Annotated in this window: 56 protein-coding genes (1 of these 56 only partly in view); 29 read left to right on the top strand and 27 right to left on the bottom strand. The window is 47.4% G+C overall.

All coding sequences use genetic code 11. The features are described from left to right. Positions 1–2,022 carry the 3' portion of a hypothetical protein gene (locus tag OU814_RS21100; RefSeq protein ID WP_268241992.1) on the top strand. The gene continues 576 nt to the left of window position 1, outside the view, so 2,022 of the gene's 2,598 nt are visible here — the last part of the coding sequence; its start codon lies beyond the left edge, outside the window; the stop codon is at positions 2,020–2,022. 9 nt (positions 2,023–2,031) lie between these two features. Then, the gene (locus tag OU814_RS21095; protein WP_268241991.1) at positions 2,032–3,444 is read left to right on the top strand and encodes a thioredoxin-like domain-containing protein; all 1,413 of its coding nucleotides are present in this window, start codon (positions 2,032–2,034) and stop codon (positions 3,442–3,444) included. Between the two features lie 61 nt (positions 3,445–3,505). Here OU814_RS21095 and OU814_RS21090 read toward each other — a convergent pair whose 3' ends face one another. The 4 genes from OU814_RS21090 to OU814_RS21075 form a co-directional block, all read right to left on the bottom strand. Next, complete coding sequence (locus OU814_RS21090; protein ID WP_017287224.1) at positions 3,506–4,456, bottom strand: GDP-L-fucose synthase family protein; 951 nt, start codon at positions 4,454–4,456, stop codon at positions 3,506–3,508. Between the two features lie 16 nt (positions 4,457–4,472). Next, positions 4,473–5,549 (bottom strand): GDP-mannose 4,6-dehydratase, encoded by a 1,077-nt coding sequence (gene gmd, locus OU814_RS21085; protein WP_017287223.1) that lies wholly within the window; start codon positions 5,547–5,549, stop codon positions 4,473–4,475. Between the two features lie 414 nt (positions 5,550–5,963). Further along, the gene (locus tag OU814_RS21080; protein WP_017287221.1) at positions 5,964–6,686 is read right to left on the bottom strand and encodes a sugar transferase; all 723 of its coding nucleotides are present in this window, start codon (positions 6,684–6,686) and stop codon (positions 5,964–5,966) included. Between the two features lie 99 nt (positions 6,687–6,785). Beyond that, on the bottom strand, positions 6,786–7,925 hold the full coding sequence (locus OU814_RS21075; RefSeq protein ID WP_268241990.1) for a glycosyltransferase: 1,140 nt from the start codon (positions 7,923–7,925) through the stop codon (positions 6,786–6,788). Positions 7,926–8,073: 148 nt separating this feature from the next. Between OU814_RS21075 and OU814_RS21070 the strand changes: the two genes are divergently transcribed. From OU814_RS21070 to OU814_RS21050, 5 genes are all read left to right on the top strand, one after another. Continuing rightward, complete coding sequence (locus tag OU814_RS21070; RefSeq protein WP_326498323.1) at positions 8,074–9,576, top strand: site-2 protease family protein; 1,503 nt, start codon at positions 8,074–8,076, stop codon at positions 9,574–9,576. A 21-nt stretch (positions 9,577–9,597) separates the two neighbouring features. Next, positions 9,598–10,311, top strand: a complete 714-nt coding sequence (locus OU814_RS21065) for a hypothetical protein (RefSeq protein WP_268241989.1) — start codon at positions 9,598–9,600, stop codon at positions 10,309–10,311. A 56-nt stretch (positions 10,312–10,367) separates the two neighbouring features. Next, complete coding sequence (locus tag OU814_RS21060; protein WP_017287217.1) at positions 10,368–11,147, top strand: hypothetical protein; 780 nt, start codon at positions 10,368–10,370, stop codon at positions 11,145–11,147. Positions 11,148–11,266: 119 nt separating this feature from the next. After that, positions 11,267–12,907 (top strand): SpoIIE family protein phosphatase, encoded by a 1,641-nt coding sequence (locus tag OU814_RS21055; RefSeq protein WP_017287216.1) that lies wholly within the window; start codon positions 11,267–11,269, stop codon positions 12,905–12,907. A 3-nt stretch (positions 12,908–12,910) separates the two neighbouring features. Then, the gene (locus OU814_RS21050) at positions 12,911–13,348 is read left to right on the top strand and encodes an ATP-binding protein (protein WP_017287215.1); all 438 of its coding nucleotides are present in this window, start codon (positions 12,911–12,913) and stop codon (positions 13,346–13,348) included. 117 nt (positions 13,349–13,465) lie between these two features. On the opposite strand, the gene OU814_RS21045 is transcribed toward OU814_RS21050, so the two are convergent. The 4 genes from OU814_RS21045 to plsX form a co-directional block, all read right to left on the bottom strand. Next, positions 13,466–14,134 carry a lysophospholipid acyltransferase family protein gene (locus tag OU814_RS21045; protein WP_268241988.1) on the bottom strand — a complete coding sequence of 223 codons (669 nt, stop codon included), beginning with the start codon at positions 14,132–14,134 and terminating at the stop codon, positions 13,466–13,468. Next, positions 14,131–15,009: an ACP S-malonyltransferase gene (gene fabD, locus OU814_RS21040; RefSeq protein WP_017287213.1), complete on the bottom strand. Its 879-nt coding sequence runs from the start codon at positions 15,007–15,009 to the stop codon at positions 14,131–14,133. Before fabD ends, OU814_RS21045 begins: the two co-directional genes overlap by 4 nt. Before the next feature lie 75 nt (positions 15,010–15,084). Further along, positions 15,085–16,083, bottom strand: coding sequence for a beta-ketoacyl-ACP synthase III (locus tag OU814_RS21035; RefSeq protein WP_017287212.1), 999 nt, complete (start codon positions 16,081–16,083; stop codon positions 15,085–15,087). 33 nt (positions 16,084–16,116) lie between these two features. Continuing rightward, positions 16,117–17,148 (bottom strand): phosphate acyltransferase PlsX, encoded by a 1,032-nt coding sequence (gene plsX, locus OU814_RS21030; RefSeq protein WP_017287211.1) that lies wholly within the window; start codon positions 17,146–17,148, stop codon positions 16,117–16,119. A 197-nt stretch (positions 17,149–17,345) separates the two neighbouring features. Here plsX and OU814_RS21025 point away from each other — a divergent pair, with 197 nt between their 5' ends. Together OU814_RS21025 and OU814_RS21020 are read left to right on the top strand one after the other, a co-directional pair. Then, positions 17,346–18,743: a DUF2079 domain-containing protein gene (locus OU814_RS21025; RefSeq protein WP_268241987.1), complete on the top strand. Its 1,398-nt coding sequence runs from the start codon at positions 17,346–17,348 to the stop codon at positions 18,741–18,743. A 408-nt stretch (positions 18,744–19,151) separates the two neighbouring features. Beyond that, positions 19,152–19,694 (top strand): FHA domain-containing protein, encoded by a 543-nt coding sequence (locus tag OU814_RS21020; protein WP_017287209.1) that lies wholly within the window; start codon positions 19,152–19,154, stop codon positions 19,692–19,694. A gap of 160 nt (positions 19,695–19,854) precedes the next feature. Here OU814_RS21020 and OU814_RS21015 read toward each other — a convergent pair whose 3' ends face one another. From OU814_RS21015 to OU814_RS21000, 4 genes are all read right to left on the bottom strand, one after another. Further along, positions 19,855–22,332, bottom strand: a complete 2,478-nt coding sequence (locus OU814_RS21015; RefSeq protein WP_268241986.1) for a phosphoketolase family protein — start codon at positions 22,330–22,332, stop codon at positions 19,855–19,857. Positions 22,333–22,565: 233 nt separating this feature from the next. After that, the gene (locus tag OU814_RS21010; protein ID WP_190779982.1) at positions 22,566–23,354 is read right to left on the bottom strand and encodes a pentapeptide repeat-containing protein; all 789 of its coding nucleotides are present in this window, start codon (positions 23,352–23,354) and stop codon (positions 22,566–22,568) included. 149 nt (positions 23,355–23,503) lie between these two features. Beyond that, entirely contained in the window at positions 23,504–23,692 is a 189-nt protein-coding gene (locus OU814_RS21005) for a hypothetical protein (RefSeq protein WP_017287206.1), read from the bottom strand. Between the two features lie 226 nt (positions 23,693–23,918). Then, positions 23,919–26,510, bottom strand: coding sequence for an adenylate/guanylate cyclase domain-containing protein (locus tag OU814_RS21000; RefSeq protein ID WP_268241985.1), 2,592 nt, complete (start codon positions 26,508–26,510; stop codon positions 23,919–23,921). A gap of 220 nt (positions 26,511–26,730) precedes the next feature. Between OU814_RS21000 and OU814_RS20995 the strand changes: the two genes are divergently transcribed. Further along, positions 26,731–27,363, top strand: coding sequence for a DUF1294 domain-containing protein (locus OU814_RS20995; protein ID WP_017287204.1), 633 nt, complete (start codon positions 26,731–26,733; stop codon positions 27,361–27,363). Positions 27,364–27,402: 39 nt separating this feature from the next. On the opposite strand, the gene OU814_RS20990 is transcribed toward OU814_RS20995, so the two are convergent. From OU814_RS20990 to OU814_RS20980, 3 genes are all read right to left on the bottom strand, one after another. Further along, positions 27,403–28,281, bottom strand: coding sequence for a carbon dioxide-concentrating mechanism protein (locus tag OU814_RS20990; RefSeq protein ID WP_017287203.1), 879 nt, complete (start codon positions 28,279–28,281; stop codon positions 27,403–27,405). A gap of 47 nt (positions 28,282–28,328) precedes the next feature. Continuing rightward, positions 28,329–28,790, bottom strand: coding sequence for a TspO/MBR family protein (locus tag OU814_RS20985; protein ID WP_268241984.1), 462 nt, complete (start codon positions 28,788–28,790; stop codon positions 28,329–28,331). Between the two features lie 175 nt (positions 28,791–28,965). Further along, positions 28,966–29,808 carry a fasciclin domain-containing protein gene (locus tag OU814_RS20980; protein WP_017287201.1) on the bottom strand — a complete coding sequence of 281 codons (843 nt, stop codon included), beginning with the start codon at positions 29,806–29,808 and terminating at the stop codon, positions 28,966–28,968. A 169-nt stretch (positions 29,809–29,977) separates the two neighbouring features. Between OU814_RS20980 and OU814_RS20975 the strand changes: the two genes are divergently transcribed. From OU814_RS20975 to OU814_RS20940, 8 genes are all read left to right on the top strand, one after another. Further along, on the top strand, positions 29,978–30,358 hold the full coding sequence (locus OU814_RS20975; RefSeq protein WP_017287200.1) for a hypothetical protein: 381 nt from the start codon (positions 29,978–29,980) through the stop codon (positions 30,356–30,358). Positions 30,359–30,364: 6 nt separating this feature from the next. Further along, positions 30,365–31,078, top strand: coding sequence for a DUF429 domain-containing protein (locus tag OU814_RS20970; RefSeq protein ID WP_268241983.1), 714 nt, complete (start codon positions 30,365–30,367; stop codon positions 31,076–31,078). Positions 31,079–31,081: 3 nt separating this feature from the next. Then, positions 31,082–31,495 carry a DUF2752 domain-containing protein gene (locus OU814_RS20965; RefSeq protein ID WP_017287198.1) on the top strand — a complete coding sequence of 138 codons (414 nt, stop codon included), beginning with the start codon at positions 31,082–31,084 and terminating at the stop codon, positions 31,493–31,495. Between the two features lie 137 nt (positions 31,496–31,632). Then, on the top strand, positions 31,633–31,884 hold the full coding sequence (locus OU814_RS20960) for a hypothetical protein (protein WP_190647697.1): 252 nt from the start codon (positions 31,633–31,635) through the stop codon (positions 31,882–31,884). 95 nt (positions 31,885–31,979) lie between these two features. Beyond that, complete coding sequence (locus OU814_RS20955; protein WP_268241982.1) at positions 31,980–33,044, top strand: aromatic ring-hydroxylating dioxygenase subunit alpha; 1,065 nt, start codon at positions 31,980–31,982, stop codon at positions 33,042–33,044. A 178-nt stretch (positions 33,045–33,222) separates the two neighbouring features. Next, a complete protein-coding gene (locus tag OU814_RS20950) occupies positions 33,223–33,747 on the top strand; it encodes a hypothetical protein (RefSeq protein WP_036044502.1) in 525 nt (174 codons plus the stop codon). Between the two features lie 39 nt (positions 33,748–33,786). Next, complete coding sequence (locus tag OU814_RS20945; RefSeq protein ID WP_017287193.1) at positions 33,787–34,674, top strand: hypothetical protein; 888 nt, start codon at positions 33,787–33,789, stop codon at positions 34,672–34,674. 217 nt (positions 34,675–34,891) lie between these two features. Further along, complete coding sequence (locus OU814_RS20940) at positions 34,892–36,178, top strand: aminotransferase class I/II-fold pyridoxal phosphate-dependent enzyme (protein ID WP_017287192.1); 1,287 nt, start codon at positions 34,892–34,894, stop codon at positions 36,176–36,178. Positions 36,179–36,280: 102 nt separating this feature from the next. On the opposite strand, the gene OU814_RS20935 is transcribed toward OU814_RS20940, so the two are convergent. Beyond that, positions 36,281–37,195, bottom strand: a complete 915-nt coding sequence (locus OU814_RS20935) for a HEAT repeat domain-containing protein (RefSeq protein ID WP_268241981.1) — start codon at positions 37,193–37,195, stop codon at positions 36,281–36,283. A 68-nt stretch (positions 37,196–37,263) separates the two neighbouring features. On the opposite strand from OU814_RS20935, the gene OU814_RS20930 reads away from it, so the two are divergent. After that, positions 37,264–37,695, top strand: a complete 432-nt coding sequence (locus OU814_RS20930; RefSeq protein WP_017287190.1) for an SRPBCC family protein — start codon at positions 37,264–37,266, stop codon at positions 37,693–37,695. Here the strand turns inward: OU814_RS20930 and OU814_RS20925 are convergent. The 4 genes from OU814_RS20925 to OU814_RS20910 form a co-directional block, all read right to left on the bottom strand. Continuing rightward, the gene (locus OU814_RS20925) at positions 37,692–38,276 is read right to left on the bottom strand and encodes a hypothetical protein (protein WP_017287189.1); all 585 of its coding nucleotides are present in this window, start codon (positions 38,274–38,276) and stop codon (positions 37,692–37,694) included. The genes OU814_RS20930 and OU814_RS20925 overlap by 4 nt on opposite strands. Positions 38,277–38,378: 102 nt before the next feature. Beyond that, a complete protein-coding gene (locus OU814_RS20920) occupies positions 38,379–39,317 on the bottom strand; it encodes a branched-chain amino acid ABC transporter permease (RefSeq protein WP_017287188.1) in 939 nt (312 codons plus the stop codon). A 202-nt stretch (positions 39,318–39,519) separates the two neighbouring features. Then, positions 39,520–40,143, bottom strand: a complete 624-nt coding sequence (purN, locus tag OU814_RS20915; protein ID WP_225885708.1) for a phosphoribosylglycinamide formyltransferase — start codon at positions 40,141–40,143, stop codon at positions 39,520–39,522. 68 nt (positions 40,144–40,211) lie between these two features. Next, positions 40,212–41,066 (bottom strand): type IV pilin-like G/H family protein, encoded by an 855-nt coding sequence (locus OU814_RS20910; protein ID WP_268241980.1) that lies wholly within the window; start codon positions 41,064–41,066, stop codon positions 40,212–40,214. Between the two features lie 344 nt (positions 41,067–41,410). Here OU814_RS20910 and OU814_RS20905 point away from each other — a divergent pair, with 344 nt between their 5' ends. Both OU814_RS20905 and OU814_RS20900 read left to right on the top strand, forming a co-directional pair. Then, complete coding sequence (locus tag OU814_RS20905) at positions 41,411–42,454, top strand: glycosyltransferase 61 family protein (protein ID WP_268241979.1); 1,044 nt, start codon at positions 41,411–41,413, stop codon at positions 42,452–42,454. A 111-nt stretch (positions 42,455–42,565) separates the two neighbouring features. After that, positions 42,566–43,492 (top strand): carbohydrate ABC transporter permease, encoded by a 927-nt coding sequence (locus OU814_RS20900; protein ID WP_268241978.1) that lies wholly within the window; start codon positions 42,566–42,568, stop codon positions 43,490–43,492. A 122-nt stretch (positions 43,493–43,614) separates the two neighbouring features. Here the strand turns inward: OU814_RS20900 and OU814_RS20895 are convergent, their stop codons facing one another. After that, positions 43,615–43,788 (bottom strand): hypothetical protein, encoded by a 174-nt coding sequence (locus tag OU814_RS20895; RefSeq protein ID WP_017287183.1) that lies wholly within the window; start codon positions 43,786–43,788, stop codon positions 43,615–43,617. Between the two features lie 238 nt (positions 43,789–44,026). Between OU814_RS20895 and OU814_RS20890 the strand changes: the two genes are divergently transcribed. Next, the gene (locus OU814_RS20890; protein WP_036044499.1) at positions 44,027–44,275 is read left to right on the top strand and encodes a hypothetical protein; all 249 of its coding nucleotides are present in this window, start codon (positions 44,027–44,029) and stop codon (positions 44,273–44,275) included. Positions 44,276–44,298: 23 nt separating this feature from the next. On the opposite strand, the gene OU814_RS20885 is transcribed toward OU814_RS20890, so the two are convergent. Further along, positions 44,299–45,663, bottom strand: coding sequence for a DUF2157 domain-containing protein (locus tag OU814_RS20885; RefSeq protein ID WP_268241977.1), 1,365 nt, complete (start codon positions 45,661–45,663; stop codon positions 44,299–44,301). 237 nt (positions 45,664–45,900) lie between these two features. Here OU814_RS20885 and OU814_RS20880 point away from each other — a divergent pair, with 237 nt between their 5' ends. From OU814_RS20880 to OU814_RS20870, 3 genes are all read left to right on the top strand, one after another. Next, a complete protein-coding gene (locus OU814_RS20880; RefSeq protein ID WP_268241976.1) occupies positions 45,901–48,069 on the top strand; it encodes a pentapeptide repeat-containing protein in 2,169 nt (722 codons plus the stop codon). A 312-nt stretch (positions 48,070–48,381) separates the two neighbouring features. Continuing rightward, positions 48,382–49,869, top strand: a complete 1,488-nt coding sequence (locus tag OU814_RS20875; RefSeq protein WP_017287178.1) for an LCP family protein — start codon at positions 48,382–48,384, stop codon at positions 49,867–49,869. 148 nt (positions 49,870–50,017) lie between these two features. Beyond that, complete coding sequence (locus OU814_RS20870; protein ID WP_017287176.1) at positions 50,018–51,712, top strand: DUF3352 domain-containing protein; 1,695 nt, start codon at positions 50,018–50,020, stop codon at positions 51,710–51,712. On the opposite strand, the gene OU814_RS20865 is transcribed toward OU814_RS20870, so the two are convergent. Then, positions 51,709–52,017, bottom strand: a complete 309-nt coding sequence (locus OU814_RS20865) for a TMEM14 family protein (RefSeq protein ID WP_268241975.1) — start codon at positions 52,015–52,017, stop codon at positions 51,709–51,711. The two genes, OU814_RS20870 and OU814_RS20865, sit on opposite strands and share 4 nt — an antisense overlap. Before the next feature lie 26 nt (positions 52,018–52,043). Here OU814_RS20865 and OU814_RS20860 point away from each other — a divergent pair, with 26 nt between their 5' ends. From OU814_RS20860 to OU814_RS20850, 3 genes are all read left to right on the top strand, one after another. After that, entirely contained in the window at positions 52,044–52,964 is a 921-nt protein-coding gene (locus OU814_RS20860; protein WP_268241974.1) for an isopenicillin N synthase family dioxygenase, read from the top strand. A 191-nt stretch (positions 52,965–53,155) separates the two neighbouring features. Further along, the gene (locus OU814_RS20855) at positions 53,156–53,503 is read left to right on the top strand and encodes a hypothetical protein (RefSeq protein WP_017287172.1); all 348 of its coding nucleotides are present in this window, start codon (positions 53,156–53,158) and stop codon (positions 53,501–53,503) included. 4 nt (positions 53,504–53,507) lie between these two features. Next, the gene (locus OU814_RS20850; protein WP_268241973.1) at positions 53,508–54,068 is read left to right on the top strand and encodes a DUF1802 family protein; all 561 of its coding nucleotides are present in this window, start codon (positions 53,508–53,510) and stop codon (positions 54,066–54,068) included. A gap of 67 nt (positions 54,069–54,135) precedes the next feature. Here the strand turns inward: OU814_RS20850 and psb27 are convergent, their stop codons facing one another. The 3 genes from psb27 to OU814_RS20835 form a co-directional block, all read right to left on the bottom strand. Continuing rightward, positions 54,136–54,531 (bottom strand): photosystem II protein Psb27, encoded by a 396-nt coding sequence (psb27, locus tag OU814_RS20845; RefSeq protein ID WP_017287170.1) that lies wholly within the window; start codon positions 54,529–54,531, stop codon positions 54,136–54,138. Positions 54,532–54,601: 70 nt separating this feature from the next. After that, entirely contained in the window at positions 54,602–55,459 is an 858-nt protein-coding gene (locus OU814_RS20840) for a Tab2/Atab2 family RNA-binding protein (protein WP_017287169.1), read from the bottom strand. 54 nt (positions 55,460–55,513) lie between these two features. Further along, entirely contained in the window at positions 55,514–55,894 is a 381-nt protein-coding gene (locus OU814_RS20835) for a hypothetical protein (protein WP_017287168.1), read from the bottom strand. A gap of 195 nt (positions 55,895–56,089) precedes the next feature. Between OU814_RS20835 and OU814_RS20830 the strand changes: the two genes are divergently transcribed. After that, complete coding sequence (locus OU814_RS20830) at positions 56,090–56,713, top strand: hypothetical protein (RefSeq protein ID WP_268241972.1); 624 nt, start codon at positions 56,090–56,092, stop codon at positions 56,711–56,713. Between the two features lie 110 nt (positions 56,714–56,823). Here OU814_RS20830 and apcB read toward each other — a convergent pair whose 3' ends face one another. After that, complete coding sequence (gene apcB, locus OU814_RS20825) at positions 56,824–57,333, bottom strand: allophycocyanin subunit beta (RefSeq protein WP_017287166.1); 510 nt, start codon at positions 57,331–57,333, stop codon at positions 56,824–56,826. Positions 57,334–57,671: the final 338 nt, after the last annotated feature.

Below are 57,671 nucleotides of genomic sequence, written 5' to 3'. Positions count from 1 at the left end.
TTAGATTTCTATTTAACGAATGCTCCGTTGCATCTGGTCGCTCAGGAAGACGATAAAGATGATGTGTCGGATTGGAAAGTCAAAGTAACGGTCAATGGCGATAGTTTTACCGTCGATCGCTGGCAACCGATCTATCTCCAAGGCTTTAAACCAGGCAAAAACTGGGTACAACTGGAGTACGTTGACGACAAAGGCAATCCTGTTGCCAATGTGTATAACAATACGGCTCGCGTCTTCACCTATGAGCCGAACGGGAAAGATCCGCTGTCAAGGTTGGTTCGTGGCGAAATTCCGTTTGCAGAGGCGGTGTCGATCGTTGATCCAACCTTTAAACCCGCAGCCAAAGCGCCTGAAGTTGCTCCAACTCCAGAACCTGCATCCATAATTCCGCCTGTTGTTGTCCCTGCTCCTGAACCAGAATTCTCCAAGCCTGTTGAAGAACCGAAGGCAATTGAAGAACCCAAGCCTGTTGAGGAAGCTCCAAAGCCGAAAGAAGCTGAAAAACCCGCAGGTGGATTCTTTAATCGATTCAAACGGTCTGAATCTGCGAAACCGGAACCAGCCGTTGAAACTCCTGCTGTTGTAGAACCCGAAGTTTCCGAACCGGAAGTGATCGAGCCAGAAGTTTCTCAACCCGAAGAGCCAGTCATAGTAGCCCCTGAAGCTCCCAAAGTACCAGAGAAACCTAAAGGTGGATTCTTTAATCGATTCAAGCGCCCCGAAGCTCCAGTCGTTCCGCCTGAACCGAGTCCTGCACCCGAAGTCATCACAGAACCAGAAGTGAAGGCAGAAGAGCCGGAAGTTTTAACGCCAATTGAAGTTCCGCCTGTGAAGGCTACCCCTGCACCAGGTGGATTCTTTAATCGCACTCAGCCGCCGATCATTCCAGTCGTTCCAGCTCCAACGGAAGTACCAACAATCGAGCCGTCACCCGCCGAAACAATCCCAGAACCTGTCGAAGTTGCGCCTGCTCCAGCAGTTCAAGAGAAACCAAAATCGAGTTTCTTCGATCGCTTTAAGCGTCCAGAACCCAAACCCGCTCCAGTCGAAGTAGCGCCCGTTGAAGAACTGAAACCTGTTGAAGAACCACCAACAGTTGAAGCAGAACCTGAAGTAATTGAAGTTTCGCCTGCTCCGGCAGTCCAAGAAAAACCGAAATCAAACTTCTTCGATCGCTTTAAGCGCCCAGAAATCAAACCTAATCCGGTCGAAGTAGCGCCCGTTGAAGAAACGGCTCCAATCGTTGAAGAAACGCCAACGGTTGAAGCAGAACCCGAAGCAATTGAGGTCGCTCCGGCTCCAGAGGTTAAAGAGAAGCCAAAATCAAGTTTCTTCGATCGCTTTAAGCGCCCAGAATCCAAACCTGCTCCAGTCGAAGTAGCACCCGTTGAGGAACCGAAACCTGTTGAGGAACCATCAACCGTTGAAGCAGAACCTGAAGCAATTGAGGTCGCTCCGGCTCCAGAGGTTAAAGAGAAGCCAAAATCGAGTTTCTTCGATCGCTTCAAGCGTCCAGAACCCAAACCTGCTCCAGTCGAAGTAACGCCGATTGAAGAATCAAAACCCGTTGAGGTTATCCCTACGCCAGAAGTGAAAGAAACGCCAGTTGAAACACCGAAACCCGTTGAAACTGAGCCAGAAGTAAAAGCGACACCGAAAGTTAATCCGTTTGATCGCTTCAAACGCCCTGAGCCGAAACCCATCATTGTTGCTCCAAGTCCAACTCCCGTTCCTGATGCCGTTTCTGCTCCAGCAGCCGAACCTCCAGCAATTCTAGAAACAAAGCCTGCTGAAGAAGTCAAACCCGAACCCAAGTTGAATCCTTTGGAAAAATTGCGTCAGGCAGTTCCCAAACCTGTTGAACCGCCAGTCGTGGAGAAAGTAGAACCGCCCGCAACCGAGGCAGAACCTGCTGCACCTTCGGACTTTGAGCCTCAGACTGAGCTTGAGCGGCGGCTTGGTATGCCTCTGAAGCCTCGTGTTGCTGCACCTGCGCTATCGTCAGAAGGAAACGCAGAATAAAACACGCTCATGGTTCGCGCACCGGAGTTTCCGAAAAATCTCACTTGGTTGAATGTTCAGCGTCCTCTGTCTCTCAAAGAGTTTAGGGGACGCATTCTTTTGCTAGATTTCTGGACGTATGGCTGTATTAATTGCATTCACAGCCTGCCGGATTTGAAATATTTGGAAGATAAGTATCACGATCGCTTAACTATCCTCAGCATTCACTCCGCAAAATTCGAGAATGAAAGTTCGATCGAGAATATTCGCCAAGCCATTTTGCGCTATGAAATTACGCATCCGGTCTTAGTCGATCGCGATTTTCAAGTTTGGGAGTCCTATGCCGTTCGCGCTTATCCAACCTTCGTTTTGATTGATGCAAATGGGCGAATTGTCAGAACGATCGCTGGAGAAGGCAGAAGAGAATTACTCGATCAACTGATTGGTGAATTAGTCAACGGAATCGAGCCAAAAGACATCCAGTTTGAGTTAGAAGAAATGCCAATTTCGCCATTAGCTTTCCCGGGAAAAGTTTTGGCAAGCGATCGCTTATTCATTGCCGATTCAGGACATCATCGAATTGTCGTTACAACCTTTGAAGGTGAAGTCTTAGACATTATTGGCACAGGTTTTTCAGGCTTAAAAGACGGTTCATTTGATGAGGCACAATTCTCAAATCCACAGGGAATGACGATTCACCAAAACGTTCTCTATGTTGCTGACACTGGCAATCATGCAATTCGCTGTATTGATTTAGAGAAGAGAATTGTCTCGACGATCGCTGGAACTGGCAATCAAAGCAACACAATCTATCCGCATGGTGGCAAAGCTTTAGAAGTCGATCTGAATTCACCTTGGGATTTGGTGTGGAACGGCGATCGCTTATTTATCGCGATGGCAGGCGCACATCAGATTTGGGAAATGAAAGGAAATGTCATTCAAACTTTTGCCGGAACTGGAGCCGAAGCCAGTTTTGATGGAGCCATTCAAGAAGCGGCTTTTGCTCAACCGAGTGGGATTACGACAAATGGAAAAGAATTATGGATTGCCGACAGTGAAACAAGTTCGATTCGATCAATTGATTTAGAAACTTCTCAAGTGAAAACAGTTTGCGGTGGTGGAGATTTGTATAACTTCGGTGATGTTGATAGCATCGGGGAAACGGCTCGATTACAACATTGTTTAGATGTCGAATTTGCAGAACAATTGTGGATTGCAGATACTTACAATCACAAAATCAAGCGCGTAAACTCCGATGGATTTTGTCAAACCGTTTTCACAGAATCGTTTTCTGAACCATCTGGAATTAGCGCAACTGCAACGCACTTATTTATTGCAGATACGAATCATCATGCGATTCGGAAAATTGATTTGAAAACTTTGGAAATTTCATCGATCGACTTTCCAAGTCTCTGTGCTCCAACCGTCTGCCTTCCGCACTAAATTTCAGCACTAAAAAAGGGGGACTCCAAAGAGCGCCCCCATGAACAAGGTGAATAGAAACTTACTGAGGATTTTGGCGATACCAATCGATCGTCTTTTTCAGTCCTTCCTCAAAGCTCACCTGAGCTGAGAATCCAAACTTCTCCTTCGCCCGCTGCGTATCCAAACAGCGACGAGGCTGACCATTCGGCTTATCCGTTTCCCAAACAATCTCGCCCTTAAATTCCATCAAATCGCAGAGCAACGTAATCAAATCCCGAATCGAGATCTCATAACCCGTGCCTAAATTCACAGGCTCGCACTCACTGTAATGCTGAAGCGCAGTGGTAATCCCGCGCGCTGCATCATCCACATAGAGAAACTCACGCGTCGGGCTGCCATCTCCCCAAACGGGTAACGTCGCCGCACCTGCTTGTTGAGCTTCATAGACCTTCCGAATCAACGCGGGAATGACATGCGAACTACTCGGATCAAAATTGTCCTCCGGCCCATACAGATTTACAGGCAGTAGATAAATGCCATCAAATCCATACTGTTGACGATACGACTGAAGTTGCACTAAAAGCGCTTTCTTCGCGACACCATACGGCGCATTCGTCTCTTCTGGATAACCGTTCCAGATATCATCTTCTTTGAACGGAACAGGTGTGAATTTGGGATACGCACAAATCGTTCCTGCACAGACAAACTTCTGTACCCCTGCTTCGTAAGCAGCATGAATCAATTGCGTTCCCATCATCAAGTTGTCGTAAAACAACTCAGCAGGTTTTTCGCGATTTAGCCCGATGCCCCCAACATGTGCCGCCAAATGCACCACGACATCTTGTTGATCAACCGCTCGTTGGCAATTTTCCATCTTGCGAAGATCGAGATCGTGCGATCGCGGCACGGTAATTTTTTGTGGGTCAGCCCCCGATTCGCACAACTGACGAACCACTTGGCGACCCAAGAATCCTGCTCCACCTGTAACCAGAATGCGCTTATTGTGAAGATCAAACGTTGTTGAGGTCATGACTTAATTTCCTTGCTTAGAAAGAGACTCCAGCGAGGTTCTGGCGAACAGTTGCATAATCTGCTACCTTCGCGTGCCCATTACCAGGGGTACTGATTCCTAAAGCTTGCAGATCAGCATCCACCATCAGATGCACCAACTCTTCAAACGTTACAGAAGGTTCCCAACCCAACTGTTTCTTCGCCTTCGCTGGATCGCCAATCAAGAGATCGACTTCCGCCGGACGCAAGTAGCGTTCGTCAAATTCAACATAGTCCTTCCAATCTAAGTTGACGCGACCGAAAGCAATATCTAGAAACTCATGCACTGAATGCGTTTCACCCGTTGCTACAACGTAATCGTCTGGCTGCTCTTGCTGCAACATTAACCACATTGCCCGCACATAATCTTTCGCATAGCCCCAGTCGCGTTTTGCGTCGAGGTTACCCATGAACAGCTTCTTCTGACGACCTGCAACGATTTGTGCTACGGCACGAGTAATTTTGCGGGTCACAAATGTTTCACCCCGGCGTGGAGACTCGTGATTGAACAGAATGCCATTACAAGCAAACATGTCATACGACTCACGATAGTTCACGGTCTGCCAGTGCGCGAATACTTTTGCACACGCATAAGGACTGCGAGGATAGAACGGTGTTTCTTCGGTTTGCGGAACTTGCTGAACTTTTCCGTACATTTCTGAAGAACCCGCTTGGTAGTAGCGGACTTGTTCCCCGATGCGTTGCTGATAGTCCCGAACCGCTTCGAGAATTCTTAACGCGCCCATACCGACTGCATCAGCCGTATATTCTGGAGCATCAAAACTGACGCGAACATGAGACTGCGCCCCTAAGTTATACACTTCCGAAGGCTTCACTTCTTCAAGAATGCGCCGGAACGTCGTACCATCGGTCAAATCCCCATAGTGCAGGAAGAGGCGTGCGCCTTCAACATGAGGATCTTCGTAAATGTGATCGATACGATCGGTATTAAACGTCGAAGTTCTTCGGATAATTCCGTGGACTTCATACCCTTGTTCGAGTAAAAGTTCACTTAGATAGGAACCATCTTGACCCGTGATACCCGTTACCAGTGCGCGTTTACGTTGCGTCATTCTTTACTTTCCTCACCTGCAATTACAGAAACTGCTGGACATCAATTAAACCTGGGTTGTTGCGCTCGATCGCCATTTTCGGCGCACGAAACAAGCTGTACCTAGTTAACCCTAAGTGCAGCGCAAATAACACCAAAATAACACCCAACCTTACAGCAAAAGGTTCAACTTGTCTGTGAAAGAACCATGGACTTAGAATAAGATTCGCTAAATTTTAGAAGTTTCAGCCGCTTCAGTCACAATTTATCCCAGTCACAATTCGTTGATGGAGTCATCGATATGGCATCAGAACTCAATCGCTTCCAACTCGAAAATGGAAAGGATGCGAACTCGCCAAACTGCTAACCATTACGGAGATGATTCACGTAATCCGGATTACTCGACTCAATTTCGCAAGTTTGAACGCCAAACGGCTTAATACGCTCCGTTATTTTTCGGAAAGACAACGACTCCGATCGTTTTGACAATGATCCAGAGGTCGAGCAGAAAATTGTGACAGCTCGCATAATAGACATCAATGCGAACCCGCTGCGGGTAGGGAATATCATTACGACCCGACACTTGCCACAAGCCGGTAATTCCTGGGCGAATCGTTAAGACTTTATCGATATGAGCGCCGTATTTGGGGAGTTCTTCGACGACAAGCGGGCGTGGACCGACGACACTCATGTCTCCGACCAAGACATTCCAAAACTGGGGAAACTCGTCCAGGCTAGTAATTCGTAAGAACTTGCCGATCCAGGTAATGCGTGGATCAGATTTCAGTTTGAACGTCGTTTCAAATTCTTCGCGCATTTGTGGGGAGGTGCTGATTAGATCCATCAGCACTTCATCCGCGTTTCTCACCATTGTTCTAAATTTGATGCAGCCGAAGCGCTTGAAATCTTTTCCAACTCGCTCTTGGACATAAAAGATCGGCCCTGAAGAACTCAGAGCAATCAACAATGCCAAGATGAAATAGACCGGAGAGAAAAGAATCAGAACGGACAGCGAAAATACGATATCAAACAGACGTTTGGCAAAATCGGTTTCAAGCGCATTCCGAGTATTGAAAATTGACGGTTTACCAATCGGCTTACCACGCTTGAAGATTGACCGAATCCGCTTGCCGGGAACAAATTGGCTATCGGCAGTCATCTTACTCCTTACTTTTTCCACACCACACACACACAGTCCTGATCATAAAGCCATAGACTCGTTTCGCGTTAAATTTGCTCCCCAATTCGGCGAGTATTTTCAACGAGATTGAAATTCTCGATAAGCTCGATCGATGAAATCAAGATATCGTTGTTTGAAAATATCCGGGTGAAAGTTCATGGCAAATGATCTCGAAGCTTCGGGCTGAAAGATTGCCTGATGCTGTTCAAACGCTTGAACGGCTTCGACGATCGCGGCTTCTGTCTGATTTGGAAACAGAATTCCTGTACCTTGAGATTGGTATTCTCGTAAGTCTCTCACAGTTTCAGCCGTTCCACCCGCACCATAGGCAATAACAGGCGTACCACAGGCTTGCGCTTCGACCGGGGCAATTCCAAAATCTTCGTAGGCAGCATAGACAAACGCTTTTGCTTGTTTCATATATTGCTCTACAACGTCATCGGGCTGCCATCCTAAAATTTTGATATTCGGTTTTGCAATCTTCTGAATTGTTGACAATTCTGCGCCGCTACCGATCACAACTAAGGGAAGATCGAGTTGATTAAATGCCTGAACAATTAGGGGTATTTTTTTATAGCCAACCAGCCTTGAAACAGTCAGGTAATAATCTTGTTTTTGCGGTTCATAAGAGAAGCGATCAACTTCAACTGGCGGATAGATCACTTCAGCAGATCGTCGATAACATCGCCAAATTCTGCGCGCGGTATGGTGAGAATTGGCAATGAAATAGTCCACTCGATTCGATGAGATGACATCCCATTGTCGTAATTGATGCAAAAGATATCGCGTGAAAATTCCCGCAATTCCATGCCCAGCCCGACTATTGCGGAGATATTCAAACGTCATATCCCAAACGTACCGCATGGGAGCGTGACAGTAGCAAATGTGCAGTTGATGGGGAGAGGTGATTACGCCCTTGGCGACAGCATGATACGACGAGAGAATAACGTCGTATTCGTGGAGATCGAGTTGTTCGATCGCGATCGGTAAAAACGGCAAATATTTTTGCACCCCGTTTTTGGCGAAGGGAAAATGCTGCAAAAAGGTAGTTCCGATTTTGCGCCGATAGAGATAGCTGTTGGGATTGACCGATTCAAAATCGATCAAGGCATAGAGATCGGCATCAATATGTTTGAGAATTTCTTGAACGACGAGTTCTGATCCGCCTGTTGCTTTAGGGGTCAGCCACTCATGGACTAGGGCGTACTTTAAATTCACGATCGCGTATTTCTCATCTCTGGCACAGATTCTATCGTTATTTATGAGTGCAGACTGTCTGAGATTGCGTTGTAGAGTAGATCAAGGTGATGGGCTTGGCGAATGGAATTCGCTAGGGTACGAGAAGTCGTACATCGTCGATCTTGTAGTGTTCCACGCAATTGTGCGATCGAGTTTGGGGGTTGAGATGATTACTGCACTTGCCGTATTAGTGGCTTTAGGAATTTTAGCCGTAGGATTTAATCGTGCTCGTCCTTACGGCAAACTTGGCATTCTGGCTTGGTTTCAGTCTGTAGTACTGATGTCTCCGTGGATTATTTTTTTCGGCTTATTTTCGGCAGGAATTTATCTCAATTTGGCGGGAATGCTCCTGCTGTTTGTGATTTCGACGGGAATTTATATCTGGATTGGGCGAAAGCTGAGAGCCGAAGGACAGGAATTCTTGGCACAAAGAGCAGCAGCGAAAGTCGCGATCGAGTCTGCTTTTCCTAAATCGGATGACGCGACTGAAGCGCCAGTCATGATTCCACCTGAGAGCCTATCGATTCCGAATGAAGATCTCCAAGCCATTAAAAGTATTTTTGGCATTGATACTTACTTTTTAACTGAAACGATTTCATATCAAGATGGCGCAATTTTCAAAGGGAATTTGCGCGGCGATCCAGACTCTACCCATGCAAAACTAACCGAGAATTTGAAAGCCCAAGTCGGTGATCGCTATCGGTTATTCCTCATCGAAAATCAGGAAGAAAAGCCTGTCGTCGTCGTGTTACCGAGCAAAAACGACCCGAAGCCGTTGACGTTAACACAAACTTTATTGTCGATCGTGCTGTTTCTTGCCACGATCGCTGCAAGTTTAGAAACAGGGGGCATTTTACTCGGATTTGATTTTTACGGTTCTCCAGAGCGATACGCAGAAGTACTGCCGTTTAGCATAGGGATTCTAGCGGTTTTGTTAGCGCATGAATTTGGGCATTGGATTGTCGCAAAACGTTACCAAATCAAATTAAATTTGCCGTTTTTTATTCCCACCTGGCAGATTGGCTCGTTTGGAGCGATCACCAAATTCGCGTCGTTGTTGCCTAATCGATCGACGTTATTTGATATTTCAGTTGCAGGGCCGCTCGCTGGTGGAGCCGTTGCATTCGGGATGTTAATTGCTGGATTGCTGATGTCGCATGAAGGCAGTGGGTTTAAAGTTCCGACACAATTCTTTGAAGGATCGATCTTGGTTGGAACCTTGGCGCGTGTAATTATGGGAGCGGAGATTCAGCGATCGATTGTTGAAGTCAGCCCCTTGGTGGTACTGGGCTGGATTGGCTTAGTCGTGACGGCCATTAATGTCATGCCCGCAGGACAGCTCGACGGTGGTCGGATTGTACAAGCCATCTATGGACGCAAGATTGCGGCTCGCGCTACAGTCGCGACGATCATTATTTTGGGATTAGCTTCGTTTGTCAATCCGCTAGCGTTATATTGGGCGATCGTGATTGTTGTTTTACAACGCACACCAGAACGTCCCAGTCTCAACGAACTGACTGAACCCGATGATGCCCGTGCCGGGATTGCCTTAGTTGTGCTGTTTCTCATGCTGATGATTCTTCTCCCACTGACCCCAAGTCTCGCCGGTCGCCTAGGCATTGGCGGCTAGTTGTTTCACCTGCCCCAGATTATGTTGGATGCCCCTGAAATTTTCTTGCTCATCGACCTCAATACACTCTTCGCCTGTAAACCCTATGAGTGGCTGGAATTTAGCCCGATGGGTCGCTGTTTTGTACCAGAGGCAGTTCATCAAGAGTTAGAAGCTTGGGCAGGTCATCGGAGCGACACAGCCGAATCAAAAATTGCGCGGGAATATTGCCGATTGATGTTAGAAGGCGATTGGTACCTGGCACGATCGCCCATTCACGCCGACACACAGCGCCCATTCACGAGACGCGCCAGACTCGCCATCGATGTGCGCAACTCAGCCGAGTCATTAGCGCAATCGAGTCCCAGGCAATTAGTCGTAGTGGTATCGAACGATCGAGCTTTGCTTCAACAACTTCACGCCCTGCGTCTGGATAATCTCACTGGCGTTCCAGTGAGTACTTTCCTGACTTGGAGCCGCACGAAACGCCAGCCGCCTGTTGTAATTCAGCATGTGCGATCGATGCAGTCGCATTCCCTCCAAGTACTGAGTGCTGGAAATCACAGACACTTACGCCCATTCTTGACCTCAAATTATCCGAAGTTCTCTTCTCAGCCTGTGTATCACTCTACATGGCGCGATCGCGTATTGCCACTGCTGCCTCTGATTTTAATTCTGAGTGGCTTAACGTTGGGATGGTGTTTTGCCCAGCCTTTCATCCAGCAACTTCCCTCTACCTCAGAGCAAAATCAGTAAGTAACTTGTGATCGCATCCGCGCGTCCTCTCTCCATGAAGCCCTCTGCGAGTGTTTATGCGTTCCCCTGTTCAGATCATTTCTGCGATCGTCTTGATGAGTGCCTTATCTCTTGGTAGTGGCATTCCGCTTTTGCAAGCCTCTGCCGCCCCAATACGTCATCCGACAGTCCTGCTGACCACTGCTTATCCAAAAACATTGAGTTGGCGAGTGCGAAAAGATCTAGCACGCCGAGTTGGAATTCCCACGACTGAGTTGAGGGTCATGCAAGCAGAACGCAAAACTTGGGGAGATGGCTGTCTCGAATTGCCAAAAACAGATGAATTTTGCACCCAACAACTCATTGAAGGCTGGAAAGTTGTGGTTGCTCATCAGAATCAAACGTGGGTTTATCACACAGATTTGCAAGGTCGATTGCTCAGACTCGCTGAATCTCAACCGTCCGAACTTCTACCCAAGAATGTTGTGTTTCGATCGCGCATGAGCGGCGGATTTGCAGGTCAAACGTATGACACCATTTTGTTGAGCGATGGCACAATGCAGCAAGCCATTGATATGGGGGGAGATCCACGACGAACTCAAAGCGCTTCTTCATCAGCATCACTGCGCGCTTGGAAGATCACACCCCAAAAAGTTGAAGAATTTCGCGAACTGTTGAAGCGTGAACAATTTCAGAATTTCAATCGCAAGACTTACTCTCCTCCTCAAGGTGCCGCCGATTTCTTCATCGTAACTTTAGCCAGTCCCGTAGGAACCGTTCAGTATGCGGACATTGAGCAAGAAAACTTACCGCGATCGCTCCAAACCATCATTCAAGCCTGGAACGCCCTCAAATAACCCCACTCCCCCATTCCCTACTCCCCACTTTCCGCAAATTCCCCTATCTCCCCCCTGTTAGTTCCCCGAATTCCCCGGGTACGTTTCATAAAGACTTTATACGGCATTCGAGGAAACGCATGAGGCGAGAAAAACTCAAGCTGTTGATCGTGGATGATGAGCCGGATAATCTCGATCTGCTTTACCGTACCTTCCGGCGAGACTTCGACGTGATTCGGGCGGAAAGCGCGATCGAAGCGCTCAAAGTCCTTGATGAACAAGGCGAAGTCGCAATTATTATTTCAGATCAGCGAATGCCAGAAATGCTGGGAACTGAGTTTCTCAGTCGAACCGTCGATCGCTTTCCGGACACGATTCGGATTGTGCTAACGGGCTATACCGATGTCGAAGATCTCGTCGATGCCATTAACTCTGGCAAAGTATTCAAATACATCACCAAGCCTTGGAAGTCTCAACAGCTTCAAGTCGTTGTCGAGCAGGCGGCTGAGACCTATCAAGTGCTGAAACAGCGCACAGCGGATTTACGACGGGCACTCAGACGCGAATCGTCGTTGAATGCCATTACAACCGCGATTCGCGAATCGCTGGATTATCAAAACATGCTGCACACGATCGTGGAAACGATCGGGCTGACCTTTGAGGCAAGTTGCTGCATGTTACATCCAGTCGAAGGTGAACGGTTGAAATCCAATTCAGCCATGTATTGTGCAGTGAATGTGCCCTTCAAGAGTTGTGAAGACGATCGCACTTCAGACCTGGTACAAATCGTACTGCACGATAGCACAGCCAGAATGAAGAGCCAAAATCCACCGCATTTTGTGCTGCCGTTGCGCTACCAAAAAGACCTCCTCGCGATTCTGTCTCTGCATCGAGAATCCGATCAGCCATTCTGGTCAACAGAAGACTTAGAACTGATCGAAGTCGTCACAGAACAAGCAGCCTTGGCGATTTCTCAAGCAAGACTCTATCGTCGAACTCAGGAGCAAGCGGAACAAATTCGAGCCGAGTTAGAAGTCGCACGCCAGATTCAGACCAATCTCCTGCGGCAGACGCTTCCGCGATTAGACAATCTTAAAGTACAAGCTTGTTGTCATCCCGCTCGTGAAGTTGGAGGAGACTTTTTTGAAGTCTATCAGCATCCCCAAGGCGATTTATGGCTAGCCGTGGGCGATGTCTCAGGCAAGGGAGTTCCGGCAGCTCTGTTTATGGCAAGTGCGATTTCCGTGTTGCGGCGGGAATTGTCACAAGAAGTTTCTCCAGAACCAGATGAAGTGATGCGAAATTTAAACAGCATTCTCTCGCAAGACTTAATGGGCACAAACTGTTTTATTACAATGGTTTTGGCGCGATACACCCGATCGAGCGGACAATTAGTTTATGCGAATGCAGGTCATATCTACCCCTTAGTTTGGTCAAAGCATACGATCGCGCAAGCCATTGAGCCAACTTATTTGAAAGTCCGAGGCATTCCCCTAGGGATATTACCGAAATGGAACGCGATTGCCGGAAAACGATTGCTTCAAGATGGAGAAATCTTATTATTAACCAGCGATGGAATTACTGAGGCAACCGTGCGACCAGAAGGAGAAGTCAATTTAGCGAGCGATCCCGCAAGGGCGATGTTACGACAAACCGGGTTATGGAAGTTACTACAGCAAGCGGGAGAAAGTTTGGATCTCAAACAGCTGCTTGCCCAAATTCAGGCGCACAATGCGATTCAAGAAGATGATCAAACGATTCTGTCTCTGGAGGTTCTCTAACCCATGAAGACTGAACTTCACGTTCCGAGCGATTTGCGATTTCTCACGGTAGTTGAATCCTGGCTATTAGAGAGTCTCAAAATTGAAATTGGCGACCAAATTGATTGGACACGACAATCGAGTCGGCTACGGTTGGCTTTGGTTGAGGCTTACTCAAATGTGGTGCGGCATGCCCACCGCAATCAACCGGATCTTCCGGTCGTGGTGCGATTGGAATTGAGAGATCGAGATTTAGCGATCGAGATCTGGGATCACGGACAGGGGTTTGACATTTCGAGCTATTTGGCTCCATCTCCTGAAATGATGCAGGAGCATGGATATGGCTGGCTGATTCTAAATCGACTGATGGATCGGGTGGAATATCAGCTTCAGGTCAATGGGCGGAATTGTTTGAAACTTCAAGCCAATCTGCTAGAAATGTCAGCACAATCATCCAGATAATCTCAATTTTGAGCTTCAAGATAAGATTCAACTCGACTCCACTCGCACCGATCGAGCAGCGAACGTGATGCAAATCTTGACGCCATCCACGCGGAATGAGCGGAGCCGCCCCCTCGGTTAACGCCCCAAATCGTGTAATTCATGAATTGCATCCGCACAACGCTGCGTAATGGCTTCGAGTTCTGCCCGATTGGTCGTAGTTGGCGCTTCGATCACTTTTCCAATCCGAATCGTAATCGGCACAGGTTGAGGGAATTTTCCGTGCTTGAAAATCTCATGTGTCCCCCACAGACTGACCGGAATTAGCGGGGAGTTTGTTTTTGCAGCAATCCAAGCAGCTCCTAATTTTGGATCAGCAATTCGCCCGTCTGGCGTGCGAGTGCCATCGAGAAAAACGCCCGTTGCCCATCCTGACTCGATCGAGGTCATCGCTGCTTTCATCGCCGCGCGATCGCCGGTTCCGCGCTTCACAGGATAAGCTCCATAGGCAGTAATCGCCTGTTTGAGGACGGGCACGTTAAACAGTTCTTCTTTTGCCATGTAGGCGACAGGTCGCCCGATCGCACAAGACAATAAGGGCGGATCAAAATCGCTGGCATGGTTGCTCACGACGAGCAGCCGTCCTTGTTTTGGCACATTCTCCGCTCCGTAAATCCGTCCACAAAAGTAAGTGTGCAGAACCGGAGACACCACGGACCATTTGAACAGGTGATAGAGAACCAGACTAATCAAAGGTTCTCGATCGCGGGAAATTTCGGCACTCGGACGTTCGGAAGTTTGGCTCATAACAGATCAGCAAGGCTGCCCACATTTTCTAACACGAGATCGGGGCAAGTGCGTTTGATAATTCCAGTTAAAACTTTTCCAGGACCAACTTCAATCACGCGATCGACGTGTTCTTCTGGAAGTCTCAGCGAAATTTCTCGCCATCGCACCGAGCCTGTCATTTGCCGACTCAGCCGACTTTTTAACTCTCCTGCATTGCGGCTGGGAATCGGATCAACATTCGATAAGACAGGCATTTCAGCCGCTTTAAATTCGACCGCATCTAAAACGGTCTTAAATTGCTCCGCCGCGTCTGCCATCAGCGGCGAGTGAAATGCACCACTGACGTTCAGCTTTACAGCCTTTTTCGACTTCACTTGCGCCATCACCGTTTCAACAGCTTCCGGTGTTCCAGAAATGACCACCTGACCAGAATTATTGTCATTGGCTAACACGGCACCTGGCGTGTCAGCTAAAACCGCTTCGAGTTGGGCGCGATCGAATCCTAACAAAGCCGCCATCATTCCATCGGAGGCACTATCCATTAACTCAGCACGCCGTTGCATCAGACGCAACCCGGACTCAAAATCAAACACGCCCGCAGTGTACAGAGCAGAGTATTCGCCTAAACTATGCCCCGCAACAAAGTCGGGCATTTGCCCTTTTTCTTTGAGCAAATCTGCCAAAATCGTTTCAACAACGTAGAGACAAGGCTGAGTGTACAGCGTTTGAGAAACTTTATTTTCGGGACTCTGGCAGATCTCGACCACGGACCATCCTAAAATCTGTTCTGCTCGATCGAATGTTGCCTTCGCTGCGGGAAGTTCGAGTAAGTCACTGCCCATTCCAATTGCCTGAGATCCTTGCCCAGGGAACACCCATGCCGTCTTTGCCATTGTCGTGAATTGTTGTGAATTAAATTTCAAGTCAGTTTCGCCCTGATTCCCTTGAAGGTCAGGGCAGGAGGATTGCTAACGCCCCCATTGAAAAATTGCTGCACCCCAGGTCAAGCCAGCACCAAATCCTGAAGCTGCGATCGTATCTCCGGGCTTGACCAATCCATCTCGCACCGCTTCATCTAATGCAAGAGGAATCGATGCCGCTGAAGTATTGCCGTATTTTGCCAGATTACTAATCACTTTCTCGGAAGGAATCTTTAATCGATTCGCAACCGCATCCAAAATCCGCTGATTTGCCTGGTGCAATAAGAGCCAATCGACAGAATCAGTCTTCACGTTTGCCCGAAATAAAGCTTTTTCGATCACTTCCGGCACGCGTTTCACGGCAAATCGGTAGACTTCCTGCCCGTTCATGGTAATCGGCTGAAAGTTGCCCTGACCGATTTCACAATCTTCCGATAACTGCTTCGATTCGCCTGAATAAGCTAAATTCAAGCAGCGATTCTGAGTGCCATCACTGCGAAGTTCAAACCCGAGTAACCGATCGCTTTGATTTGCTTGGATCACAACCGCTCCGGCTCCGTCTCCAAACAAAACACAGGTGCGACGATCGCTCCAATCTACCCAGCGCGACAAGACATCCGCCCCAATCAACAAGACATTACGATAAGCTCCGGTGCGAATGTATTGTGCAGCGGTCACGAGTCCAAATACAAAGCCCGAACAAGCGGCTGTCAAATCAAACGCGACCGCTTGGGACGCTCCGATCGCGGCTTGTACCTGACACGCACTGCCAAATAAATCATCTGGGGTCGAAGTTGCCAGCAGAATCAAATCAATTTGATCGGGTTCAAGTCCAGCCATGTCGATCGCAGATTTTGCCGCTTGCGATGCCAGATCGACCAACGTTCCCGAAGGCTCGCTTAAGTGTCGTTGGCGAATCCCTGTGCGTGAAGCGATCCACTCATCAGACGTTTCGACCACTTGACTTAACTGATCATTCGTAACCGTCGGATTGGGCGCGGCTGATCCACATCCGGTGATGGCGACTCCGACCCCTGAATATTCCACCAAAATTGTTCACTCCAAATGGGTTGAGGTGAGTTAACTGTCCGCACGAACAGCAACCGTCGGATCGTAACTTGAGCGAATGCGATCGAGAACTGTGTTGTCGATCGCATCTTTCGCAAGTCGCGCAGCATTGAAGATGGTTGGAGCTTGCGAACTGCCGTGGCTGATAATGCAAACACCGTCTACACCCAGCAATAGACCGCCGCCATGTTCTGCGTGATCCATGCGTTGCTTAATTCGCTTCAGATTTGGACGAAGGAAGGTGACTCCGGCTTTACCATGCAATCCGCGCGGTAACTCTTCGCGCAAGATTTGCAGTGCGACTTCTCCCACCGCTTCCGCAAATTTCAGCAAGACGTTTCCAGCAAAGCCATCGCAGACAATCACATCAAAATGACCGGACAGAACATCGCGTCCTTCGGCGTTGCCGATGAACGGAATCGCTGGATTAGCACTTAGCAATTCATGCGTTTGAATTGCCAATTCGTTGCCTTTATTCGGTTCTTCGCCAATGTTCAGCAAGCCAACTTTCGGTTCAGAGTTGCCTAAAACATATTGAGAATAGATTGTCCCCATCAGAGCAAATTGCTCTAAGAATTTAGGGCGACAATCAACGTTTGCACCCACATCGAGAATCAGAACAGGCTTACCCGCGATCAGCGTCGGCAGAACTGCCCCGATCGCTGGACGATCGATTCCTTTCAACCGTCCCAATTTCAGAAGTGCAGCCGCCATCGCCGCACCAGAATGCCCTGCTGAGACGACCGCATCCGCTTGCTTCTTCTTCACCAAATCCATTGCCACATTGATCGAGGCTTTTGGCTTGCGACGTAGCCCGACGAGCGGTTCTTCTTCCATTTCGACTGTTCCTTCGGAGGGCACAATTTCAATATCAGAAGAATGCGTATGATGCTTTAAGGCAGCTTCCACTTGGTGTGGATCGCCGACCAAGACGACATCGACATCGAGTTCTGCATGTGCTCTCACCGCACCCGCGACGATTTCATCCGGGGCATTATCTCCACCCATTGCATCGATTGCAATTTTTACCCGCGTTGATCCCATTGGCTCTAAGTTCTTAAAAACCTTCCAAATTTTATCAGCAGATTGCGCTTAGATTCGCGGATGCCGAAGCGATCGCTCTAACCTCAATCTACTTTCTAAATCTAACGATTCGATTGCTCTATTTTGCCTTACTAGGGTGACATCTTGAGAAGTGTAGTAGAACACGTTAGGCTGTCTGCGTTCCCATTCTCTTGTCTATGCACGCGATTCTCGCCAAATTCTGGAAATCGAACCATCTTTTGCGATCGCTCGTGGTTGCCAGTTTTGCGATTTTCTTGATTTGTAGCGTCATTCGACATTTACTCCTGCAATCGAATGCGTTGGATTTAGGATATTTCGATCAGGCGATTTATTTAATCAGCCAAGGAATAACGCCGATCATTTCGTTCCGTCCGTATCATGTGCTCGGTGATCATGCGGCTTGGATTTTGTATGCGATCGCTGGAATTTACAAGATTTTTCCAAGTGTTTATTGGTTGTTTGTGATTCAGAGTGCAGCCTTTGCGACTTCAGCAATTCCCGTTTGGTATTTAGCAAAACAGGCAGGATTAGATCGCGCAAAATCGAATGCGATCGCGATCTCTTTTTTGCTCTATCCCCTGGTTTTTAATCTCAATTTATTTGATTTTCGTCCTGAAGTCATTTCACTGCCCTTGTTTTTCACGGCAATCTGGGCAGCGCGCGCTAATCGAATGGGTTGGTTTACGCTTTGCGTTGTGCTGATTTTGGGATGTCGAGCGTCTTTAGCCCTGTCGATCGCGGCAATGGGAATTTGGCTCATCGGCTTTGAGCAGCGCAAGCGATTGGGCGCGATCGCGTTAATTTTGGGAGTCAGTTGGTTCATCATTGCGACGCAGGGAATTATTCCTCACTTTCGTCCTAGCGGAGCCGATTATGTGATGCGCTACAGCTATTTAGGCAATTCGCTGACTGAGATTGTTCAGAACTTAATTCTGAAACCTTGGCTGTGGCTCGGTCGCCTCTTGTCGATCGACCGTTTATTTTATTTGCTCCTTGTATTTATTCCGATGGGATGGGGATTTTCCATCCGACACTTTGCGCCATTGATTGCAACCGTTCCAGTGTTTGCGATGAATCTCTTGTCTGAGATGTCGAACCAGCGAGATTTGGTGCATCAATATTCTTTGCCGATTTTGCCGTTTCTTATGGTGATGGCGATTTCGACTGTCGCGGCAAATCCGAATCGTCGATCGCGGTTGATTCTAGTTTGGTCGCTGATTGCATTTTTGGCTCTGGCAAAATTTGGCTACTTTGGGTCACGGTATCTAGAACGTGTTCCAATGCTGTCAGGAGCCTATACCGCGATCGAGCAAATTACGACTAAAGAACCCGTCTTAACAACTAGCTATTTCGTGCCTCACCTAACGCATCGAGTCATGATCGACTACACGAAATTTACGGAACCGCCGAAAGATTTAAATAAGTTTCGGTATATTTTGCTGAATCTGGAGCAACCCGGTTGGGCAAGTCGTCCGGAGTTGGCTCAACAAATTTTCTCTGAAGCGCAGGCGAATTCAGCCTTCCAGCTTCAATATCAACAGGATCAACTCTACTTGTTTGTCAAAAAATCCTGATCAGATCTCTCGCCCAACGTAGATAAGAGTAGTGTTCCTCCGTTTTATCGTTATATCCGTAAATACCGAAGCAACGATGACAACTTTGAATGCTCAATGATGCTGAGAATTCATGAAAGTTTAAAGATCTAGGTCAGTAGCCGTAACCGTATAAAGCTAGCAAGAAGAGAGGCTCAAAAATATTGCGTCTCCTCCTTAGGTAGTGTTTAGTCTACGTAGTTCCGTGCATCTCACCCACCAGGGTGATAGGTTGTTTTCAGACCTCTTGCTTTCACCTAGCAATTTTTTGAGCAAGTTTTAGTCGCATTTAAACCTTGCTTGATTTAGCTGAATCAAGGTTTCAAGCGCCGCTGTTGTCGTCACACTTCCTCAATCCTGTCGTTAAACGGTTTTGCCCGGACACTTGTTATGTTAAACCTGCCGCCATCAAGCAATAGTGGCGATCGTGCGCTCCAATTCTTGAAAACCTATCCCGCTCTTTCGCGATCGCTTTTACTGGATTGTGGGCACGACATCGATAAAATTTCCACATTGGTTGAGCCGATTTTAGAAGCTCCAAAGCGCTGTGCCACAGCTTATTACATTCAGGCGGTCACGACTGGACGTTCGGCATTTCTGACGACAAATTTAGTAGATTCAGACCAAGTACAGTTAACAGCGATCGCTTCGACTTGGTTGATCGGCAGAAGCCGAAATTGTGCAATTTCGCTGTCACAGCCCTCGATTTCGCGCTGTCATGCCGTGATTGGACATCAGCCAGAAGGGTTTTACATCATGGATGTCGGCAGCAGTAATGGGACGTTTTTAAAGGGGCAAAGATTACCTGTACTCGAACGCCGCACCCTGTCCGATGGCGATTGCATTGCATTGAGTCATCTTCAGGTTGAATTTTTTGTTGTGAGTATGCAAGGGGGATTTTCGGATTGGGGAGAAGCGACATCTCCGGGATGAGCCGTGAAAGAGCAGAGTTGTCTTGATCACAGTCGCTTTGATGGGGGAGTGGGGGAATAGGGAGCAATCTGAGTCTGGTTTACTCCCCATTCTCCCACTTTTCAAAATTGTCGATGAGTAGGAGAGAGATTCCATCCTCATTCCACTCTTCAATTCTTGACTAATACGCCGATCGCGCTAAATCTTCCGCTTGCTGAATCGGTGAATTTCCATCTGTTTGAGGAATCACCTTCTTCTCGGCATTCGAGCCGCTATAGTACTGCCACTTCCAATCCTCAACTTCTGGCATATCACGACCGTGTTCGACGATATAGCGCTTGTGTTTCGTCAATTTATCGCGTGCAATTTGCTTCACATATCCGCCGACATTCGTGAGTTTTGGAACTCGATCGATGACATCTTGCGCTAAATGAAATCGATCCAAATCGTTCAGGACAACCATATCAAAGGGAGTTGTCGTCGTGCCTTCTTCTTTGTATCCCCGTACATGAATATTGTGGTGGTTCGTTCGACGATAGGTGAGTCGGTGAACTAACCAGGGATAGCCGTGAAATGCAAAGATCACAGGCTTATTCGTCGTGAAAATTGAATCAAAATCGCGATCGGATAAACCATGCGGATGCTCAGATTGCGGTTGCAGCGTCATCAAATCGACGACATTCACAAATCGAATCTTTAACTCTGGAAAATGAGCGCGCAGAAAATCGACTGCTGCTAATGCTTCCAAGGTTGGCACATCGCCTGCACTTGCCAGAACTACATCTGGCTCAGATCCGCGATCGTTACTCGCCCAATCCCAAATTCCGAGTCCTGCGGTGCAATGTGCGATCGCGCTTTCCATATCTAACCATTGCAACTGAGGCTGTTTACCAGCCACGATCACATTGACGTAATGACGGCTTCTCAGGCAATGATCCGCAACCGATAACAAGGTATTCGCATCGGGTGGAAGATAAACCCGCGTCACCGTTGGCTTTTTGTTCATGACCACATCGATAAAGCCTGGATCTTGGTGAGTAAATCCGTTGTGGTCTTGTCGCCAGACATGAGACGTGAGTAAATAATTCAGCGATGCGATCGGTCTTCTCCAAACAATATGACGGCAAGCTTCTAGCCATTTCGCATGTTGATTAAACATCGAATCAACGATGTGAATAAATGCCTCATAGCATGAGAAAAAGCCATGTCTACCCGTGAGCAAATAGCCTTCGAGCCAGCCTTGGCAAAGATGTTCGCTTAAGATTTCCATCACTCGACCATCGATCGCAATGTGATCATCGTTCGGCAGAATCTCGCCTGTGAAGACGCGATCGGTGGCTTCTAAAACCGCATTCAATCGATTGGAATTATTCTCATCGGGCGAAAACACGCGGAAATTCTGGTTGGCTTTGTTTTGCACCATCACATCTCTGAGAAACTTGCCTACAACGCGAGTGGATTCCGTTTCGACCTGTCCAGGTGCATCGACTGGAACAGCATATTTTTCAAATTTGGGCAGATTCAAATCTCTGAGCAGTAATCCACCATTCGCATGGGGATTTGCACCCATTCGGCGATCTCCCTTGGGAGTCAGTTCTGCCAATTCTGGAATCAGTCGACCCGTTTCATCAAACAATTCTTCAGGTTTATAACTTCGCATCCAGTCTTCCAACATGCGAAGATGATCGGGCTTACTTGCCATTTCAGCAAGCGGAACTTGGTGCGCGCGGTACGTATTCTCAATCTGCACCCCATCGACGATTTTAGGCCCTGTCCATCCTTTCGGCGTTCTCAAAATCAGCATTGGAAACTGAGGGCGCTCTTTGAATCCATGCGTTCTGGCTTCGCGTTGAATCCCTTGAATTTCCTGCCCAATTTCATCCAAGGTCGCTGCCATCAATTGATGCATCGTCTCCGGATCGTCACCTTCGACAAAATAAGGCTTGTAGCCATAGCCGATAAAGAGATGTTCTAATTCTCGATCGCTGAGCCGCGCCAAAACAGTCGGATTTGAAATCTTGTAGCCGTTGAGATGCAGAATCGGCAACACTGCACCATCACGGGCTGGGTTCAAGAATTTATTAGAATGCCAACTGGTCGCCAATGCGCCTGTTTCAGCCTCTCCATCGCCGACTACGCAGCAGACCAATAAATCAGGATTGTCGAAAGCTGCACCGTAAGCATGAGCGATCGAATATCCTAATTCTCCGCCTTCATGAATTGACCCAGGCGTTTCGGGCGCAGCATGACTGGGAATTCCACCAGGATAGGAAAACTGCGTAAACAGCTTATCCATGCCTTCTGCATCTTGAGTAATGTGAGGATAGAATTCGCTGTAGCTTCCTTCAAGATATGTATTGGCAACCATCCCAGGCCCCCCATGTCCTGGACCCGCAATGTAAATGCAATTGAGGTCGTAGCGACAAATCAAGCGATTGAAATGAGCATAGATAAAATTCAAACCCGGCGTTGTTCCCCAGTGTCCAAGCAGTCGGGGCTTAATATGTTCAATCTTTAAAGGTTGTTTGAGTAAAGGATTATCTCTGAGATAAATTTGTCCAACTGAAAGATAGTTGGCAGCAGACCAATAAGCATTGATTTTATGCAGTTCTTCCGAACTCAAAGGACTAGAAACGGATGCCGAATTTGCAACTGTCATAAAGATTTTCGCCAATGAATCGCGCTTCATCTTGGAAAATATGGCGCGATTCTGTCTCTGTCGATCGATAGAACTTGATGACTGAGAGAAAATTTCGGCTAGTCAAGGGCGTGGAATGTGGGGTGTGGGGTGTGAAGGAATGGGAGAAATAGGGAGATAGGGAGCAATCTCAGTCTGGGTTCTCCCTACTCCCTATCCCTTATCAGATTTGTCGCGGTAAACGCCTAGCCTGGCTATACCTCAAAGATTGCACCTCTTTGAGTCAAATCTCGCTTCATTTCTCTAGAAAACCAGCGAGGCTCGTTAAATCGAGTCCGCTCTACATTTGCACCGATCAGATTGGTATCTGCAAGCACTGCACCTCGCAAATCTGCACCACTCAGATCTGCTCCGTATAGGCTAGCACCGCTCAAATCTGAATTCGTCAGATGTGCCCGGCGCAAAGTTGCATAGCTTAAATTCGTTTCGCTGAGTTTTGTTGCAGTTAAATCAGCGCTCGTCAACGTCGATCGACGCACATCTGCAAAACTTAATTTTGCTTGCGTCAAGATTGCACCTGTTAGATTTGCATTATCTAACGTCGCATTCACTAAAATCGCGCCAGATAAATCGGCGTTGATCAGAGATGCACCCGTGAGCGTTGCGTCAGTCAGGTTAGCTTGACTCAGTTTACTGCTGATCAGTCGAGCGTCCGTAAAGTCTGCGCTGATCAGGTTTGCACCAATGAGCGTCGCTTCGATTAAATCTGCATTTGTCATGTTTTTCGATCGCAGATCAATCCCGCTTAAGTCTGCTTCCGAAAAGTCTTGCAGCGGGTTCAATCCAGCGATCTGTGCTAAATCAAAAAAGTCGTCGGTATCAGCGGTCTTAACTTGCTCGATTAAATTCAGAAGAAGTTGAAGCGAGTGATCTTTGGTCATCATATATGCCTTGCCTAACTGAGACCATGTGGGGACATCTGGACGTTGCCCAGTTAGGAATACAAAACAGCCTTTACGAATTTCGTAAGAACCGAATGACAATTTGAGAGGATTGTCGGTCTCAGCGAAGATAGAAACAATCCTGATATCAGCAGACGTTAGGAATTACATTGTAGTATAAATTTTACGATCGCACATGTAGGGCACGATCGCAATTCCGGATTACTCCTCAGTCCTCTGGAATAAAAAGCTTAACGTCGATTTGCGTTGTGCTGATGAAGTTCGATTAACCGCTCGATAATTGCTCGCTTGTTGCTGCTGAGATTGTTCGGAATCAGCGCTTCTCGACTCGCTGGGCTAGTCGTCACACCTGATATCTGCTCATCGTCAGAAGTGATCGCGATGGAAGCAGGGTGACCGTTTGAGTTAGAAGAAGACATAAGTAAACTGGGGGTTGATGAGCTGCAAAAAAACGATTGTGAAACACTAGAGGATTATTCGATCCTCAGGTACATGAAGTACATGCCTCTGATACCGCCACTATAGCTCTTACGACCAGAAAATCGCATGACCTGAGTAGACGACGCGCTGATGCCTGGGTTCAGAATAGCATCGCTCTTAGGAGAGTGTAACTGCTATACGAAACTTTTATTTTGAGATGCAGGTCTACTTCTCAGTCAGTGACCAAGACCCATCCCACTGTTCCGGAGGGGGAGTTGTCAGCCAATGTTCACACCGCTTCATATGCAGTAATGCTGCTTTATCCTGTTTGTCGATTTCTAGAACAGAAGCAAACTCAGCAACGGCAAAGGCGAATTTGCGATCCAAGTAATGCTTTCGTGCCAAGTGATAATGCTCAATCACTCGCTTTTTCTCATCTGAAATCTGGTCAGACTTCAGCCCAACGAGTTCGTAGACTGCAACAGGTTTGTTTTTGCCTTTGACTTTAATAAAGTCGAGTTCTCTTGCCCAAACGCGATCGGCACAAGGACGATAGGTGCTCTCACTAATCACAATATCGGTTCCATAGATTTTACTCGCGCCTTCGAGCCGCGATCCGAGATTCACACCGTCACCGATCGCAGTAAATTCCATTCGCTTACTGCATCCGATGTTGCCACTGATCACGGTGTCGGAGTTGATACCGATGCCGATATCGATCGTTTGTTCATTGCGACCATGCCGCAATTTATTGAATGCGGCTAATCGCTGGCGCATTTCTAATGCGGTTTGAACTGCCATCCATTCGTGGTCATCCAAAGGCAAAGGCGAGCCAAACACTGCCATGATTGCATCGCCAATATATTTATCGAGAATGCCTTTGTGCATGAACACGGCTTCAACCATTGACTCGAAATACTGATTGAGCATTTCGACCACTTCTTCTGCTTTGAGCGTTTCGGTCAAGGTTGTATAACTGCGAATGTCTGAAAACAGAACCGAGACATCTTTGCGATCGCCACCCATTTTTGCGGCATCAGGATTTTCTAAAAGCTGTTCTGCGAGTTCCTGAGTCATGTAGCGATACATCGTACTTTTCAGCCGCTTTTCATCGCTAATGTCATCCATCACAATCAGCGCACCTGACACTCGCTGAGCATCAGTCGCATCTGCGATCGTATTAATCGACAAGTTAATACTATGCTGCTCTTCGCCTCGAATCGGCTGCAAGGTCTGATCGGGATAGTACTGCTCTCGACTGCGAGCACTGATCGATTGATTAAACCAATGATAGAAACTACCTTTTTCGAGTTTGATTAACTTCGTAATTGCTTGTCCTTCGATCGCGTCTTCTTGCTGTAATCCCAGGAGTTTCTTGGCGCTGTCATTTGCCGCAATGATATTTCCTTCTTTGTCGGTTGAAATTACGCCATTGGTCAGCGATCGCAAAATGTCTCGCTGCATTTGTTCTTGCTGCTTCACCGTTTCAAACAGTTTGGCATTCTGGAGCGCGACCCCTGCCTGAATGTTGAAGGTTTCCATGAATTCCTGGTCGCTGCGGTTGAAGCTCGCTCTCCAACGCTCTGGAGCTTGAGGAAAATCTTCGGGGCTGTAAGGCGGGAATTCGCCTTTTTTCGTTTTGTTGACGAGCTGCGTGACTCCAATTAATTCTCCGTCTGCGTTGCGAACGGGCATACAGAGAAGGCTACAGGTTCGATATCCGTTCGCTTGATCCGTTTTCTTAGCCGTCTCAGCGCCTTCTCGATTGTATAAATCAAACGGAATGTTGATGACTTCACCGGATGCCGCAACTTGTCCAGCAAATCCAACGCCGATCGGTAAGCGCAATTCTTTCATGGCTCCGTCAGCAGTGGGAATGCGTGTCCAAATTTCATTGCGATCGCGATCGATTAACCACAACGTACTGCGATCGGCATTCATGAGCGCTTTCGCTTCGTCCATGACTCGTTTCAAAGTGTCATCAAGGTCTAAGCTACTTTGGCTGAGAGATTGAGTCGCTTTGATCAGGGCATTTGCTGCGCGTTGTTTTTGGGTGGCGAGATAGAACGATCGCGAAGATTCCAGAATTAGCCGAATCGATGGAGCGAATTCTCGGAAAACTTCTTCGTCATAGGTGGTGAAGCCTTCTAGAGCAATGATTTCATCGAGGGGAAGTGTGCGATCGCATTTTGGACGGAGTTTATTAATCAATTGCACGACTGCAACGAGGTTTCCCTGCTCGCCGAGCAAGGGCATTGTCAGCATTGTGTAGGTGCGATAGCCAGTTTTGTTGTATTGAATTTTGGCTTGCGTGGAGCGGGGATCGTCGAAAAAGTCGTAAGGGATATTGACGGGACGTTTGAACGTTGCAACTTCTCCAGCAATGCCTTGATCGGCGGGAAAGCGGATTTCATACGAGCGTCCTGATCCTTCATTCACGGTGGTATGAAGCTCATTTTTCTCTTCGTCGAGAAGATAGATCGTAGTGCGATCGGCGTTGAGCAGTTCTCCCGTTTTCGCTGTGATCGAATTGAGCATTTCTTCTAAAATCGCGTCAAACCCTTGCGCGTCGAGCATTGAGAGGGTTTGATTGACGATTTTTAATTTGTGTTCGACTTCGTGAACAACTTCTTTGAATTTGTCCTGGGTGAGAGGAGCAAGAAAAGACGAGAATTTACCTTTCGGCGCAAGTCCGCCTCCCGAAGTGACTGCAAGACTAGAGTCGAGTTTTGGAGAATCGACCGAGATTGTAATAGTTTGAGGGTCTTTTTGCAGTGAGCGGGGCTGGTCGGGCAGATGCGAAGAAAGGGAAGTCATAGTCGGTGCAGGATTCAGTTAAAGGGACTTATAACAGGCACATTGAATTGAGCACTCAATGAACCTACGCAATCTGAAAGAGCAAGACGGTCGAACCGATCCGTAGACTTCTTCCAGAGTTCCCTAAAGCTGAAGTTTTGATGCTGTAAGCTCAAGTTTTCTTGACCGAGTCAGATTGGGCAGACTAAGCAACTGAACTCTAAAAAGACTGAATTTATTTATGCAGAGAGGGATTTTGAGGACTTGGAAAGACGATCGAGGATTTGGCTTTATTGAATCCAGTGTGGGTAAGCGACGGATCTTTCTACACATCACAGCAATTCGAGAAAGTTCTTACCGTCCTCAAGTTGGAGATGTAATTTACTTTCATCTTGAACGAGACGAACAAGGAAGATTACGCGCCTCTAACGCTTGGTTCGAGACAGATAGACCGAAACCTCCAATCCAATCTCCGGTCGTGTCAAAAAAAGCACCTAAATACCAAAGTTCATTTTCACCTGCACCCGCTTTGCTCTCGATTCTGCCGATGTGGGGAGCGTTCGATTTTATGTTCAGAACTCGCAATGCGTTTCCAGCGTTAGCTTACATAGCGCTTGGAATTCTGACATTTCTGCTGTACCGCGAAGATAAAAATCGCGCTGTCTCAAAAGCGTGGAGAATTCCAGAGGCTCAGTTGCATCTGTCCGAATTGTTTGGCGGCTGGATTGGGGCACTAGTCGCGCAGCAAGTTTTTCGACATAAAACTCGTAAAACTTCTTATCAATTGGTGTTTTGCTCGATCGTTGCTCTGCATTCGATCTTCTGGTTCGACTGGCTTTTTCTAGGAAGAAACCTGGCTAAATCATTTATGTAGCAATATTTAATCGAGCGTTATTGCATCCGCATTCTCACACTAGCTTTCCTCTTGGTTTTCAGGAGGAGATTCAGGTTCAGGCAGTTCTAACTTCTCAAGTGGGGCTTCGGGTTGCGTGAGTTCAAGGGCTTCTTTTTCCTCGGTCGCTAGTTCAAACTCCGCCGCTTGTGCTTCCGGTAATGCTTTTTCAACTTGAGCAGGCAACTCTAACGGCTCAGGTTTCGCGAGTTCAGGCAGTGCAACCAATGGTTTCTCGACTTCTTTGACCGTAATCGGAATCTGTAGCGGTTTGAGTTCTTCGACCCAACAAGACGCGATCGGTAAAGTCTGATCTAAATCGTCTAGCGCACGCGGAATCACCATGACTGAATGTAATTCGCCGACTCGCTCAGCTTCTTGCATTCCAACATCAACCGCCATCGCGACATTCGCAACCGTTCCCCGAACGATCGCAGTACACAGACCATCTCCGATCGTGTGATAAGCAGTCAAAGTCACATCTGCCGATTTCAACATCGCATCGGCTGCGGCTACCATCGCTGGAAAACCACGGGTTTCAAGCAATCCGACCGCCATATTGCGAAATTGACTTGTGCCTTGATTGCCGATCATCGCTGCGAGTTTGCTGCCGATCGGTAAAACTGCATCTAAATTTGGCATCGGGCGAGGAATGACGATCGTCGAAACCTTCATGCCAAATTGCTCCACCAAATCGGCTCCGACTTCAACGGCAAGTCGTACATCGGAAATGCCGCCTCGAACCACAGCAGTACAGTAGCCACCACCAATCATTTCGTAACCGACAAGCGTCACCCCGGAAGACTTTAACATCATGTCAGCCGTACCCACGATCGCGGGGAAGCTTTGGGTCGAAACGAGACCAAGGGCTGAGTCAACGTAGGGATCTTGGCGGTTCATGGGCACTGAGGCAACAATATCACTCTCATCTTAACGTTACGAATGATTTAAAACGATTCGGGGTTGAGTTTTCCCATTTCCCAAGTAGTGTACGTTCCGATCGGACTCCAGATTAAGTATGGCAGCAGTAAAAGCCCGGCAGTAGTTGAAACTGGGAAAACCAGAACCGCAAGGAATAAGCCGAGCAGAAATCCAAGTCCACCTATGATCGTGCCGTTTCGCAAACTATGAGTCCACAACAAGACAGGAGAATAGGCAACGATTACAGCTTCAACCAGAATATAAAGTGCCATGGTCTGCCAGCTTTGGGTCATTTCCCAAACAATGTAGGCTGACCATGCGCCACAGATAAATACAATTGTCCAGATCAGCGGAATTGCTTTTTCAAAGGTCAGCCATCTTGGACGCTGTAAGCGATTGAACCATTTGACATCTTTGGGGCGGAGAAAGCTGCTCCCTAACGCAATCAAAAATGTGACCCCACCAATGACTAACCACGAAGGAAGCATAATTTCTCGCTCTAAATCTATTCGATTAGTATTGTGTCAGAGGGGAGACTCAGAGAACTCGATCGTGAGAGTGAATTCTGTTTGCTCACTCGAATGCGATCGACTTGTTCTCCCTGAAGCTCCGATATCTAGGAGATTCAGGGAAGAGATTTTAGCAATTACAAATGAATGTAATTTATCGAACCCCTGGATTAGCCGAAGCTCGTGGCGCTAAATTCGCCAATCTCGATTGCAAGTCAGGAGTCAGAATCAGTTGATCAACGGCATGAATCGTCCCGTTTTCAGCCGAGATATCTGCTCCAAGCACACGAGCATTCCCAACGGTCAAAGCGCCTGCACCACCTTGAGCCGTCAGCGGATTGCCTGCAAGCGATCGCACTGATTGCTGCGCTAAATCACTCGATGAAACTTTCCCTAGCACAACATGATTTGCCAGCACTTGCGCCAACACATCTTGATTCTCAGGTTGGACTAACGCCTTAAAAGTTTCAGCCGGAATTGCTGCTAATGCTTCATCCGTCGGAGCAAATACCGTGTAGTCAGAACTTCCTGCAAATTGTCCAGCGAACGTTCCTTGGGATTCTGCCACCCGTAAAAGCGCATTGAACAATTCAAATGAGCGATTGGTACGGACAATTTGATCGATCGACTGATTTTCTGAACCTGAGAAAGCAGAGGAATTCGTTCCAGTGTTACCTGTCGGCGAGGATTCACCCGTGGGTCGATTTGCAGGAGTGACGACACCGGGAACACTTTGATTTTGATCGCCCGGAAGATTCTGATTTGGGGAAGTGTTAGGAGCACTTTCGCGATCGTTGGAGGGAGTCGTTTCGCTGTTCGGGGCAGTTTGAACTGGCGGAACACCTGTATCGCGATTGGCGGGAGGAGGAGATTGGGGAGCGTTCGCTGGTGTATTCGCAGGGCTAGGAGTGAAATCGCTTTGCGCTAATGAAGGTAAGGCAATACCGAAACTAAAACTGAGGATGCCAGCCGTTAGAAACTTAAGAGATGGTTTCATTGTTAGTAATTTTGAACACTTCGCTTCATACCCTAAGCAAGAATTCGCACGTTTTCGTCCCCCCAATGAACTACGCCGATCCTCTTAATTAAGACTGTGCGATCGTGAATATTTAACCCGACTCTAGAACGATTACAGTAAGATCAAATCACTGAATTACAAGATATCTATGACGACTGATACTGTTGTTCGGCTATTACAAAAAAGTTTTCGAGTGACGCTTGGCGCAACCGCTTCACTCGTCGAAATCCTGCAAGATCCTCAAAGACGGGAAGCAAATTTAACGAAACTCAAGACTGATCTAGAAGAACTGACGCAGGAATGGGCAGAAAAAGGGGAAGTGACCGAGATCGAAGCTCGGAACTATGTTGATAATTTCATTGCTCAAAAACGCAGTGAAATGAGTTCTGCATCGACAACAGTGCCCACAACCGCAACCGAGGTTAAACCTGCATCACCTGAAGTTCAACTTGAATTACAAGAGCTAACCGCACAGTTAGCCGCGATTCGGGCGGAAATCGAAAGATTGAGAACGGAAGAACATCGGTAGTTTTTTGTGAGATGTTTGGGGATTGATTTAGCCTGGAGTGCAAATCCGAGCGGTTTGTGCTGCTTGGAATTTGTCAATCAGGAATTGGTTGTGTGTGATCTGCGTCGGGAAACTACGATCGCTGATATTTTCGATTGGCTCGATCGCTATTGTCCGACTGATGGAATTGTTGCAGTTGATGCTCCCACCCTGATTCCAAATCAAACCGGGAGCCGCGTTCCCGATCGCTTAACGCACAAGTATTTTGGCAAATATCATGCGGGAGCTTATCCGGCAAATTTAGGTTTAGCATTTGTCGATCGCACTTTAGAAGTCGGTCTAAGTTTAGAAGCGCGCGGATTTGAACATGCGCCAACGATTAAAGCTCAAGTGCCAGGACGCTATCAAATCGAAGTGTTTCCGCATCCAGCTATGGTTCATTTGTTTGGGTTAAATCAGATTCTGAAATACAAAAAAGGAGCGATCGGCGATCGCAAACTGGGATTAGCAAAATTGAGGCAATTGATCTTAGAGAAATTACCTCACATAGAACCGCGATTAAACATTACAACGCTGCCTGAAATTCCAACTAAAGGCACTGATCTCAAAGCATTAGAAGACCAACTGGATAGTTTGATCTGTGCTTATGTTGCTGCGTATTGGTGGTATTGGGGAACTGAAAAGAATTTAGTTTTGGGCGATCGAGAATCGGGCTATATTGTAGTACCCACAGCCATTTGAGTTATGTTTGCTGCATTGGTGCGATCGCGAAAAATCTGTCTCGGTTTAATGGGATTCGGAGTACTGCACTTAGGTTTGATCACATTGGGACTACCGAGTTGGCAATGTCCGATTCGACATGGGTTAGGGGTGCCTTGTCCGGGATGTGGATTGTCTCGCGCGACGATCGCGCTGATGCAGGGACACGTTCATCATGCGCTAGAAATTCATGCGTTTGCACCGATCGTGTTGCTCAGTGGCGGATTGATAATCAGTGCGATCGTGTTACCTCACTCAAAACGCTCAACACTCGTTCAACTCTTGGAGCAATTAGACTATCGGCATCGTTTGACGATTCTATTAGCAGGGAGTTTCTTAGGCTATTGGTTAGCTCGATTGTTGTTTTCTAGAGACGCACTTTATCAGCTCGTCATGTAACAAATTAGACATACAGCAACATACGCTCTGAAACTACATCAAATTTCTCTCGGCGATGATGAAGTAGTTTAAACAACACGGTCAAGTTAGCACTTATATGGTTTTATTACTAAATAGTTTGCTTGAGGAGCGTGTGAATGGAACCTTTAATCGGGCTAATTGCCATTGTTGCGTCGATTACAAGTTTGGTGTGTTTGATTCTTGTTCTGATCAAACTCTTTCCTGATAAGGGTGTAGGTTGGGGAATCTTTGGGATTATTTGCGGGATTTATACATTCATTTGGGGCTGGCAGAACGTCGATCGCCACAACCTCAAAAACATCATGATCATTTGGTCAGTCGCGATCGCTGCGAATATTCTCATCCGTATTCTGGCGCGCGGTACTTGAGGACAGTAATTCTCAACTTGAAGTTAAGGGGGAAGGTCTGCCCCTTTTTTTGTTGCTAGGATGAGTCACACGGATTCCAGAGGAAGAATTAAGTGATGCTCGAACTGGCAAATACACTTTCCACATCATTACAGGGTCAGACCATCCAAAATCGAGTTCGCGAAGTTGGAATTAACCCAAATTATTGGTACGCCGTCGCTTGGGCGCATGATTTGAAAGCCGGAAAGATTTTACCCATCCGCATTTGGAATCAATCGATCGCGCTGTATCGTGATTCTCAAAACCAAGTGCAAGCCGTCGAAAATGTCTGTCCCCACAAAGGCGTTGCGATGGATAAAGGCAAAGTGCAAGGCGATGCGATCGTCTGTGGCTACCACGGTTGGGAATTTAACGGACAAGGCGAATGTGTTGGAATTCCCTACTGGAATCAAGGGCAAAAGCTTCCCTGCGCTCAGATGAAACCCTTTGCCGTTCAGGAAAAATATGGCTTGATTTGGATTTTCCCCGGCGATCGTGCTTTAGCTGCAACCCAGTCCCCTCCTCAAATCCCTGAATACGACGATCCGAATTGTCTGATGATTCCGCTTGGGGCTGCGTTCAAAGCCCACTTCTCGATTTGCAACGAAAACACGATGGATGTCTTTCATGGCTACCTCCATCAAAATTTACAAGGCTGGTTTGATCCTGTCCTGATCAAGCTTGGCGAAACTGAAGAATCGATCCTTGCGGAGTACCGGGTTTCTTATCGCGGGTTGCTCACAAAGCTACTTGGATTTAGCAAAGATGGCGGCATTACAACCAAGACAATTTCGATCGATTATCAGTATCCAAATTACATTAATAAACTCGAAAACGTCTCCTCACTCTACTTGATGCGACTGCCCATCTCCCGAACCGAGAGTCGATCATTTGCATTGTTCTTTTTGCGACTTCCGATACCAACCTGGTTGCTCAATCCACTCCGTCGAGCATTGCAGCCGCTAATCTTACATCTATTGTTCTTGCCATTCCTGCATCAAGATATTGAAATGATCGAATCCGAGCAGGAAAACTATCTCAAAGATCCTCAGCGCCGCTATGTTGAAGTGAATCCCGCGATTATTGCCATTCAGAGATTGATTGTGAAGCAGTACGATCGCTATCGGAACACCGATCAATAACAATTTTCTCCTTTCATTGCAAAGTACTGCGATCGCGTGAAATTCGATTTAAATCCTTCTACATTAACAAGGAGCCTCTAAATTTTGTAGCGATCGTAGCCATCTCTAACTTGGGTCGGTTGCAACAAAATAGGCAACAGCGTAAATCGATCGTATAGTCCAATTTCCAACACTCCATATGAGACACCAAGCATTGACTTTCACAAATTGGCGGCGTGGGATCGTCGCCATGATGTTAGCGATCGCCTTATTCATTAGCGGCTGCACAGCAAAAGAACCTTCTCGTTTTGCAGAAGCCCAGAAGGAAAGTAACCAACCCGGTGTCGTTGCAGTCAAGAAAGATGCAACCCAAGGCAGCCAATTTAACAAGTATTTCCCGAAACCGGGTGCAGGATATGAACGGGTTTATACCCAAGAGAAAAAAGGATTTGCTGAAGCCAAATTGAAGAAAGACGGAAAAGATTTGGCAATGTTGTCGATCTCGGATACCTCCAGCCTGCCCGCTGCTGCTGCAAAGTATCAAAACACAACTGAGAAGATTAACGGCTTCCCCGCCATGACGATGGGAAATACCCAAACGGGAGTCTTGGTCGGCAAGTATCAAGTTAAAGTGCTATCGCGTGATCCTGCCTTTACGAAAGCCGATCGCGAACAGTGGATCTCGAAATTCGATCTCAAAGGACTCTCTCAGCTAAAAAGCTAAGACGAGCCTTGCTTCTGAAATTTTCATCATAGGTTGTTTATGAGTAAACCGATTTTTGAACTGGTAGACGAACTTCCCACCGGGGGCACGACGGTCAAGGCTTTACATGCACTGGACTTTCTCGTTCCTGGACAATGGCAGAATCTCACTGGGTTCACCAATACCATTCGCGTTGTCACAGGCGAAACCGACGAGAGCATGATTCAAGCGATCGGGGAACGCGCTGTGTATCTCTACAACGACGAATCCCAAGGCTATCAGCGGGCAATGTGGCTTTACCAAACAGTCGATAATGCCGCAGGTGCGCTAGGAGCGGCAGCGCTGGCAAATAAAGTCGGTCAAGATATCTCTTTCTTGGGCTTTTTGAGCAATCTCACTCCGAAACCCGAAAAAGCCCAAAGCATCGATTTATGCGTCAAACTCGTCGTCGAACTCGTTGCCTTCTGCCAAATTAATGGAATTCCAGGCGACAGCATTGGAGATTTTCTCGCGTCTTTAGGAGACTACAGCGGCGAATCGCTGATGCGGATGGCGGCATTGGTCAGTTTTGACGGATTGATTCCTTTAGGGGGCGATTTTATCCAGAAGGGGCTGTCTACGATTAGCAATACCACCCCTCAAGAATTGGAGAAGAATCAATCCTTCAGCAGCGTCCAATCTTTGATCCCTGGCAATGATGCGGCTGGCAAACTAGGATTTATTGGACAGAGTTTTGATTCGGTGAAAGGTTGGATGGGCGATTTTGTCTCTTCCCGCAATTTGAGCCAGCAAACCCTACTCGATCGCGTTCGAGGGGTTGTAGACGTTTCTGCTGACAAACTCGACTATGTGGGCGCATTTCTCGATGTTGCCGTGAAATACTACACCCACACGGGAACGCAAACTCTTGCACGCCGTCTTGTAGAACGGGCAGTCGCAGAAATCTAGGGGGATTGACTTCCTCAGAAATAGCGATCGCACACCGAATTGCGATCGCTGTTTTTTTTGGATTTCTATGAGTCCTGATAAGCTGTTATCACGTCTTAATAATTTGAGACATGCCAATCAGAATTGCGCCTGATTTATGAGCGAAATTCATCATAGGCAAATATACTGTTGAGTCAGAAGCAAATTGCGAACGTCATGCAGGTGAGAGGAGTAAACTGTGCAAGTTGTTAAGGAATATGTGCGGCGTTGGTATGAAAGTGAACTCGACCCGGATGAGTATCTCTGTCATCAACGCCAGGGAAACATGGTGGAAATTGAGGAGGCTGAAACCGGGAAACGACGCACAGTTCTAACGTTTTGCACGAACGATGTGCTGGGCTTGACTCAAAATGAAGCGGTGAAGCAGGCTGCGATCGATTCGATTTTTCAATACGGCACGTCAAACAGTTCAACTTCGGTGTTGAGTGGTCGCATCGATTTGCACCGCCAGCTTGAAGATGAGGTCTCGAAATTTAAGCATTTGCCTCATACGCAGCTTTTTCTCAATGCTTGGATGGGAATGCAGGCGTTGATGGATGCGTTTTGCCATTTAGCGATTCCGGTTCCAGGGTTTGAACATACGCGCGAAACTCTGATCATGACGGATGTGCTAAATCACGGCTGTATCGTGTCTGCTCTGGCTCATGCGGGAACTCGTTCTGGGAAACTTTTCGGCTATAGTCCCAGAGTGCGAGTGAAAGCGTTTCGCCATTGCGATATGGAAGATCTGGCGCGTAAGTTAAAGCGCTATGCTCAGCCGGGCGATCGCATTATGGTCGTGTCGGATGCAGTATTTTCAATGGATGGCGATATTGCTCCATTGCCAGAGATGATCGAGATTTTGTCGAATTATCCCGATAGTACGCTGCTGATGGACGAAGCGCACGCAACAGGAGCGCTCGGTAAGACAGGACGCGGAATTTATGAGCATTTTGGCTTGAAGCCACAGGATGCGATCGATCGCGGGATTAATCCGTTAATTCTCTCGACGTTTGCAAAATTCGGCGCTTCAGTAGGAGCGGCAATCAGTACGCATGTGGCGGAGTTGAAGCCGTTGATGAACTGTTCGCCGACTTCGATCGGGACTTGTTCTTTGGCTCCACCTTTGACGGCTGCTGCGTTGCAGAGTTTCCGGGAAGTCCAGAAGGAGCCTGAGTTGGTTTCGCGGTTGCAAGAAAGCACGCGGTATTTGCGATCGCGCTTGGCGGCTCAGGGATTTGAAGCGATCGGGGAAACGAATGTGGTTCCAGTCTTGCTTCCGCCTGAGATGAATCCGAAGATGTATGCGCGGGAGTTGCTCGATTTGGGAATTTGGGTGTCTCCGATCTGGTTTATTGCGAAGCCAAGAATTCGGATTACCGTGAATGCGCTGCATACTCGCGAGGAGATGGATCAACTCGTCGCTGGAATGGTGAAAGTGCGGGAGATGATGTACAAGCAAGAAGCTGCAACGATTAGCGCTTAGTTCAAAATTCTTGCAACGATTAAGCCCCTAGTTTTTCTAAAGACTGGGGGGCTTAGTTTTTGAATGATTTCAATCAATTCGGCTCCTGGGAGCACGAGTGGATCACACTCTACTTGGCTTTTTTACTTTTTCTAACATTTGCTGCGCAACTTGTACCGAGGGAGGCTTGCCATACTGCAATTTTAGGTTTTGCAGGGCACGGTTGGCGGCTTTTGTCACACTACCTGACGGACTCCGCAACGCTTGTTCCAGATACGGCAGAACTTCCTGAGATCGAATCGTTCCTAAAGATTGAACCGCATACACCCGAACTTTCACATCAGAATCATTGGTCAGTTTACCAAGCACCGGAATCGATCGTTCAACATCTCCCCGCATCGGATGAGCACTGACAATACGACCTAACGAAGTTGCGACGTGACTGCGCACGATAGCATCCGAATGCGTCGCATACTGCATGAGTTTTGCAAGATGCTTCAGGTCTTTCGATTGCCCCCAGGCAAGGATCTCCTGCGTCAAATCTTCGAGTTTGCCGTCATTCGGGCGTTTCGGGTCTTGAATGGTCGGTGGAATGATAATCTCCGCAATTGCAGCTCTCGGTTCGAGCAACTCTTGCCGAGCCGGATCTTGAATCACCGGAGGAAGAATGATGTCTTCAACTTCATCTCTTGGCTCGATCTGGGTGTCAACGTCGATCGCTGGCGCTACAGGTTCAGAAATTAGCTCATTCACGGATTCCTCAGCCACAGTCGATTCAGGCTCAGATTCCGTCACTTCTGGAACACTCGGTTCAGGAATCGATTCTTCAGGAGCTTCAGAGACGACAGATTCAGGCTCCACTGATTCTGAAACCACAGGTTTAGGCGGTTCTGGAGGACTGGGTTCACTCACAGTTGGTTGAGTGATCAATTCGATCTCATCTTCTTGCTTGGTCGATTTCTCAAATCGAGCCACCCCAAAAATCACGCCGCTAATCACTGCCATGAAAGTCGCGATCGCAATTAAACTCTGAACCATAACCCCAATCCTTGCAATTCAGCCTTAATATTTTGTCTTATATAGGCACAATTGCTGGATTTTTTAACATGTCTGAATGGTTAGAGCATACGGTTCAAGTCGAAGTCGAACAGCCGATTGACCGAGTTTGGCAGCTTTGGGCAGATGTAGAGCAGCTTCCCAATTGGATGAATTGGATTACCTCGGTGCAAGTTTTAGAGAATCAGCCCGAACTCTCACGCTGGACGCTCTCAACCGCAGGATTGCAATTTAGCTGGAAGTCGAAAATTACCAAACAAATTCCCAATCAAATTATTCAATGGGAATCGATCGATGGTTTGCCCAATCGCGGAGCCATTCGATTTTACGATCGCGCGACCAGTACAATTGTAAAAATGACCATTTCCTACGCAGTGCCTGAATTGCTCGCGCGGGTGATGAATACACCCTTTGTCGGTCGTTTTGTGGAATCGACCATTCAGGCAGACCTCGATCGATTTCGAGACTATGCCATGCGTTAGCCGCGATTGCGTTCTAACAGAATCATCATCATCAAACTCAACAAAATTTGAGCCTGTTCGCGATCGCTGATTTGATCGACTTGATGAATGATAAATTTACGCGACCAGAACGTCGGGCGCTTAGATAATTTCATCACCGTTCCTGCACCCGGACGGTTCACAAGATAGGTCGGGTTGAACAAGTAACCCGTGAAAAAGTTGCCGAAAGGTAACTCAGACAACAATGAGTCGATCACCTTAATCCAAGGATTTTCTTCTTCGATCGTGAACACAATTTGATCACCATCAAACACATCAAAATGCGCCTTCCAAATCGATCGCAATCCCCGACGCTTGACGGCTCCAACGACCATGCCGCTGGGATCTGAGAAGTTATAGCGGGCTGAAAAATCGATAATTCGATCGGCTTTAATCGTGAAGAGTTCTTGCGATCGCTGGGTATCAGCGAAGACGTTGATCACTTCCTTGAGGCGGAAGAGTTGCTGACGCACATAGAAATAGGGGTTTCCTTGAGCGTCAGCGATCGTCATTTGAGGAGTCAGCGACCAGAATTTGAACGTTAGTTCTAAAGGGTATTGCATATTCAAAGATTGAGAAGACTGTGCCTAGTGTCCCCAAATTTCTCGATTCAAATCATTGAAAACCGTGCGGCTGAGATTTTCTCAAATCTAGAGAATAAATTGCTAGGTTGTACCTTTGAACAATCCCTGCGGACGGAACAACAACACCAGCACCATAATAAACAAGGCAAATCCGAGTTTGTATTGAGCCGTAAAAATGCGCGTATTGACGATCACATCGACGATCGGATTTCCAGCCCAAGGCGTTAACAAATCCGAAATTCCCGCACCAACTTCTTGAGCAATCCCAATCACCAAACCGCCCGCGATCGCACCGTAAGGATTGCCAATACCTCCCAAAATCACCGACGCAAACAACGGCAAAATCAAGAACCAGCCCATATTCGGGCGCACCGCTTCAACCAGTCCTAACATACTGCCGCCCAAAGCCGTCATACTGCCTGCAATCACCCAAGTCCAGATCACGACTTGATCAACATTGATTCCCGTCACTCGTGCTAAATCCAAATCATCCGCGACTGCCCGCATTGCCTTGCCGATTTTGGTGTTTTGCAACAGATAGTGCAATCCGGCAATAGCGACGATCGCTAATAAGATCACTAATATCCGGTTAAACGAGAGCGTAATTCCCAGAAACGATAAGGCTGGATTCACGGCAAGATTGTACCGTTGATTCCCACCGCCCCAAAACAAAATAATGCCGTTGCGAATAAATAACGCCAGCCCGATCGAAATAATAATCAAGGTAGTCGCTGTGGCGCGTTTCTGTCGCATCGGTTCCCAGAGTAGCTTTTCGCAAATCAGGGTGACTCCAACAGTCGCGATCGACGACAGAATCATCGCAATCCAAATATTGATGCCGAACGCATTCAATAACAGCGTGAAGTAGGCTCCCATTGTCATGAAATCGCCATGTGCGAAATTCGATAAACGCAGAATTCCATACGTCAGCGTCAGACCGACCGCAGACAGGGCGATAATACTTCCAACCGAGATTCCGTTGACAATTAATTGAGCCAATTGAGCAAAAAACGCATCCATTCGCGGCACTGATAACGCAATAACGCTAGATTGTGCCTGAATTAGGTGGCTTTGGAAAGCGTTCTGAAAAATTGGCAATAAAAAAGCAGTCCCTACCCGGTTTGGACTGCCCTTGTGTTAGACGATGAGCTTCTCAATCTGTTCATATCATGCCGTCTCAAAACGGCATTCACATCATCCTTAAGACTGATGAGAATGGGCATCAGTGGGAGGCCTGTATCGCAGCGATCGCAATTGCAGCAGGATAGATTTGATGTTCCTGTGCATGAATGCGAGCCTGCAATGCTTCGACGGTATCGTCTTCGAGTACAGGAACAGCGGCTTGTATGATAATTTTGCCGCTATCGACTTCTGGAACCACTAAATGAACCGTGCAGCCTGTGATCTTAACTTCTGCCTCTAGGGCTTGATGAACCGCCCGATTTCCTTTAAAGCTCGGCAACAAACTCGGATGAATGTTCAAAATCCGATTCGGAAAAGCATTGATCAATACAGGCGTAACAATCCGCATCCAGCCTGCCATAATCACCCATTCGACTTGATGATCTTTCAACGTGTTGACGATCGCTTGATCGAGGTCTTCTCGACTGTCGAATTCTCGATGATTCAGCAAAACGGATGAAACGCTGAATCGGTTGGCACGTTCAGCAACTTTGGCATCGGGATTGTTATAAATCACGACTTGAATGTCTGCATTCAAGTGCCCATCTTGGATCGATTGTGCGATCGCTTCAAAATTACTCCCACTGCCTGAAGCCATCACGCCTAATTTCAGCCGTGGGTGCGGTGGGAATTCAGAATGGTCAGGAGAAATCAGCGTAGCCATGAGAGCCATCTCGGAAAGTAGCGTCTCAGTTTACCGTGGTTGTTGCGATCGTATCTAGAAACAATTTCTTAAAACTTCACCGCTTCTGAACCAAGGCCGCAGACCGCTCGACTATCATTTGGCGCAAAAGGAGACCCCAGACGTGGAAGGGGTGGAGCAAATAAAGAGGGACGAACAGACTGACAAACCGTAGTCGATGCAAAATCAATTTTACGCTCAGTGCCTGTGACGACCACACTGATATAGCTTTTGAGATTGGCTTTTTTAGGACGCGCAATGATCGTGATTTGCTTCGGCTGAGTTTGAAGCTGATAGCGGTAGTTTGCAGTATTGTTCGTCGGCAATCCCAATTCTTCTAATGTCGTTGGAAATTTGCCAGATTCAACCGTCGAGAACAATGCGGATTGAGCTAACGCCTGCATCACGATGCGTCCTTCTGCTTCAGAAGATTGTGCAGCTTGAGTAAATTTTGCAGCATCTAACGGCTCGATCGCTCGATCGCTGACTTTCTGCATTTTGGTCTGATCGGTGAACTTTGTCGGACGTGGTTTTCCTGGATTCGTATCGCTCATTTGAATCTGCAGCGTTTGCGGATCCGGCAAATCCGCGATCGTCAAAACGGGTTCTTTCGCATCCGGAATCGTGATATCCAGATGCATCGGCTTTGTCGTTGCATCGACTTTATAGTTTACGGTCGTGCCTGCAAGCACAGTCGGCTCAGCGCCATTCATTCCAAATACCATAACGAGCTTCCCTTCTGGGGAAAATAAAAAGCTCATCGGATATTTGTCGTTAAATGTGCCTTGCCAGCGTCCAGCGATCGACGAAGTTTGCACAGCTTCTGTGGTCGGCAGAGCCATTACACTCTGCGAGATCAAAACGACACCGATCAATCCACTCATCCAGCCTATTGTTTTCATCATTCTTTTTCCCTAAACCGTTGCCTGCCCCCATCTGCGGAGGTCTCGATAGCCTTCCCGTTGCAGATTTTCCTCTGAACGGGCTTTGCCATCCAGATTGTACTTTCTGTAACCAACTCCGACCGGAAAATCCATCGCAACCCAAAGCTACAGAAGCAGTGTTTTAAAGGAATTGGATTGCGAAGTCAATCTAGAAGTTTTCGAGACTGTGATTTTTTCGTTAAAACGGCGGTTTTGTCTTCCACCGAGTTTTTTCGTTCCGAATCCAAATATATGAGCATACTATACGGAGATATTTTGATGTGATTATTTACATCCGTACATCAGTGCATGGAAGGAGTATTACAATGCTCAATCTAGCTCTTCTAAATCAACGAGGATTGCGTCTTCTAGCGGGTCGTAAGACTTGCGAAGATCTGTGTGTCAAGCAATGGACTCTTTCTCCTTCAAAGAAGTTCTTCTCTCCTTCAGCCATCTATTTAGACGGGGAATTACATAAGGTGACGGGTGTTCAAGAAGACACAACTTACACTGCTGAACTGCAAAGAGTTCAAGAGGGTGTGAAGGAATATGCGGCGACTATCGTATACCAATTGCAGGATGTGACAATTTACGATGGGTATATGTACAAAGGGGCAATGAAGTATCCGCTCACAACCGCTAAGGAATCCTTTTTTAGATCAGGAGAACTAGAAAATATTCCTGAAGCTGCTCTAGCCTGTACTTTTGTCGGCAATCTATATTTTGGTCATTGGGTCAGAGATGATTTAACCTTGACCTTGGCAGCGCAACAGTTTGCACAAGCGGTCAGAACCGCTCAAAAATTAACGAATCATCAACAGGAATATAGCCATCTTCTTAACATTCACAGTACTCCAGTGAGTAAAGCCAGAATTAAGGAATTGACCATTTTTGAAGATTTTGGACAAAATCAATATAAACGTGAACGGTATGAATACATCCGCTCTAAGTTCAGCAGCTTGTCTTCCCATCAAACGGTTGAAGGAGTCATGTTGCTGCGCGGAAATCCTAGAATCCAGCGACTCCTAGTCAATGAGAATCAGATCGCAGAATTCCTCAGAAATCAAGGTTTTATCATTGTCGATCCTGAAAAAACCTCTGCAACTGAGATTGTTCGCCAAACTCTGGGTGCGAAAATCGTGGTTGGAGTTGAAGGGAGCCAATTGGCACATGGATTATTCACGCTGAGGGAATCCGGGGCAATTTTAACGCTGCAACCTCCTTATCGATTTAACAACGTCTATAAGGAATGTGCAGATTGCCTAGGACTTAAATATAGTTTTGTGGTTGGCAACCAGGTGGCAAATGGATTTGAAATTAGCCTAGAAGACTTAGCCAGAACTCTTGATATGATTAGTGCTCGGAGTTAAATAAGCTATAAGACTCAAGATTGAAAGCATCGCACTCAGCGCGAATGCAGCCAATGTTTTGCATTGTCTAACTTCTGTCTTAAAGTAGTCCTATTCATTGGCTCGATCGTTATGCGTTCACCCCTTAACGCCAAAATTCCTAGTGATTCCAGATTTTCACGCCTGCTTGATCGAGATACAGTTGCAGCCTGGGTTTTCCTTGCTCCTGCATTGATTTTGCTCGGAATTTTCGTGCTGTATCCCATTGCATATTTATTTTTTCTGAGCTTTACGACCGATAGCTTTACACGAGCAGGAATGCGCTGGATCGGATTGCGAAATTATTGGCGATTGCTGCTCAGTCCCGATTTTTGGCAAGTTTTGGGGAATACGGTTTACTTTACGATCGCAACAGTCATCCCAAGTCTAGTGTTGCCGTTGGGATTAGCTGTGTTGCTAAATCAATCCATTGCGCTGCGAGGATTGCTCAGAGCCGCTTATTTCATTCCTTCGATTACTTCACTTGTTGCAGTCGGTTTAGGATTTCGCTGGCTCTTTCAAACCGATGGAATCGTGAATGATGGATTAGCAGCGTTAAATATTCCTGCGGTTCCTTGGTTGCAAGATACGTTTTGGGCAATGCCTGTCCTGATTTTGCTGAGTATTTGGAAGCAGATTGGATTCAATATGGTCGTGTTTTTGGCGGGATTGCAGACGATTCCGATCAGTCGATATGAAGCGGCGGAACTCGATGGAGCTAATGCTTGGCAGCAGTTTCGCTATGTGACTTTGCCAGGATTGCGTCCCACGATCGTATTTGTCACAGTCACCACGGCAATTTTCACGCTGCGAAGCTTTGAGCAGGTTTATGTGATCACAGGCGGTGGTCCCATGAATTCCACCAACTTGCTCGTTTACTTTATTTACGATCAGGCGTTCGCTCAATTTGATTTTGGCTATGCAGCGGCAGCGGCAACAATTCTGCTGATTGTGGCGTTGCTGTTGGTCTATTGGCAACTGCGATCGCTGCGTGAAGCGGAGCGACCGAATGAGGAGTGAAGTTGCTGAAGATTGTGAATCGATCGTCAATCGCTTTGATGTTGCGAAGTAGGGAGTGGGGAGAAACCAGATGCAGATTGCTCCCTAGCTCCCTATCAGATTGATTGGTGTGAACGACTCAATTAAGCGTCGGGAAACGTCTGCTTAAATTCGTCAATCAAAATATCCATTTCTTCGAGTGCTTGATTGACATCAATCCGCAACGTGCCTAAATTCGGTTGCTCCATCAGTTTCAGCAATGATTCTCGCTTACCTTCGATCAGTTTTATCCGTTCTTTAATTGTTTCTGCGTCCATTCCTGAAGCTCCTATTTATCGATCGTGTTCAATTGTTAAGCATTCTTCAATTTTAGTCAGATTTGCGAGAAAACGGGCAATTCCCGATGGGTTCTAACTTTGCGTATTTCTACCTTTTGGTAGATTAAATTTGTCTAAAAAAATACACCGAATCTTTATATAAAGCGTTAGGAGAAATCCGGTTGGCGGGTAAAGTAATGTGTACTGTCCCGATAGTATCCTCCTCCAAATAATTGGTATGACTAGAAAAAAACACCCCCCGGTCTGGATTGTCGTGTTAGTCTGTAGCGCTGCTGGTGTTGTGTTGGGCGGGTCTGCAAGTTGGGCAGATAGCAATCAGTGTATGCAGGAAAAAGTTGTTACTGATCAATGTCTGACTCAAGATCCGTTGAAGAAAACGAGTGAAGGAATGATTGCTGGAATGGTAGCGGGAGCGGGAGCCGCAGTAGGTGCGACTTGGAGCCAACGCAAGCGATCGCAAGAATAAAAATTTTTCCGATATATTGCCGCTTAAATTCTCCCGCTCATAGGAGATTTGGGCGGCTTCTCTGATTTGTAATCGGATCGCGCGATCGCCATCGAATTCATATTTGAGCGCAGTCGAGATTCAAACCAGAGTCCAGCTACGATAGCGCTTACGCCACAGACAACGCAGACGAAAGATTTCATCAAAACTGTCGTCTCATACTCCAGCAATCGACTCACAATCTGCAAACCCAATAAGAGAATTCCAAACCAAAACGCGCGACGTTTTCCATTGCTTAAACTGGTTCGCACAGATCCAAGTGCAAGTCCAATCAGTAGCACATTGAAGAGAATGGGCGCAAAAATCGGCAAGGGCTGAATGCGCAAATGCCAAAAATTGACGATCGTACTGAATCCAATGCTGAATCCAATTCCGATGGTATTAAAATTCATCGATCTGACGTTCCTCAGCATATAGAGCCACTGTCCGATCGCAATTCCTGCAAACAAGACAACACTCGGAAGTGATCGCCATTCTGGAATTCTGGTGTACCACGTCAGACTGCCATTCCAGACCCAATGAAACGAAAACCAGAAGAACAATCCGCCGAGAAATAACACGGCAAGTTGACGCGCGATCTGTTGAAATGATTTGCCAGAACTCCAAAGCGAATCATCATACGACCACAGCAATGCCGCTGGAAGAATGCTCAGGAGCGCAGGTAAAACACTTGCTTTTGTGACAATTGCCGCTAAGCTGCTCAACAATGCAGAATGAATCGCGAGCGCGCTGAGTAAAAAAATCGCCCTGGATCGACACCAATACGCCAACGGCAAAAACAGAATGGCAGACACGATCGGCATTTGCAATCCGATCATTTCGATGCCCGTGGGACTGAAATAAATTTGACTCCAACTTGTCCAGTAGCCAATTCCGATTAAAGCGATCGCCAAAATTCCTAATCCCTTGAGTCTTAAACCGTAAGCGATCGCTAAACATCCAATTCCCCAACCCAAAAATAGAGCAAATCCAGTCACGTACTGCGCCAGATTTGCCCCCAATGCAACTGCGCCAAAGAGCAGCAATATTTCCCCAAATCGCTGATACTTCGAGCGTTTCCAGAGTGCCAGTCCACCGCCATTCAGCCCAAAGAAGAGTCCGAGTAACAGCACGCTTCTGCCGAGGTGCGAAATCCCGTTCCAGTTTGCAACAATGAACGTGACGACACCAATTCCAATAAAACTCAACCCTAATCCTAATAAGACTAGAGTGAAGCGACTTGCGTGATCGACTTGATCGAACTGATAGCGATCGCTGAGTTTTTGAAATTGCGACTCGGAGATGTCACCATTCGCTCTCCAGTGCTGCGCCTCTTGCCGCAACTGTCGCCGAAATTTTTCAGAATGCATAAACCAATCGAGAAGAGTCAAACGAAACCGGGGAAATACGGGGGCTTCTCTCAGGTGAGGCGACCTGATCTCAGTAATCTCCTCAGATTATGGCATTTGAGAAATCGGGGTGGGAAAACTTTACGCGATCGTTAACATCGCAAATCTCGCAAACGCCCAACCCCTCACAGCAATGTCCTTGCAAGCAACATGACCGAGATCTGGTATAAGTAGCGATCGCAGTCTCTAAAATTTGTTGTGCAATCGTTCTTTGCCCTGCTGTTCGCGATTTTGATTCTGTTCGTTCCAGCACTCCCGACTCAGGCAGCGCAATTCGAGCGAACGCCTTTGACATTGGAATTATTGCAAGAACGATTGCGTACGCCAATTCCGAGTGAAGGAACGCGCATGGTCGATCTCAAACGCATGACGATCGATCTACGCCCCGAAAATTCAGCCTTCCGAGATCAGTTTTATCGACTGGTGCAAGCACAGCTTCAAACGCCAGGCGTGCCCGTCGGATTGGATTTAAGCAATTCAGTTATTGATGGAGACTTTACCACTAGCAAACTGGGATTGCGTGCGCCCCTGTATGACGGAGAAGCCTTATCTAAATTATTTACGCTGACTGAACAAGCGCAATTGAAACGCGATCGCCGACGCTTATATCGATTAAGCACCCTTTCACAGTCGCTTTTAATTACTCCAAAATCGGTCGAAACCGCAGCACCACTTCAACTGACAGTCTTTCGTGCGCCCTTGAAACTGGTGCAAACGCGAGTCAACGGCTTTGCCGACTTCTCGAATACTTTTTTCCTCAATCGCGTCGAAGCCCAAGGCACACAATTTCCCGCTGGAGCCGACTTTTCTCAGACTCGTTTTAGTCTCCCCATGAACTTTGCGAGTGCAAATTTTGGGCGAGAAGTGCAGTTCCGCAATGCGATCTTTTTTGCAAAATCAGAATTCAATCAAGTTCAATTTCGGGGCAATGTGAACTTTCAAGGTGCAGAATTCCAAAATACGGCAAATTTCAATCAAGCCACGTTCTATCAGCCTGCGAATTTTACGAAAGTGCAATGGCAAGGCAATGCCGACTTCGCTCAGACCCGATGGCGTGACCAAGCGCTCTTTAGTAAAAACAAATTTAGTCGATCGCTCTTTCTCACCGATGCCACGTTTGATCAAGCGGTCTTGTTTCGAGAATCTCAATTTAATGGATTCGCCAATTTACGCGGCGCAACCATTCTCGATCGTGCTGATTTTAGCTATTGCAGTTTCATGAATGGCACATATTTGAACGTTCCAGGGCTGCGATTCGATTCAGATAAAGCAAAAATTTTGGGCGACCCTGGGCAAATTGGGCGCGTTATTACCGTTCCAACCTTGCAAGGCAATGAGAATTTATTACGCGAATTGGTGCGAAATTTCCGCAAATTAGAACAGATCTCGGATGCGAATCAAATCGATTACATGACTCAGAGTTTGCGATCGCGCCAGCTTCAACGTCAACTGTTTGGAACCGATCTCAATACCGCCTCTCTACTCCAGTTAAAAAACATCGGATTTAGCGAAGTCCAAGCTGGTGCAATTATTCAACGCCGCTTAGAACAACCGTTTCGGAATTTGCCCGAATTACTCACACTCGATCCGGTTGGCATTGCCACTTACATTAATGTTCGCGATCGCGTGATTGCTGCTGATCCATTACCGCCCGTGCGAAATTTTTGGCGCAAAATTTCGACAGGAGTGCGTTGGCTGAGTTTAAATTCGCTGCTGCTTTTGACTCGAAATGGTACCAGTTTTTGGCTGATTTTCGGGGTCGGTTTAATTACAGTTGCGTACTTCAGTGTATTATTTTGGACTGTGGATCGCGCTCGAAGACGGCATCCAAAAGCAATTTTGCCGACCGTCCCTGAGATCATTTCCGTTCTCAGTTTCTCGATCGTGCTATTTTTACTCGGGTTGACCGCAATTTTTCAATCGGCTGACCGCCCGTTGATTACGCTCGTGTGGTGGTCGATTGTCGTGATCCCTGTGCCGTTGATTTTATTAGGGCTGCTCTATCGCCAAGGTCGCTATCACTCCTTAATGGAAACCAGCTACTTTGCAGAAGAAGGCACATTACGACAGTTGAGAATTTTAATCGGACGCTTGCCAACCATTCCGAGATATCCCTTATTTCGAGAACGCTATTTACCGCTCTTGTGGGATCGTCGGTGGAATTGGCTCAATTATTTCGACTTTAGCTTCAACAATTTTCTTCGCTTCGGATTTAATGATATTCGCGTTCGAGACGAGCATCTACCCAGCGTCGTGTCGATTCTCGTTTGGTATCAGTGGTCGCTTGGCACCCTGTACATTGCGTTGTTATTGTGGACTCTCTCACGGACGATTCCCGGACTGAATCTTCTGATCTACTTTAAGTAGAATAGAGCCGTAATTTTCTACTTTTGGAGGAGCCATTTTCAAAAAAAACGAGCCATTTAATTCTTTACTTCTAAAATCAATGCAGCCCTCGATCGCACAAATTTTAGAGGGCAAGCTAAAAAATCTGGCGTTGTCCAGTTTTAACAGACAAAATATGGGAAATATTGATAACATTCTGCTTTCAGCGATTGGCTCAAAGTAAGAGATCTTTCAATAAAAGCGCCCATTCGGGCTTTATTGCATACAATACAAAGTCCGAATTCCTGTGAGCGATTGTTTTTTGTCAAAAATTTTGGTGTGGTGAGGAGTCCTGTGAAAAGCGCGAATCAACGTTCTGTGAATAAGAAAGTTCAGCCGACAAAACCTGTGCAAAAGCCGATGCCCAAAGTTGCTTCAGCCCCAACTAAGCGCAAAAAGAAACCGGCTAAGCGATCGCAAGGAATGCGGCTGTTGTTTATGTTTCTTTCTTTGAGCGGCATTGCGATGATTTCAGCTACGGCAGGCGCATTGGTTGCCGTTTCTCTCGCCAGCACACCCTTAATGCAGCGGCAACTTTCTCCGGCAGAAGCCTCGATTTTTGGTAAGGGCGATCGCTTCTCGACCCGCATGAGTTTGCAACTGCCCGCCTTGACCCGTCCCGTCAATATTCTGGTCTTGGGCACCAAGGTTCTTACCAGTGATGTCAATAACGCTCCAGAAAATCTCAAGAAGCTCCCCTATCACGCATTGGTGAATTCCTTTGAGGGATTGACGGACACCATGCTCCTGCTGCGCTTTGATCCTGAAACAAAGAAAGTCGTCGTTCTCTCGATTCCGCGCGATACCCGCACATATATCGCTGACCATGGGATGACGAAGATCAATGAAGCGAATGCTTACGGCGGCCCCGCGCTCAGTGCAAAATCAGTGAGTGAATTGCTCGGTGGCGTGGGTATCGATCGATATATCACGATTAACGTCCAAGGGGTGCAAGCACTCGTTGATGCCCTCGGTGGTGTCACCATGCATGTCCCAAGAGACATGAAATACCAAGACGATAGCCAACGTCTTTACATTAATCTCAAAGCAGGCAGACAGCAACTCAATGGCGAGAAAGTTTTGCAACTCCTGCGCTTCCGGTACGACGAAAACGGCGATATCGGGCGGATTCAGCGCCAGCAAATGGTCATGCGAGCTTTGATGGAACAGTCTTTGAATCCTTCGACTGTTTCGCGGTTTCCGAGTCTCTTAAATGTGGTGCAATCGCACATTGATACAAATCTGACGGTGGAAGAACTAGTCGCTCTCACGGGCTTTGCGTCCCAGGTCAATCGATCGAATACGAAAATGCTCATGGTTCCGGGAGAATTCAGTTCGCCCGGTGAATATAAAGCGAGTTACTGGTTGCCTCATCCCGATCGCATCAAAGAGATCATGGCGCAGCATTTCAATTTCGGAACCTCGACCCTGGAGAGCACTGTACCTGCCGCAGTGAAAGTCGCGATTCAAGACAGTACCAAGCAAGCCAAAAGTATTCAAACCGCTAAGACCGCTCTCGAAAGTGCAGGCTATCGCAATGTATATGAAGGGAAAGAGTGGAGTGAGCCGCTCAGCGTCACTCGCATTGTTGCAGAGTGGGGTGATGTCAGCAGTGCAGAAGCGATTCGGCGTGCGCTAGGGTTTGGAGAAGTGCGCATTGAGAATACAGGAGATCTGCAATCAGATATCACGATTCAACTGGGTAAAGATGCGCTGCAACCAAGAAAAGCTCAGCCTCGTCCAGCCGCAGATAAAGCAACCAAAACGGAGCCGACAAATTAGCGATCGAATTAGGAAAGGGTCAGATACATCCAGAGATTAGGGAAGGACAAACCGTCCTATCTCCTCAATTTCCATTTTCATCACCCCGAACCCCATATCCTTTGCTAAAGTGGCAACGGCAATACTACATCCCGACTTGTCGCCTCCCATGAACGCCCAGACGAAACCGAATTCTACAAAGCAAAGACCTCCTTTGCCGCTCACGATTGGCGCTGCGGCTGCCTTAGTTGGCGGTGGTGCGATCGCATTTTGGGCACTGACTCGACAGCAGCTCAACGTGATGCCGATTGGGGCAAATGCGATTCCGCAAGATGCATTGATGGTCGTTTCGGTTTCGACGGACACCGGAAAATGGCAGCAATTAAGAGAGTTTGGGACACCACGATCGCAAGCTGCTTTTGATCAAAGTTTGGTGCAATTTCGCGATCGCTTCTTGAAAAATCGCGGTTTGGAGTATGCCCGCGATATTCAGCCTTGGATCGGGAAAGAAGTCACAATGGCATTTTTGCCACCGCAAGCCGGGGTAACGGTTCCGAATCCGGGTCAGCCTGCTGCTCCGCCGAATGCTCAGCCGACCGTGATGGTTGTGCCGATCGCGGATGCGTTGAAAGCTAAAGACACCCTCGAAAAATCGCCTGCAACTCAGGGTGCAAAGTGGACAGAGCGCGATTACAAAGGCGTGAAAGTTCGGGAAAATCAAGAATCTGCCAATCAAAGTACTTCGATTGCAGTGTTAGACACAACGCAAGTGCTGGTTGCAAACAATCCGAACGCGATCGAACGCGCGATCGATACGGTGAAAGAGGGCAAATCGCTGGCACAAACGCCGGGATATGGCGAAGCATTGACGCAGATTCAAGAAGAAAATGCGATCGCCCGCCTCTATGTCAACATTCCTGCGGCGGCAAATACCTCTGCTGCAAATTCGAGTCGTCCAATTCCGCCCCAGACGCTCGCTCAACTGCAACAAAATCAAGGCTTAGCAGCAACAGCAAAGCTAACCAATGAGGGCATTCAGTTTAAAGGAATTTCCTGGCTTAGACCCGATAGTCAACGCAAACTGAATACAGAGAACACTGCAAAAACGATTCCAACTCGCCTGCCGACTGACACATTGATGATGGCATCCGGTGGAAATTTGAAGCAATTTTGGCAAGATTACACCCAAGGCAGTGCATCGAATCCAATTCAGTTTGTCAATCCTGAAGCCTTGCGGCAGGGCATTAGAACAACAGTGGGGCTAGATTTAGAGAAAGATTTGCTCAACTGGATGCAAGGTGAATATTCACTCGCCTTACTCCCTGCACCTCAAGGCGCACCTGCAGCACTGCCTGCAAGTTTAGTCTTTATGGTGCAAACCAGCGATCGACGTGCCGCAGAAGCGACGTTGAAAAAGCTCGATGAGGTGATGGCGACTAAGTACGCCTTTAAGGTGGAAGAAGCAAAAGTAGAAGGACAATCGATCGTGAATTGGTCACTGCCTGCTGCAAGTGTGAACATCACGCGCGGTTGGCTCGATGGCAATGTTGCATTTTTATCTTTGGGTGCGCCGATCGCAAGTGCAATTCTGCCAAAGCCGACGAAAGCTTTGGCAGAGAATGAGCTGTTTCGCAAGAGTACGCAGTCCGAACTGGCTCCGCATAATGGCAACTTCTTCGTCGATATGGATCGCGTGCTCAAGTTGCAAAATTTCCCACTGCTTCAGATCCCTGCGGCAAATCGCACCGTTTTGGAGGCAATTTCTTCGATCGGGGTAACGGCAGCAGTAACGAGCGATCGCACATCTCGCTATGACGTTTTTGTCGGCTTGAAAAAGGGCAATAACCCTGGGGCATTGCCTTAACGAGCTAACAATACCCAAAGAAATCCGACCGTGGCAATCAAACTGAGAATTGCCATCAATCCCGCAGGCATGAATTTGCGAGTTTTTGACCAGCGTAGGCTGAAAAAGACGAGCAATTCTACCGCAATACAAACTGCAAGAACTAATCCGCCATAAAGATTGTTCAGCGTCACATAAGCTGCAATCCACAGTACGATCGCGTTTCCCAAACCTGCAATCAAAGAAATCTGGCTTCTCGCTTTGAGATAGCCGATGATCCCACCGATGGCGATGAACAATCCGTAGAGTGCAATAATCAAGGTCACGATCGCAATCCTCCAAGACTACAGCCATGATGCAACAAACCATTCCAGTTGTCGATCTGCAACTGTTTCTGCGTGGCGATCCAAGCCAGCAACAAACCTTTATCGCGACACTCGGACAGGCTTTAGAAACACTCGGCTTTTTTGCCGTGGTGAATCATGGTGTCGATCGCGATCTGATTCAGCAGGCGTATCACCAAGCTGAGGCATTTTTTCAACGCTCAGACGATGTGAAATTGCGCTACGAAGATGCTGCATTGAATGGACAGCGAGGCTTTACTCGATTTGGGAAAGAACACGCAAAAGACCATCCTGCACCGGATTTGAAAGAATTTTGGCATGTCGGACGAGAGAGCCATTTAGCAAATCTTGATCCGATCGAGATTCCTAAATTCCATCAGGTCATGGCTCAACTCTATGCTCAGCTTGATCAGTGTGCAGTCAACTTACTTGAAGCGTGTGCGTTGTACTTGGGAGAGCCGCGATCGTTTCTCAGCAATATGACGATCGCAGCAGATTCAATTTTGAGAATCATTCACTATCCACCGATTCCTGAAGACGCTGATCCAGCCAGCTTACGCGCTGCACCGCATGAAGACATTAATTTGATTACGCTCTTATGTGAAGCGACCGATAGTGGTTTAGAACTTCTACAGCGAGATGGAACTTGGCTTGCGATTCCCAATATTCCAGGACAAATCATCGTAGATAGCGGTGACATGCTTCAGCAATTAACCAATGGATTGCTGAAGAGTACAACGCATCGAGTCGTCAATCATGGCGATCGCGATCGGCGATTTTCGATGCCTTTCTTTGTGCATCCGGTTGCTCAAACCGATTTGACCCCGCTCCCATCTTGCATCACCAAAACGGGCAACGAGGTGAAATTCCCAAAAATCACTGCAGGCGAGTATCTCCAGCAGCGATTAGCAGAAATTGGACTGAAATAAGTTAGCCACCCGCTGCAAACGTTGCCATAATTGCCACAGACAGCAAGATCCCTGGGATCAGCATCAGAATCAGCATGAATAAATCGTGGGTGTTCATTATGTGAGCGCTCCTGGTTTTGTCTATGTTTATCTTAGGCAATGCGATCGTGATCCCATCGATCTAAGGCTTGAGAAACCCTTAAGTTTTGACGATGAATAACTTCTCCTTCGATGAGCTACAGAAAAAAGACTTACTGACGGCATTGGGGCTTTGGCTCATGGTGGAGGTTGTCAGTTTTGTTTTATTCCCGTCCTTGGGATTGATTAATCCGGGCGCTAGACTGAGGGCATGGTTTCTGCTGAGTATCCCCTTTGGGCTAGGCGGAGCCGCATTGCTGAGTATGAGTTCTCGATTTGTCGCAACCGCAGGCTATCGTCCTCAGCGCAAATTGTCAGAATTGATCGGTCAGTTTGGTGGTTGGATCGGACTCGCAGGTATTTTATTTCCATTTGTGATGGTGTGTCTGGAGTTTTTCTCAAACCTGAACCTCTCCAAATAGATTGATGAAACAGGCATTAAAAGAGTGGGCGATCGCAGTGGAAGCCCTCGAACGAGGTGAAACAATTCTGCTGTTACGCAAAGGCGGAATTCGGGAGACAGCGGGACGATTTGAAGTTCCGTTCCAACGAGTTCTGCTTTATCCCACGTTTGAGCATCAAGATCCAACCCTGCTGAAAACCCCGAATGTCGAGCGGGTTGAATCAGGCTGGCATCCGAAACAGGTAAAAATTAGCTCGATCGCAGAGATTACGCATGTTTTACAAATCAGCGATCCAGAGATTGTTCATGCCTTATTGCCGTTCCATATTTGGAATGAACGCTTTGTCGAGGAGCGTCTGAAATGGAAACCGCGATCGCCGTTGTATTTACTGCTGCTTAAAGTCTCTCAATTGGCAGACCCTCAACTGCTTCCCTATCGAGAAGCTTATGGGGGGTGTCGATCGTGGATCGAAATCGATGAAATCAACGTCGATCAGATGACTCCCGTTCTTAGCGACAAGGAGTATCTCGATCGTGTTGAACAGATTCAAAGCCTAATTTTTCGATCTCAGACGATTGCCTGATCAGAAAATGCTGCATTAAAAAACGCCAGACTCTCTTGAATCTGGCGTTTTTTAATGTCCAATCGGGTTAATTGCCTCGTTTGAGGAAGGTTTCCACCTGATTAAATTCTGTGGTCAAGCGATCGACCATTTTTTGAGGAACCGGGCGATTGGGATAGGAACTATAGTGTCCAGCCAAGGAATTCACGGCTGTTCTCATGGTTGTAAACGAACTCAGCTTCGTCAAAGCAGAATCTCGACGATAGCGAGAGGCAAAATCATTCATCAACTTACGGGCATCAGCTTGGGCTGCCGCTCGATTCGGTGAATCCGCAGGCAGCGTGATCGCCGTTTTGAGGGTATTAATCACAGTAAGCGTATCATCGCGATAGTTGCCCGTCAGCCCGCCAGCGGGAGAGCAGCCCACAAGAGCAATCGACATGACCATCACTAGCGCCAGCAGGCGAGACAAAAAGCGCTTCATAAGCAGGTTGCGTTAAATAATGAACAAACGTAACAGTTTTCTCATCCTACCGTGATTAGGAACCGTAGGATCACAATGCGATTTCTTGCAATAGCCAAAATCCGGCAAACGCTTCGACATCCGGGCTTTCTTGAATCGCTAAAAAATGGACTTGATGCGATCGTGCCTTTGCCGCTTCAAACTGCTGCGCCTCGGGAACAGCGCGCTTATCTAAAGTGGTTAAAATCCAGCGATCGTTGACCCCGGTTTCTAACAGCAGTCGATTCTGGGTCTCGGCATCAAATTTCACAGCCGCAATCTCTAATCCCGACATCCAAGCTGCCATCGCGGTGGCTCGGGCAGAGTAGATAATGATGCCCGAGACAGGAGCATCCGGTTCAAGCTGCGCCAAACTCATGGGAAAGGCTTCTCCGAATTCGATCGACCATTCCCCCATTTCCGCAAAGGCTTCAAAGGGTAGAGTTGCGAACGTCCATTTCTGCCCTTGCAGCGCATCGGGCAACACTTGGGCAGGGGTGATCGGAAACGTCACCGAAGGATTGATCGAAGGCTGATATCCGTCTTCTTTCGGATAAACATTTTGAGATCGATCTTGCAGCCAGCTTGCCAAGGCAAACGTGCGCCGACTCAATTGAGAAGGCAGATCTAAGCCATCACAAGCAGTCGTAATCATGTTGTTCATCGCCTGCCGGAAAAACCGAATTTTATCCGGTGGATTGGGAGCTTCAGCCATGGCTGCTGCGATCGCGTCTTTTAACCAGCCTGAATTTACAGTGCTGCTCGAGCAATACTGCGAATAGCGAAACAGCTTTTCTGGCTGAGCATCAACTGTGGTCGGGCTTTCACAGATCAGCACTTCCCAAACTTTTTTATTTTGCTCATCCAAAATTGGACGTGAATAGTAATCGAGTTCCCAAATAGTTGACATAGAAAACTTCAGCAATCGCGCGTTAGAGACATCTAACTCCTAGCATCTTTCGGATCACCCTATCGAAACGGTTTGCATCTGTTGGCAAGCTTGAATGCCTAAGTGCGGATTTGCCCGATAGCGATCGTCAGCAACCCACACACTCACCTCTCGATTCGCTGAGATGAAATATAAATATTCTGCAGTGGGATCATATTTCAAGCCCACCTTCAGGTTCGAGAAATCATCCTCACAAATCTCAAATCCAAACCGCACTACAATCTGTGCAACCAGACATTCTGGCGTGTCCTGTGCCTCACCCAGCGCATCTCGCTCTTGCCAAAATGTTTCTAAAAAAGACTCTAAGATCGGCAGCATTTTCTCTGGCGCACCTTTGCGACTGGCGTAAACAATCGCTGGATTTCCCTCAACAATGATGTGACAAGGAACTGGCATAGGAAAGCGATATGAAACGATGCCACCATCATATGCACAGTTTTACCCTCGCAAACGACCGCGATCGCTGAAAATTTTGGGTTTTAGGGAAATTCACGGTGGAGAACCCACTCGCTTGATTCGCAAAATGTGCTTAGCTCTGCGAAAACAATCGTTACAATTCAAACCCATCCTGCAAACCCACACGTCAATCCTATGTCCTCTGTTCGCCCCATTTCTGCTGACCTTGCTCCGACCCCTGATCCTGCTCGCTGCAAAATTCTAGACTCCCGGAGTCAATATCGAGGCTGTCATATCTGCGTGCCGGATTCCGATGAGCGACTTGCCGCGATCGTCGTTGCTGATCGCTATTACAGCTTTTTTCGACTCGTGCAAGATTCTCAAAAAGCTCTGCAAATTGCCGCCAAACTCGTTTATCGAGGAGATGAAGTTGCGATTACTCGAACGATGAAAGGCGATGTGCTTTGGATCTATGAAGCAGATGCCCAAGAGGAAAAAGCGCAGCTAGAAAAGCCCAAATCTGTCGAACCCTCAACTTCCTACGACATTCCTCGATCAGACTCAGGATTATGGAAGATTCTGACATCTGAGCGCGATTATCAGGTGTGTCAAATTCGCGTTCCAGATGTGGCGAAACCGATGGCTGCAATCTATAGCGATCGTGAATATTACAGCTATCTCAGAACGGTACGCGAACAAAACCAAGCGATCGCGCTGGCAGAACGTCTCTCTGATAAAGGACATGCTGCTCGTATTACTCAAAACAGCAAAGGCTGGACGCTGTGGGTCTTAGAGGCGGAAGCGATGCTTCGGACTTGAAGCCTTCACCCTGACATTTTTCTTGTCTGAAACGAGTTTCGGCTCGACTCAACGCCCGAAATTCGAGGGCTGAGCCGAGCCGAAACTCGTTTCATGGGAAGTGAATTCAATTACAGATCGTTTTCACCGAGTTCACGCGACATGTAATCAAAGGGTTGATCCAGGAAGCTCGTATCAGCAATTCCTGCCGCTGCTGCTTCTGCTTTGACGATATCCTTCATGATTTGAATTCCCCGGACGGTCGGTCCTGAAGGCACACCTAACGAGTTATAGGTTTCGCGCAAACCTTCTAGAACGCGCTCATCCAGCACATCCGTGTCAGCCGCAACCAAGGCATAGGAAGCATAGCGCAAGTAGTAATCCATATCGCGCAGGCAGGCTGCATATCGACGAGTCGTATAAGCATTGCCACCGGGGCGAATCAACTCAGGATTCTCATCAAACAACTGCAGCCCGGCTTGACGAACAATCCCGGCTGCATTGGAGGTAATGAGCGCAGCTGCCTGAATGCGCGCCATTCCGGTAGCAAAGTAGGATTTTAGGCTGTCGATCGCATTGCGATCTAAGTAACGCCCTGTAATATCGTAATTTCTAATCAGGCTGGTCACTGCGTCCCGCATGAAAGTCTTCTCCCAAATTTTGGTTCAATGTGTCTATATTTCTGTAGACAAGAGTAACGAACCGCCCCACAGCAAGTTGTATAGGCTCTCGTATCGTAAAAGATTCAAGCTCAGTTTACCACGCAGGTTTGAGCCTAATTTGAACCGTACCGTGGGGAATCCCGCTAGATGAGATAATCGTTACAATTTTTAATCCATACACTCGATCGGGTTACGGAATCCGCGAATGTAATATTTACGATCTTTAATTTAAGCGTTAATTCTTTCGGACACGGAGCTTTCCGTAGCCTAGGATACAAAATTACGGGAAGCCTGTTTTTACCATGATGCAGGACAGA

It is taken from the genome of Leptolyngbya sp. GGD (assembly GCF_026735145.1).
In the GTDB taxonomy this organism is placed as follows: Bacteria; Cyanobacteriota; Cyanobacteriia; order Leptolyngbyales; family Leptolyngbyaceae; genus Leptolyngbya; species Leptolyngbya boryana.
The sequence above is the reverse complement of the archived record's forward strand: the minus strand, read 5'-3'. Positions and strand labels throughout refer to the sequence as shown.

Excerpts from the sequence above, each read along its gene's own strand:
- OU814_RS21095 (WP_268241991.1), top strand. The coding sequence starts at position 2,032 with ATGGTTCGCGCACCGGAGTTTCCGAAAAATCTCACTTGGTTGAATGTT.
- OU814_RS21090 (WP_017287224.1), bottom strand. The coding sequence starts at position 4,456 with ATGACCTCAACAACGTTTGATCTTCACAATAAGCGCATTCTGGTTACA.
- gmd (WP_017287223.1), bottom strand. The coding sequence starts at position 5,549 with ATGACGCAACGTAAACGCGCACTGGTAACGGGTATCACGGGTCAAGAT.
- OU814_RS21080 (WP_017287221.1), bottom strand. The coding sequence starts at position 6,686 with ATGACTGCCGATAGCCAATTTGTTCCCGGCAAGCGGATTCGGTCAATC.
- OU814_RS21065 (WP_268241989.1), top strand. The coding sequence starts at position 9,598 with ATGTTGGATGCCCCTGAAATTTTCTTGCTCATCGACCTCAATACACTC.
- OU814_RS21060 (WP_017287217.1), top strand. The coding sequence starts at position 10,368 with ATGCGTTCCCCTGTTCAGATCATTTCTGCGATCGTCTTGATGAGTGCC.
- OU814_RS21055 (WP_017287216.1), top strand. The coding sequence starts at position 11,267 with ATGAGGCGAGAAAAACTCAAGCTGTTGATCGTGGATGATGAGCCGGAT.
- OU814_RS21050 (WP_017287215.1), top strand. The coding sequence starts at position 12,911 with ATGAAGACTGAACTTCACGTTCCGAGCGATTTGCGATTTCTCACGGTA.
- OU814_RS21045 (WP_268241988.1), bottom strand. The coding sequence starts at position 14,134 with ATGAGCCAAACTTCCGAACGTCCGAGTGCCGAAATTTCCCGCGATCGA.
- fabD (WP_017287213.1), bottom strand. The coding sequence starts at position 15,009 with ATGGCAAAGACGGCATGGGTGTTCCCTGGGCAAGGATCTCAGGCAATT.
- plsX (WP_017287211.1), bottom strand. The coding sequence starts at position 17,148 with ATGGGATCAACGCGGGTAAAAATTGCAATCGATGCAATGGGTGGAGAT.
- OU814_RS21025 (WP_268241987.1), top strand. The coding sequence starts at position 17,346 with ATGCACGCGATTCTCGCCAAATTCTGGAAATCGAACCATCTTTTGCGA.
- OU814_RS21020 (WP_017287209.1), top strand. The coding sequence starts at position 19,152 with ATGTTAAACCTGCCGCCATCAAGCAATAGTGGCGATCGTGCGCTCCAA.
- OU814_RS21015 (WP_268241986.1), bottom strand. The coding sequence starts at position 22,332 with ATGACAGTTGCAAATTCGGCATCCGTTTCTAGTCCTTTGAGTTCGGAA.
- OU814_RS21005 (WP_017287206.1), bottom strand. The coding sequence starts at position 23,692 with ATGTCTTCTTCTAACTCAAACGGTCACCCTGCTTCCATCGCGATCACT.
- OU814_RS21000 (WP_268241985.1), bottom strand. The coding sequence starts at position 26,510 with ATGACTTCCCTTTCTTCGCATCTGCCCGACCAGCCCCGCTCACTGCAA.
- OU814_RS20995 (WP_017287204.1), top strand. The coding sequence starts at position 26,731 with ATGCAGAGAGGGATTTTGAGGACTTGGAAAGACGATCGAGGATTTGGC.
- OU814_RS20990 (WP_017287203.1), bottom strand. The coding sequence starts at position 28,281 with ATGAACCGCCAAGATCCCTACGTTGACTCAGCCCTTGGTCTCGTTTCG.
- OU814_RS20985 (WP_268241984.1), bottom strand. The coding sequence starts at position 28,790 with ATGCTTCCTTCGTGGTTAGTCATTGGTGGGGTCACATTTTTGATTGCG.
- OU814_RS20980 (WP_017287201.1), bottom strand. The coding sequence starts at position 29,808 with ATGAAACCATCTCTTAAGTTTCTAACGGCTGGCATCCTCAGTTTTAGT.
- OU814_RS20975 (WP_017287200.1), top strand. The coding sequence starts at position 29,978 with ATGACGACTGATACTGTTGTTCGGCTATTACAAAAAAGTTTTCGAGTG.
- OU814_RS20965 (WP_017287198.1), top strand. The coding sequence starts at position 31,082 with ATGTTTGCTGCATTGGTGCGATCGCGAAAAATCTGTCTCGGTTTAATG.
- OU814_RS20960 (WP_190647697.1), top strand. The coding sequence starts at position 31,633 with ATGGAACCTTTAATCGGGCTAATTGCCATTGTTGCGTCGATTACAAGT.
- OU814_RS20955 (WP_268241982.1), top strand. The coding sequence starts at position 31,980 with ATGCTCGAACTGGCAAATACACTTTCCACATCATTACAGGGTCAGACC.
- OU814_RS20950 (WP_036044502.1), top strand. The coding sequence starts at position 33,223 with ATGAGACACCAAGCATTGACTTTCACAAATTGGCGGCGTGGGATCGTC.
- OU814_RS20945 (WP_017287193.1), top strand. The coding sequence starts at position 33,787 with ATGAGTAAACCGATTTTTGAACTGGTAGACGAACTTCCCACCGGGGGC.
- OU814_RS20935 (WP_268241981.1), bottom strand. The coding sequence starts at position 37,195 with ATGGTTCAGAGTTTAATTGCGATCGCGACTTTCATGGCAGTGATTAGC.
- OU814_RS20930 (WP_017287190.1), top strand. The coding sequence starts at position 37,264 with ATGTCTGAATGGTTAGAGCATACGGTTCAAGTCGAAGTCGAACAGCCG.
- OU814_RS20925 (WP_017287189.1), bottom strand. The coding sequence starts at position 38,276 with ATGCAATACCCTTTAGAACTAACGTTCAAATTCTGGTCGCTGACTCCT.
- OU814_RS20920 (WP_017287188.1), bottom strand. The coding sequence starts at position 39,317 with ATGGATGCGTTTTTTGCTCAATTGGCTCAATTAATTGTCAACGGAATC.
- purN (WP_225885708.1), bottom strand. The coding sequence starts at position 40,143 with ATGGCTACGCTGATTTCTCCTGACCATTCTGAATTCCCACCGCACCCA.
- OU814_RS20910 (WP_268241980.1), bottom strand. The coding sequence starts at position 41,066 with ATGATGAAAACAATAGGCTGGATGAGTGGATTGATCGGTGTCGTTTTG.
- OU814_RS20905 (WP_268241979.1), top strand. The coding sequence starts at position 41,411 with ATGCTCAATCTAGCTCTTCTAAATCAACGAGGATTGCGTCTTCTAGCG.
- OU814_RS20900 (WP_268241978.1), top strand. The coding sequence starts at position 42,566 with ATGCGTTCACCCCTTAACGCCAAAATTCCTAGTGATTCCAGATTTTCA.
- OU814_RS20895 (WP_017287183.1), bottom strand. The coding sequence starts at position 43,788 with ATGGACGCAGAAACAATTAAAGAACGGATAAAACTGATCGAAGGTAAG.
- OU814_RS20890 (WP_036044499.1), top strand. The coding sequence starts at position 44,027 with ATGACTAGAAAAAAACACCCCCCGGTCTGGATTGTCGTGTTAGTCTGT.
- OU814_RS20885 (WP_268241977.1), bottom strand. The coding sequence starts at position 45,663 with ATGCATTCTGAAAAATTTCGGCGACAGTTGCGGCAAGAGGCGCAGCAC.
- OU814_RS20870 (WP_017287176.1), top strand. The coding sequence starts at position 50,018 with ATGAACGCCCAGACGAAACCGAATTCTACAAAGCAAAGACCTCCTTTG.
- OU814_RS20860 (WP_268241974.1), top strand. The coding sequence starts at position 52,044 with ATGATGCAACAAACCATTCCAGTTGTCGATCTGCAACTGTTTCTGCGT.
- OU814_RS20855 (WP_017287172.1), top strand. The coding sequence starts at position 53,156 with ATGAATAACTTCTCCTTCGATGAGCTACAGAAAAAAGACTTACTGACG.
- OU814_RS20850 (WP_268241973.1), top strand. The coding sequence starts at position 53,508 with ATGAAACAGGCATTAAAAGAGTGGGCGATCGCAGTGGAAGCCCTCGAA.
- psb27 (WP_017287170.1), bottom strand. The coding sequence starts at position 54,531 with ATGAAGCGCTTTTTGTCTCGCCTGCTGGCGCTAGTGATGGTCATGTCG.
- OU814_RS20840 (WP_017287169.1), bottom strand. The coding sequence starts at position 55,459 with ATGTCAACTATTTGGGAACTCGATTACTATTCACGTCCAATTTTGGAT.
- OU814_RS20835 (WP_017287168.1), bottom strand. The coding sequence starts at position 55,894 with ATGCCAGTTCCTTGTCACATCATTGTTGAGGGAAATCCAGCGATTGTT.
- OU814_RS20830 (WP_268241972.1), top strand. The coding sequence starts at position 56,090 with ATGTCCTCTGTTCGCCCCATTTCTGCTGACCTTGCTCCGACCCCTGAT.
- apcB (WP_017287166.1), bottom strand. The coding sequence starts at position 57,333 with ATGCGGGACGCAGTGACCAGCCTGATTAGAAATTACGATATTACAGGG.